We start from the raw sequence: 57,140 nt of genomic DNA on the forward strand, positions 1-57,140 counted from the left end.
CCCCCCCTCGGCCAGGAGGTAGGAGAGAAGCTGGCGCAGCAGGTCCACCGTGGTCGGATTGGCGGTGTCCTGGGAGGTGGCGAAGGCATGGGCATAGAGCTGGCCGCGCCGCTCGCTCATCACCGCGAGCAGGTTGGTGCCGATCGCCCCGCCGAGCTGGCGGACGAAGTTGAGCGCCCCGGAGCCCTGGCCCAGCAGTTGCGGCGGAAGCGCGCGCAGCGCCCCCGCGTTCAGGCTCGGCATGATGAGGGAAAGCCCGATTCGCCCCAGCGCTATCCACGCCGCCAGCGACCAGAAGGGGGTATTGGTGTCGAGCCCGGCCATGAGCAGCGAGGACCAGGCGAACAGCAGCAGCCCCGCGGTGATCATCACATCCGCCGGCAGCTTGTCGGTCAGCCGCCCGGCGATGGGGAAGGCGATGGTCAGGATCAGCCCGGCGGGCATCAGCACCAGCCCCGAGCGCGTCGCGGTGTAGCCCTGGATGGTCTGCACGAAGATCGGCACCAGGTAGGTCGAGCCGAAGATGCCGGCGCCGAACACGACGGCGACGACGGAGGCGCCGGAGAAGCTCGGGGATCGGAACAGCGCGAGGTTCAGCATCGGCGCGGCGGTCCAGGTCTCCCACGCCACGAAGGCGAGGCCCGAGGCCGCGGCGAGGGTCAAGTCGAGCAGCACCATGTGCGAGCGCCAGCCATGGCGCTGGCCGTTGGACAGCCCGTTGAGCAACACCACGAGGAACACCGACAGCAGCGCGAATCCGATCCAGTCGAAGGGCTTGCGCGGGCCGCTGGTCGCGCGCCCGGGCATGAACAGCGCGGAGAGGAACAGCCCCGCGACGCAGGACGGCAGCACCAGGAAGAACACGAAGCGCCAGTTGAAGTTGTCCACCATCAGCCCGCCGATGGTCGGCCCGAGCGCTGGCGCCAGTACCACGCCGATGCCGTAGATGCCCATGGCCGAGCCGCGCCGCTCGGGCGGGAAGACCTGGAAGATGGTCACCATCGCGAGCGGCTGCAGCACCCCCGCCGCGCCGCCCTGCAGCACCCGCGCGAGGATCAGGACCGGCTCGCTGGGTGCGAGGCCGCCCATCGCCGAGGCGACGACGAACACGGCTATGGTGCCGGAGAAGGTGGCGCGCTGGCCGAAGCTGTCCACCAGCCAGGCATTGATGAGCATGGTGCCGGTCATCGCCGCGAGAAAGCCGGTGGAGATCAGCTGGGCCTTGTCCTGGCCCATGCCGAATGTCCCCATGATGTCCGGCAGGGCGACATTGACGATGGTCGAGCTGAGCACGGTGCTGATGGTGCCCATCATCGCCGTGATCGTGACATACCACCGGTAGTTGGTCCCCCAGCGCTTCATGAGCGCGGGGAGCGAGCCGGGTGCCGGCGCCTGGTCAGTCACGGATGGCTGCCTCGACCTCCACCATCATCCCCGGGCGCAGCCGTCCTTCCTGCTGCGGCACGCGGATCCGCACCGGCAGGCGCTGCGAGATCTTGGTGAAATTGCCGCTCGGGTTGGGATTGGGCAGCAGAGCGAATTCGCTGGTCGCGGCCTGGCCGATGCGATCGACCGTGCCGTCGAGGACCAGGCCCGGATAGGCGTCCACCGTGACCCGCACCCGCCCACCCGGGCGGAAATAGCGGATGTCGGTTTCCTTGACGTTGGCATCCACGCGCACCGCGTCGGGATCGTGCACCATCAGCAGGCGCTGGCCCGGCGTGACGTATTCGCCCGGATCGACGAAGACGCGGTCCACCCGGCCGTTGAACGGCATGACGATGCGCCGGTCGGCGAGGTCGAGCGCGGCGCGCTCGCGCTGCGCCGTCAGGCTCGCCTGCTCGGCCGACAGGGTGTCGAGCTGGCGCCGCAGCACGTTGAGCTGCTCGCGCGCCGCGATGACCTCGGCGAGGGTGGCGCGCGCATTGGCCAAGTCGGCGCGCCGGGCGAGCACCGCCTGCCGGCCGGAATCGAGGGCGGCGCGACTCTGGTCGAAGCGGGCCCTGGTGCCGGCGCCGGTGGTCACGAGTTCCTGCGCGCGCGCGAAATCCGCCTGGGCCAGCTCGAACTGCGCCTCGGCCCCGGCGAGCGCCGCCTCGGCCGCCTCGACCCGGGCGCGCTGGGCCTGTTCCTGGCTGGAGGTCTGGTGGTCGATCATCAGGAGGCGCGCCTCGGTTTCGGCGCGGCGGGCGGCCACGCCGGCGAGCTGCGCCTCGACGTTGCGCAGGTCGAGCGCGGCGATGCGCTGGTCGATGGTGATGATCACCGTCCCCCGGGTGACGGAATCGCCTTCGGCGACATTCACCTCCGTCACCCAGCCCGGCATGCGGCTGCTCAGCACGACCATGTCGGCCGCGATGCGCGCATCATCGACATGGATATGGGTGAACTGCTTCATCAGCCACGAACCGGCGGCGACCAGCATGGCCCCGCCGACCACCACCGCGACCGCACGCCCCACGATCCGCCGCATCACCCGCATCCGCGCAGGCCGGGCGGCCGTCTCCGCCGGGATGCCGCTAGGCTGCCCTATGTCCATTCTCGCGATCCGTCCTTGCAGGCGCGGCGGCGAGATTGGCCGCCACGCGCTCGAACACCGCGAGGCAGAGATCGAGCTCTGCCGCGGAGATGCCGTCCAGCAGTTCCGACCGCACCGCGGCCGCGGTCTCCTCGATTAGCCGGAGCACCGGGATGGCCTTGGCCGTCAGGTGGACGGTCTTGGCGCGACGGTCCTGCACGTCGCCCACCCGGACGACCAGGCCTTCCCGCTCCAGGCAGTCGAGGGTGCGGACCAGCGTCGGCCCGCCGACGCCGACGCGGGCGGCGAGGTCCTTCTGGGTGAGACCGTCACCACTGCGCGCGAGGTGCAGCAGGGTCACCCAGCGGGCATCCGTCAGCCCGAACTCGCTCAGTCGGCGGTCGAGGCGCGCGCGCCAATGGCGGGCGATCTGCCCGAGCAGTACGCCGAAGCGTTCCTGACCGCCGAGGGGGGTTGCATCCAATCTCATCGCAGGCGATTAATTAGCAAAGCAATTAATCGCCCGCAATCGAAAATGTACCGGTGGCGCTACTCGCGGCGTTCCGCCGCCCCTCGTCGGTGCGTCGCCCGATGGCTGCTTTGCATGCCGCAGGAGAGGTAGTTGACGATTGCCGCGCCGGCTGCGCAGACTGAACGCTTGTTCAGCGGGCTGCAGCTCGCTGGACAAAGACACTGGAAAAGCAAACTGAAAAAAGAGTGGAGTGGAGGGGAAACCATGGAACGACGGAAGGCTGCGGCTATGCCGCGCCGCCAGGCGCTGATCGGCGGCGCGGCGCTGCTGTCACCAGCATTGCCCGCCCCGGCCAGGGCCCAGGAATGGCCGACCCGGCCGATCCGCTTCATCGTGCCCTTCCCCGCCGGCGGCTCGACCGACGTGCTCGGGCGGCTGCTGGCCGAGATGCTGCGCGACGGGCTCGGCCAGCCGGTGGTGGTCGAGAACCGCGCCGGCGCCGGCGGGAACATCGGCGTGGACGCCATCGCCAAGGCGGCGCCCGATGGCTACACGATGGGTGTCTCGGCGGGCGGGGCGCTGGCGATCAATGTCTCGCTGTTCCGCCGCCTGCCCTACGATCCGCGCCGCGACCATGAGCCGATCGCCCAGGTCGCTCGCACGGCGAACATCCTGGTGGTGAGCGCGCAATCGCCGATCCGCACCCTGCCGGAGCTGATCGCCGCGGCGCGGGCGCGGCCGGGCGGGCTGTCCTACGCCACCCCCGGGGTCGGCTCGTCGAGCCACCTCTCGGGCGAGCTGCTGCGCGTGCGCGCCGGGATCGACATCTTCCCCGTCCATTTCGCTGGCAATGCGCCGTCGAACACCGCGATGGTGCGCGGCGACGTCGCCTTCACCTTCGAGACCATGACGACCGGCCTTGCCGCGATCCGCGCCGGGCAGTTCCGCGCCCTGGCGGTGACCGGGGCGGAACGGGCGCCGGCGCTGTCCGACGTGCCGACCATGGCCGAGGCGGGCGTGCCCGACTGCGTCACCGACGTGTTCTTCGCCGTGATCGGCCCGGCCGGGATGCCCCGCGCCGCGGTCGAGCGCACCTCGGCCGTGCTGCAGCGCGGCCTTCGCGCGCCCGGCGTCGAGGAACGCTTCCGCGACACGCTCGGGCTCGAGATCGCCTCCACCTCGCCCGAGGAGACGCACCGGATCATCGCCTCCGAGATCGACCGCTGGGCCGAGATCATCCGCATTTCCGGCGCCCGCGCCGACTGACCGGCGCGCCGCCAATCGGCAAGGACCAATACCGATGACCACCATGACCGAGACCCGGCCTCGGGCCGCAGCTGCACCCGACACCGAGTTCGACGCCATCGTGATCGGCGCCGGCATGTCGGGTCTCTACCAGCTTATCCGCCTGCGCGAGCTCGGGCTGGGGGCGCGCGTTTTCGAGGCCGGCACGGGCGTCGGCGGCACCTGGTACTGGAACCGCTACCCGGGCTGCCGCTTCGATTCCGAGAGCTACTCCTATTGCTATTCCTTCGACAAGGACCTGCTGCAGGAATGGAGCTGGAGCGAGCATTTCGCCCCGCAGCCCGAGACCGAGCGCTACCTCAACCGCGTCGCCGACAAGTACGACCTGCGCCGCGACATCCAGTTCAACGCGCGGGTCAGGGCGGCCGAGTGGGACGAGGCCAGCCGCAGCTGGACCGTCACGCTGGAGGACGGCAGCCGCCACCGCTCGCGTTTCCTCATCACCGCGATCGGCGCACTGTCGGCGCCGACCATGCCGAACTTCCCCGGCATTGGCGACTTCCGTGGCCAGTCCTTCCACACCGGGCTGTGGCCCAAGGAGCCGGTGGATTTCGCCGGCAAGCGCGTCGCCGTCATCGGCACCGGCGCCTCGGGCGTACAGACCATCCAGGAGGTCGCCAAGGCCGCGCGGGAACTGGTGGTCTTCCAGCGCACGCCGAACTGGTGCGCGCCACTCCACAACGCGAAGATCCCGCCGGAGGAGATGGAGGAGATCCGCACTCGCTACGACGAGATCTTCCGGCGTTGCGACGAGACCTTCTCCTGCTTCCTGCACACGCCCGACCCGCGCAACACCTTCGACGTGAGCGCCGAGGAGCGCGAGGCCTTCCTCGAGAAGCTCTACTCGGAGCGCGGCTTCGGCATCTGGGTCGGCAACTTCAAGGACATGCTGACCAACCGCGAGGCCAACCGCGTCATCTCGAACTTCGTCGCCAACAAGATCCGCCAACGGGTGAAGGATCCGAAGGTCGCCGAGAAGCTGATCCCTACGAACCACGGCTTCGGCACCCGCCGCGTGCCGCTCGAGACGAACTACTACGAGGTCTACAACCAGCCCAACGTGACGCTGGTGGACACCCGCGAGACGCCGATCGAGCGCATCACGGAGACCGGCATCCGCACCAGTGAGCGGGACTACGAGTTCGACATCATCGTCTATGCCACCGGCTTCGACGCGCTGCGCGGCGCCTTCGACCGCATCGACTTCCGCGGCAAGGGCGGCGTGGCGCTGAAGGAGAAGTGGAAGGACGGCGCAACCTCGCTCGTCGGCATGCTCCAGGACGGCTTCCCCAACATGTTCATGCTGCTCGGCCCGCACGCCGCGCTCGGCAACATCCCGCGCTCGATCGAGTTCAACGTGGACTGGGTGACCCGCCTGCTGCACCACATGCGGGCCAATGGCCTGACCCGCGCCGAGGCGACGCCCGAGGCGATGGCAAAGTGGATGGACCATGTGATGGAGGTCGCCCAGGGGCTGCTCTCCATGGAGGTCGATTCCTGGATGACCGGCGTCAACGTCAATGTCGAGGGCCGGCAGGTGCGCCGAGTCGCGCGCTACACCGGCAGCGCGCCGACCTATCGCGCATGGGCCGAGGACATCGCAGCGCGCGGCTATGCCGGCCTGGCGCTGAGCTGAGGCCGGGCCCGCCATGGACCGCGCTGCCTTTCCGGTGGTTCCCTCGCCTCCCCGCGCCGCGGAGCATGGCGGCTGATGCCGCGGCTGGTCATGCTCGCCTCGGCGCGCGGCGAGTCCTGCGCGAAACCCCGCCCGCAGGAATGGGAACATTTCACGCGGCGCGACTGGGCCGCGCTCGCAGCCGGCACGCCGCCCGCCCTGACGCAAGCCGAGTACGCCGCGCTGTGCGGCTTGAGCGAGCCGGTCTCCTTCGCCGAGGTGACCGAGACGCTGACCCCGCTCGCCTGCCTCATCAACCTCGAGGTGGCGGCGGCGCGGCGGCTGGCGGCGGACAAGGCCGCCTTCCTCGGCCGCCCGGCGGAACGCCGGCCCTTCATCGTCGCCATCGCCGGCAGCGTCGCCGTGGGCAAGAGCACGCTCGCGCGCACGCTGCGGTTCCTGCTGGCGCGCTGGCCCGACCATCCGCTGGTGGATCTCGTGACCACCGACGGCTTCCTGCATCCGAACCGGGTGCTGGAACAGCGCGGCCTGATGCACCGCAAGGGCTTTCCTGAGAGCTACGATCTGCGCCGGATGGCCCGCTTCCTTGCCGATGCGAAGTCGGGGCTTGAGGTGCAGGCGCCGGTCTATTCGCACCTCGCCTACGACATCGTGCCCGGCGAGCGCCAGGCGGTGCGCCGGCCCGACATCCTGATCTTCGAGGGGCTGAACGTGCTGCAGACCACCGCCGCCTCGGTAGTGGCCTCGGACTTCTTCGACTTCTCGATCTACGTCGATGCCCGGACCGCCGACATCGAGGCCTGGTACCTGGAACGCTTCCTGCTGCTCCAGCGCACCGCCTTCCGCGACCCGGCCTCCTATTTCCACCGCTACCGCGACCTGCCGCGCGGGCAGGCGGAGGCGATGGCGCGCGACATCTGGCGGCGAATCAACCTGGTCAACCTCCGCCGCAATGTCGTGCCGACGCGCGAGCGCGCGCGGCTTGTGCTGTCCAAGCGCAGCGACCATGCCGTGGGGGAGGTGCTGCTGCGCCGCCACTGACCACGCCCCCGCGCCGCGATGGCGCCCCACGCCGCCTGTGCAGCCGGCCCCTGCTTGCACGCTGTCCGAGGCTCCCCTGCCCATGTCCGCCAGCCCCGCTTCCCCGGTTTCCGCCCGCGCCGCCGCCACCGTGCTGCTGTTGCGCGACCGCCCGCAGGGCATGGAGGTGTTCATGGTGGTCCGCCACCACGAGATCGACTTCGCCTCGGGCGCGCTGGTGTTTCCCGGCGGCCGCGCCGATCCGGACGATGCCGCGGTCGCCGAGGCCCTCGGCGGTGCTTCGCACGCCACGCCCATCCACGTCGCGGCGGTGCGCGAAACATTCGAGGAATGCGGCGTGCTGCTGGCCCGGCGGCGCGGCGAGCAGGGGCTGGTCGGCGCCGAGGTGGTGCAGCGGCTGGAGGCGCCGCGCGCCGCGCTGTGCCGGCGCGAGGCCGCCTTCGCCGACATCCTCGCCGCCGAGGACTTGGTGCCGGCGACCGACCTGCTGGTGCATTTCGCGCATTGGATCACGCCGCGCACCCAGCCCAAGCGCTTCGACACGCATTTCTTCCTGACCGTCGCGCCGGAGGACCATCTCGCCCTGCATGACGGCGGGGAGGCGGTCGATTCCGTCTGGATCCGGCCGGCCGACGCGCTGGACGATGCCGCCAACGGGCGCCGCAAGATGATATTCCCGACTCGTATCAACCTGATGAAGCTGGCGCGCGAGACCACCGCCGAGGCCTCGATCGGCGCCGCGCGCAGCGCGCCGATCGTCACCGTCGAGCCGGAATTCGTGCGCGCCGTCCCCGGCGGGCGCGAACTCAGGATCCCGCTCGCCGCCGGCTATGGCGGCGAGATCTTCCTCGCCCACGACATGCCGGCCTCGGGCGGGGCGCAGCCGCGTTGACCGGCCCGCGGCGATGATCGGACCTTCCATCGAAGGGCGCGCGCCCGCCCGGGCGGGCGGGCGGGAGTGCCGCGGCATGGCGCCCCGGCGGGACACCGGCGCACGCGGAGCCGGTCGGTGAGCGCGGGACGCGGTGCCCCCGTGTCGGCGCGCGCGGCCGGCCGCGGCCAGCCCGCCGCGGCCAGGCTGACCGCCGAGCGCCGGGCCCAGATCACCGAGGCGGCGGGCGAATTGTTCGGGCGCCGCGGCTATCACGCGGCGACGATGCGCGACATCGCCCTTCGCGTCGGCGTCAGCCCCGGGCTCATCTACAACTATGTCGAGGACAAGGAGGAACTCCTGCTCCTGGTCCTCGACAGCCTGCTCGATGCCTATGCCAGCGGTATCCCGGCGGCGCTCGCCGGGTTGCGCGATCCGCTCGCGCGCTTCGCCGCCGCGGTGGATACCTATTGCCGGATCGTCGCCGAAAGGCCCGAGGCGACCCTGCTCGCCTATCAGGAATCGCGTTCGCTGCGCCGCTCGTTGCGCGAGCACATCAAGCGGCGCGAGGTCGAGACGAATGCGCTGATCGCCGACTGCATCAGCGACGGCATCGCGCAGGGGCTGTTCCGGCCGGTGGATGCCGAGCTGACCGCCTATCGCGTGGTGATGATGGCGCATGGCTGGGCGCTCAAGACCTGGCGGCTGGCGGGGCGGATGACGATCGACGACTACATTGCCGACAGCCTCGAGATGCTGCTCGGCGCGCTGCTCACGCCGCTCGGCGCGCAACGGCGGGCGGAGGCGGCGCGGTGACCATCCAGATCCTCAACGGCCTCGTCTATGGCAGCCTGCTGCTGGTGCTGGCGGCGGGGCTGGCGCTGATCTACGGGCTGCGGCGCGTGGTCAATTTCGGCCATGGCGCCTTCTACATGCTCGGCGCCTATGCCGGCTATACGGCGGCGCAGGCGGGCGGCTTCTGGGCCGGGCTGGCGGCGAGCGCGGTGGTGCTGGCGCTGTTCGGCGCGGTGCTCGACCGGCTGGTGTTCCGCGCCTTGCAGGACCGCGACCCGCTGGTGACGGTGATCGTCACCTTCGGCCTGCTGCTGGTGATCGAGGATGCGGTGCAGTGGATCTGGGGCACCGAGGGCCGCTCGATGGATGCGCCGGCGCTGCTGGCGGGTTCCGTCGCGCTGGGCGGCGACGCCTTCCCGGTCTATCGCCTGGCGGTGATCGCCATGGCGGCGGGGCTGACCGCCGCGCTGCTGGCCTGGCTGCACCGTTCCCGCGCCGGGCTGTTCGTCCGCGCCGCGAGCCTCGATCCGGCGATCACCGCCGTGCAGGGGGTGAACACCGACGCGGTGGCGATGCTGGTCACCGCGCTCGGCGCCGCGCTGGCCGGGGTGTCGGGGGTGATCGCGGCGCCGTTCCTGTCGCTGTCCCCGGCGATGGGCGGGCAGATCCTGGTGGATTGCTTCGTGGTGGTGGTGGTGGGCGGGCTCGGCAGCCTGGGCGGCGCAGCGCTGGCGGCGCTGCTGCTCGGCCAGGTGCAGGTGCTGGGCGCGGTGCTGCTGCCCGACATCGCGGCGCTGATCCCGTTCCTGACCATGGCCGCGGTGCTGCTGTGGCGGCCGACCGGGCTGGCGGGGAAGCGGCTGTGAGCGGGGCAGGGCGGATCGCCGCCGGGGCGCTGGCGACCGCGGCAGCGGGGCCGGCGATCGCGGCGCTGGTGCCGCCGGGCGTGCTGCTCTCGCTGCTGGCGCAGGCCTGCATCTACGCCATCCTCGCGCTGTCCGTCGGCGTGCTGGCGCGGCAGAACGGCATGGTCAGCTTCGGCCATGCGGCGATGTTCGGCGCCGGCGCCTATCTCGCCGGCATCGGCCTCGGCGCGCCCGGGCTGCTGCCGGCGGAAGCGGCGCTGCCGCTGGCCGTGCTGGCGGTGGCGGCGGTCTGCTTCGGCCTCGGGCTGATCGTCGTGCGGGTGCACGGCATCGCCTTCGCCATGCTGACGCTCGCCCTCGGCCAGGCCTGCTTCGAGGCGGCGAACAAGGCGCGCGGCGTGACCGGCGGCGCCGACGGGCTGACCGTGGCCCTGCCGCGCGAGATCTTCGGCCTGCCCGCCGCCACCTTCCAGTGGGCCGAGGGGATGTTCCTCATCGCCTGGCTGGCGATGGTGGCGCTGGCCGCGCTCGCCGCGCTGCTCGCGCGCAGCCGCTTCGGCCTGCTGACCGAGGCGATCCGCGAGAACGAGGAACGCGCCCGCTTCCTCGGCTATGGCACGGTGCTGCCGCGCGCGGCGGTGTTCGCGCTGTCGGGCGGCATCGCCGCGGCGGGCGGCGTGCTCTATGTGCTCTACAACGGCTTCGTCTCCCCCGAGACGGTGCATTGGAGCGTCTCGGGCTCGGCGCTGATCATGGCGCTGCTCGGCGGCACGCGCACGGTATGGGGGCCGCTCGCCGGCGCGGCGGTCTATTTCCTGCTGCGCGAGCAGCTGGTCGAGGTGACCGAGCGCTGGCTCGGCCTGCTTGGCATCCTGCTGGTGCTGGTCATGGTGTTCCTGCCGGACGGGCTGTCGGGCCTGCCGCGGCGGCTGCGCCGGCAGCGCGGGGCCGAGGCATGAGCGCGCCGGCGCTCTCGGCGCGGGGTCTCGCGCGCCATTACGGCGGCGTCGCGGCGCTGCGCGGCGTCGATCTCGACCTCGTGCCCGGCGAGATCCGCGGCCTGATCGGCCCCAACGGGGCGGGCAAGTCCACGCTGGTGGACGTGCTGTCGGGCCGCGCGCCGGGCAGCGGCGGCAGCGTGCGGCTGTTCGGCCAGGACATCACCGGCCTGGGGCCGGCGGCGCGGCGCCATGCCGGGCTGGCGCGCTCCTTCCAGCGCACCAGCATCTTCCCCGCCCTGCCGGTGGGCGCGCAGCTCGACCTCGCGGCGCGGCGCGTCGGCGCGACCGACGCGCCGCGCCTGCTTGATGAGCTGGACCTCGCGCGGCTCGCCGCGGTGCCGGCCGAGCAGACTGCCTATGGCGACCAGCGGCGGCTCGATCTCGCCCTCGCGCTGGTCGGCCCGCCGCGCGTGCTGCTGCTCGATGAACCGGCGGCGGGGCTGACGGCCGAGGAATCCCTCGCGCTGGCGGACCGGCTGCGCGAGCTCGCCCGCGCGCGGGGCGTGACGGTGCTGCTGGTCGAGCACGACATGGAGGTGGTGTTCCGCATCTGCGAGCGCATCACCGTGCTCGAACTCGGCGCCATCCTCGCCGAGGGCACGCCGCAGGAGATCCGCCGCCACCCCGAGGTGGTGCGCGCCTATCTCGGGAGCGCGGCGGCATGATCCTCGAACTCGACGGCGTGCATGCCTTCTACGGCGAGGCGCATATCCTGCACGGCGTCAGCCTGGCGGTGGCCGAGGGGGAGCGCGTGGCGCTGGTCGGGCGCAACGGCGTGGGCAAGACCACCACGGTCAATGCCGTGCTCGGGCTGGCGCGGGTGCGGGCGGGCACGGTGCGCTTCCACGGAGCGGCGCGGACGCTGCCGCTGCGGCCCTACCGGGCGGCGCGGGCGGGCATCGCGGTGGTGGTGCAGGGCAGGCGCATCCTGCCCAACCTGACGGTGCGCGAGAACCTCCTGCTCGGCGCCGCGGTGCGGCGGCCGGGGCCATGGACGCTCGCCTCGGTCTGCGCGATGTTCCCCATCCTCGCCGAGCGCGCGGCGACGCCGGGCACCGCGCTGTCGGGCGGGCAGCAGCAGATGCTCGCCATCGGGCGCGCGCTGATGGCCAATCCGGACCTGCTCATCCTCGATGAGCCGAGCGAGGGGCTGGCGCCGGTGGTGGTGGACGAGCTCGGCGAGGCGCTCGACCGCCTGGCGACGCGCGAAGGCACGGCGCTGCTGCTGATCGAGCAGCATCTGGGGCTGATCCGCCGCGCCGCGCGGCAGTTCCACGCGATGGCGAAGGGCAGGATCGTCGCCTCGGGGCCGGTTGCCGGCCTCGACGAGGCGGTGCTGCACGAGCATCTGGGCGTCTAGCGTCAACCAAGGGAACAGGAGGAACGTCATGCGAACCAGGAGAGAAGCGATCATCGGCGCCGCCGCCTTCGGCGCTTCCGCCGCCGGGCTTGCCGGGGCGGCGCGCGCCCAGGCGGGGCGCGATCCGATCCGCGTCGGCGTGCCCACCTCGCAGACCGGCGCCTATGCCGTGCTGGGCGAGGAGGTGATCCGCGGCGTGCAGTTCGCGGTGGATGAGGCCAATGCCGCCGGCGGCATCGACGGCCGCCAGGCGGAGTTCCGCATCGGCGACGAGCAGAGCAACCCCGACGCCGCGCGCCGCGCCGCCGAGCGCCTCGCGCAGGGCGGCCACGGCCTGCTGATCGGCGCCATCTCCTCGGCCAGCGGGCTTGCCATCGCGGGCCAGCTCGATCGGTGGAACGCGCTCTACGTCTCGACGGTCAACAAGGCCGACCGGCTGACGGGCGAAGCCTGCGGGCGGCGGCTGTTCCGCGCCAACCATTCCGATGCGATGGACCTGATGGTGGTGGCGCCGTGGCTGCGCGGCCGGCCGGAACGCAAATGGGGCATCTGCGCGGCGGACTACGTCTGGGGCCGCGATTCGGCGGCCGGCTTCACCCGCGCGGCGCAGGAAACCGGCAAGGAGGTCGCGCTCAGCGTCTTCCCGCCGCTCGGCACGCGCGACTACGCGCCCTACATCTCGCAGCTCAAGGCGACCGAGCTGCAGGGGGTGTGGGTGGTGCTCTCGGGCGGGGACGCGATCAACTTCGCCAAGCAGGCGCGGCAGTTCGGCCTGTCGGCGGAGCTGACGATCGTCGGGCACGCCTATATCGTGCCGACGACGCTGCGCGCGGCGGGCGAGGACGTGGTCGGCTCCTATGGCGTCATCAACTACGACGCCTCCCTCGACACGCCGCAGAACCGCCGCTTCGTCGAGGCCTGGCGCCGCCGCTTCAACCAGGACCCCGGCGAATACGAGGCCGAGACCTATACCGGCATGCGCCTGATCTTCGAGGGCGTCCGCAAGGCCGGCAGCACCGATGCGGACAAGGTGGCGCAGGCGATGAACAGCCTGGAGTTCGAATCGCCCTTCGGCATGGTGCGGATGCGCGCCGAGGACCACCAGCTGGTGATGCCGAACCTGATGGGCCGCGTGGTGCGCGACGACGGGCGCGTGCACCGCGCGATCGAGATGACCGTGCCGGTCGCCGAGGCGACGCCGCCGCCCTCGGCGACCTGCCGGATGGGCTGAGGCGCCCGCAGAAAGGAAGGAAGCAGGATGTTCGAGGTCGAGCGGCGCGAGGGCGTCGTCGTGGTGACGATGAACCGCGCGCCCGCCAATGCCATCAGCGAGGAGTTCCTCGCCGGCTTCAACCGCGTGCTCGACGGGATCGAGCGCGAGGGCCTGCCGCGCGCGCTGCACATCCGCAGCGCGCTGCGGTTCTTCTCGGCCGGCGCCGATCTCAAGGAGATCGGCGGGCGGTTCGGCGCCGAGGATGGGGTGCGCGACATGCTGCGCCATGTCGCCGCCTTCCATCACCTCTATGACCGGATCGAGCGGCTGCCGCTCGTCACCATCGCCGAGATCAACGGCCCGGCGCTCGGCGGCGGGCTGGAACTGGCGCTGTCGTGCGACTTGCGGATCGCCGCGCAGGAGGCGCGGATCGGGCTGCCGGAAGCCGGCATCGGCCTGATCCCCGGCGCCGGCGGCACGCAGCGGCTGACCCGGCTGTGCGGGCCGGGCGTCGCGGCGCGCATCATCCTCGCCGCCGAGGCGGTGGACGGCGCCACCGCCGAGCGCCTTGGCATCGTCCAGTGGGCGGTGCCGGGCGGCGAATTGCCGGCGCGCGCGCGCGCGCTGGCCGACCAGGTGGCCGGCCTCGCGGGGCCGGCGCTGGCCGCCTGCAAGGCGTGCATCCGCGCCTCGACCGACCGCGCCCCGGACGGCTACGCGATGGAGCACGACGCGATGCGGCGGCTGATGACCACGGAGGAGGCGCGCAAGCGCGTCTCGGCCTTCCTCGAAAGCAGACGAAAGTAGGAGCGAGAGATGAAACTCAACGACAAGGTGGCCGTGGTGAGCGGCGGCGCCTCCGGCATCGGGCGCGCCACCTGCCTGGCGCTGGCGCAGGCCGGCGCGCGCGTCTTCATCGGCGACCTCAACCTCGAGGGCGGGCGCGAGACCGCCGCGCGCATCGCCGCCGCCGGCGGCCAGGCCGAGGCGCTGCCGCTCGACGTCACCAAGCCCGAGGCGGTTGCCGCCTTCGCCGCCGCGGTGCACGCGAAGGTCCAGCGCGCCGATGCGGTGATCAGCACCGCCGGGTGGGACCGCATCGAGCCCTTCGTGAAAAATCCGCCCGAGTTCTGGGAACAGATCGTGCAGATCAACTACCTCGGCTGCGTGCGCTTCGTGCGCGCCTTCCTCGACCCGATGATGGAAGGCGGCGGCGGCAGGGTGGTGACGGTGGCGAGCGACGCCGGGCGCGTCGGCAGCATGGGCGAGACGGTCTATGCCGGCGCCAAGGGCGGCGTCATCGCCTTCACCAAGTCGCTGGCGCGCGAGATGGCGCGCCACGAGATCACCTGCAACGTGGTCTGCCCGGGGCCGACCGACACGCCGCTCTTCGCCGCCCAGCCCGAGCGGATGCGCGAGGCGCTGGCCCGAGCCATCCCGCTCAAGCGCGTGGCGAAGCCGGAGGAGATCGCCGACGCGATCCTGTTCTTCGCCTCCGACCGCTCGCGCTACATCACCGGCCAGACGCTGAGCGTCTCGGGCGGGCTGACCATGTCGTGACGGGTGCGGGGCCGCCGCGCCCCGCGCCCTCCCCTTTTGCGCCCCTCTCCAGGAGAACACACCGATGGACTACACCGACATCCTCTATGCCGTGGAGGATTCCACGGCGATCATCACCATCAACCGGCCCGACCGCTACAATTCCTTCCGCGGCCGCACGGTGGAGGAGCTCATCAATGCCCTCCAGCGCGCCTGGGTGGACCAGAAGGTCGCCTGCGTGATCCTGACCGGCGCGGGCAGCAAGGCCTTCTGCACCGGCGGCGACCAGAAGGAATACGTCGAGACCGGCGGCTACGGCACCAGCGCCAACGGGCTGTGGGAAGTCGAGACGCTGCAGAACACCATCCGCGACATCCCCAAGCCGGTGATTGCGGCGGTGAACGGCTTCGCCATCGGCGGCGGCCATGTGCTGCATGTGCTGTGCGACCTGACCATCGCATCCGACAATGCCCGCTTCGGCCAGGCCGGGCCGCGCGTCGGCTCCTTCGACGCCGGCTGGGGCACGGCGCTGCTGACGCGCATCGTCGGCGAGAAGAAGGCGCGCGAGATCTGGTTCCTCTGCCGCCAGTACACGGCGGAGGAAGCGAAGGAGATGGGCCTCGTCAACAAGATCGTGCCGCAGGCCCAGCTGATGACCGAGGCCAAGGGCTGGGCGGCGGAGATCGCGGCGCTGAGCCCGACCGCCATCAAGTTCCTGAAGTATTCCTTCAACGCCGATTCGGCCCATGCCTACGGCACCACCAAGATGGCGATGGCCGCGCTCGACGGCTTCGGCCACACCGAGGAAGCGATGGAAGGCAAGCGCGCCTTCGTCGAGAAGCGCAAGCCGGACTTCTCGCCCTTCCGCTGAGCAAGGGGCGCGGGGAACCGGACCATCACGGGCGCGGGCGGATCGCCGCCCGCGCCCGCCACAAGGCAGGGAGGCGGCGGCGATGAACAACAAGCACAATCCTGGCATCTCGCGCCGGTCGCTGATGGCCGGGATGGGCGGCGTGGCGCTGGCGGCGCCCGCATCGGCGGCGTTTCCCGACCGTCCGGTGCGTCTTGTCGTGCCCTATGCCGCGGGCGGGGGCACCGATGTCGTCTCCCGCCTCGTGGCGCAGGCGATCACCGCCCGGCTCGGCCAGCCGGTGGTGGTCGAGAACCGCACCGGCGGCGGGGTCGTCGGCGGCTCGGAAGTCGTCGCGCGCGCGGCGCCCGACGGCTACACGCTGCTGGTGGCGACCACCAGCCACACGGTCAACCCGACGCTGCTGCCCTCCCTGCCCTACGACACCGAGCGCGACTTCGCCCCGGTGGCCATGTTCAGCGAGGTGCCGATGGCGCTGATCGTCCACCCGGCGGTGCCGGCGGCGGATGCGCGCGCCTTCCTCGCGCTGCTGCGCGCGCGGCCGGGCGCCTTCACCTATGGCTCGGCCGGGGTGGGCAGCACGCCGCACCTGGCGGGCGAACTGTTGCGGCTCCTGGCCGGCGTGGACATCCTGCATGTCGCCTATCGCGGCAACGGCCAGGCGCTGCAGGATCTGGTGGCGGGACAGATCCAGTTCATGTTCGACCCGGTCTCCACCGCCTCGGCGCTGGCGCGTTCGGGCAGCGTGCGCGCCCTCGCGATCAGCACCCGCGCCCCTTCGCCGGTCTTTCCCGGCGTGCTGACGCTCGAGGAAGCGGGCGTCGCGGGCTTCGACTGCCGCACCTGGAACGCCGCACTCGCGCCGGCGCGCACGCCGCCCGAGGCCGTGGCGCGGCTGAACGAGGCGGTCATCGCCGCGCTGGCCGAGCCGGCGCTGCGCGCGCGCTTCGCCGAACTCGGCGCCAATCCGGGCGCGCCCATGCCGCCGGCGGCGATCGGCGCCTTCATCACCCGCGAGATCGAGCGCTGGGGCGATGTCGTCCGCCGTTCCGGCATGCGGCCGGCATGACCGGCGCCGCCAGCGCATGAAAGGCAGGAACCCATGAACCCCATCTTCGAACGCCTCGAACGCCGCCGCGGCTGGACCGCGGAGGAGACGCTGCTGCTCGACCAGGTGCGCCGGCTCTGCGCCGAGCAGATCGCCCCGCGCGCGGCCCATCACGACCGCAGCGGCGAATTCCCCTTGGACAATATCCGCCGCATCAACGAGCTCGGCCTCAACCGCATCTTCCTGCCCGAGGCCCATGGCGGGGTGGGGCTGCGCTTCCGCACCTATCTCGAGGTGGTCAAGATCCTCGCCGAGGCCTGTGCCTCCACCGCCATCATCTATGCCACCAACTACCATGCGCTCGGGCCGCTGATGGATTTCGGCTCCGAGGAGTTGAAGGCGCGCGTGCTGCCGCGCATCGCCGAGGGCGCGCTCGGCGCGCTCGCCATCACCGAGGCGGTCGGCGGCTCCGACGCCACCGCCATGACCACGCGCTTCCGCCCCGAGGGCGACGAAATCGTGGTCGATGGCGGCAAGGTCTTCATCACCAGCGGCGACGTGGCCGATTTCCTGCTTCTTTTCGGCAAGTGGGAGGGCATCGCCGATCCCAAGGGCGCGATCAGCCTGCTGGTGATCGAGCGGCAGGCGGTGCAGGGCTACAAGGTGCTGCGGCTCGAGGAGAAGCTCGGCCACCGCGCCTCCTCGACCGCCGCGCTCGCCTTCGAGGGCTGCCGCGTGCCGCGCGCCAACCTGATCGGCGCGCCGGGGGATGGGCTGAAGCTGCTGTTCGCCGCGCTCAACCGCTCGCGCCCGTCTGTGGCGGCGCATGCGCTCGGCATCGCGCGGGCGGCCTTCGGCGACATGGTCGCCTATGCCAATGACCGCCGCTCCTCCGGCCGGCGGATCGTGGATTTCCAGGCCAACCAGTTCACCATCGCCGATGCCGCGACCGACCTCGCCATGGCCGAGGCGTGGCTCGACTACCTGTGCGGCGTGATGGAGGACGGGGAGGAAGGCTACGGCCTCGAATCCTCGATGGCGAAGATGCGCGCCTCCGACCTCGCCATGCGGATCGCCACCGACGCGATCCAGATGCATGGCGGCTACGGCTACATCCAGGACTACCGGGTGGAGCGCCTTTTCCGCGACGCCAAGATCACCCAGATATGGGAAGGTACGAACCAGGTGCACCGCCAGTTGATCGGCCGGAGTTTTGCCAGGCGCGACTGATGGGCGGGCGCCCACGCAACGGAGGCAATGTCCATGCAGTTCGCCCCGATCCTGCCCGAGGCCCGCATCCGCGCCATGCGCGCGGCGGGGCTGTGGGGCGACCATCTGCTGACCGACAGCCTGGATGCAGCGGTCGCCGCGCAACCGGGCGCGACCGCCATCGTCGGCCGCAACAGCCTGACCGGCGAGCGCGCCTCGCTGACCTATGCCGAGCTCGCTGAGCGGGCGGAGCGCATCGCGCTCGGCCTGTCGCGGATGGGGGTCGGGCGCGGCGACGTGGTCTCCTTCCAGCTGCCCAACTGGTGGCAGTTCACCGCCCTGCACCTGGCGTGCCTGAGGATCGGGGCGGTGACCAACCCGCTGATGCCGATCTTCCGCGAGCGCGAGCTCGGCTTCATGCTCGGCCTGGCCGAGAGCAAGGTGTTCATCGTGCCGCAGCTGTATCGCGGCTTCCATCACGCGGCGATGGCGCGGACGCTGCGCCCGTGCCTGCCGGGACTCGCCCGGCTGCTGGTGATCGGCGGGGAGGGCGAGGAGGATTTCGACCAGCTCCTCGCGCCGCAGCCCGGGGCCGATGCGCGCGCGATCTTCGCTGCCGGGCGGCCCGGCGCCGACGAGGTGGTGCAGATCCTCTTCACCTCCGGCACCACCGGGGAACCGAAGGGGGTGATGCACACCTCCAACACGCTGTTCAGCAATGTCCGCGGCTATATCGAGCGCATCGGCCTCGGGCCGGCGGACGTGCTGATTATGTCCTCCCCCATGGCGCACCAGACCGGCTTCATGTACGGGCTGATGGCGCCGATCCTGCTCGGCGCCAAGGTAGTGCTGCAGGACATCTGGCAGCCGGAGGAGGCGGCCGACCTGATCGAGGCCGAGGGCGTGACCTTCACCATGGCCTCGACGCCGTTCCTGTCGGACCTCGCGGATGTGGGCGCGCGCCGGCCCGAGGCGGTCCGCAGCCTGCGGATGTTCCTCTCGGCCGGGGCGCCGATCCCGCGCGTGCTGGCCCGCCGCGCCGCCGAGGCGCTCGGCGCCACCATCATCTCCGCCTGGGGCATGACCGAGAACGGCGCCGCCACCACCACCCGGCCGGACGACCCGCCCGAGAAGGCCTTCGAGACCGATGGCTGCCCGCTGCCCGGCGTCGAGCTGCGGGTGGTGGATGCGGAAGGCCAACCTCTGCCGGCCGATCAGGAGGGCCGGCTGCAGATCCGCAGCGCCAGCAACTTCGTCGGCTATCTGCGCCGCCCGGAATGGTTCGGCACGGATGCCGAGGGCTGGTTCGAGACCGGCGACCTCGCGCGCTTGGATGCGGACGGCTATGTCCGCATCACCGGCCGCGCCAAGGACATCATCATCCGCGGCGGCGAGAACATTCCCGTCGTCGAGGTGGAGGGCCTGATCTACCGCCACCCCGCCGTGCAGGAGGCGGCGGTGGTCGCCATGCCGGATGCGCGGCTCGGCGAGCGGGCCTGCGCCTTCGTCGTGCCGCGCCCCGGCGCCGGCGCGCCGAGCCTCGCGGAACTCAACGCCTTCCTGCTGCGCGAGCAGATCGCCAAGCAGTACCTGCCCGAACGGCTCGAAGTGGTGGAGCAGATGCCCAAGACGCCCTCGGGCAAGATCCAGAAGTTCCAGCTGCGCGAGCGGGCCAAGGGCCTGACGCCCGAGCAGCGGCAGGGCTGAGCGGAGGCGGCGCTCCGGCGCGGCGGGGCATCAGCCCTGCCGCGCGTATTGCACCGCGACGCGGCCGATCCTTTCGCGCGCGATCACCAGCTTCATGATCTGCGCCGTGCCGTCGCCGATCTCGAGTCCCATCACGTCGCGTAGCCGCTGCTGGTGCGGCAGGTCCTTCGAATAGCCGGCATGGCCGTGGGTCAGCAGGCATTGGTGGATCACCTCCACCGCCGTCTTGGGGGCAAGCCACTTGCACATCGCCGCTTCCGAGGTGTGCGGCAGGCCGTGGTCGCGCAGCGCCAGGGTCTGGTAGCAGAGCATCCGCGCCGCGGCGAGCATGGTCTCCCCCTCGGCGAGGGGGAAGGTCACGCCCTGGTATTGCGCCAGCGGCGCGCCGAAGGTCCGGCGTTCCTGGATATAGGCCCAGCTCTCGTCGAGCGAGGCCTGCGCGGCGGCGATGCATTGCAGTCCGATCAGCGCGCGGCTGTAGTCGAAGCCCTGCATGACCTGCACGAAGCCGCGGTTCTCCTCGCCGAGCATGTGGTCGGCCGGCACCTTCACGCCGTCGAAGAAGACCGAGCCGCGGCCCACCGCGCAGGTGCCGAAATCGTCGAAGCGCGAGCGCGAGATGCCCGGCGCGTCGAGCGGCACGAGGAAGGCGCTGATGCCGCGCGCGCCGTCCTCGGGGCGGCCGCTGCGGGCGAAGACGACGATCCCCTCGGCCTGGTCGGCGCAGCTGATCGAGGTCTTCTCGCCCGACAGCACCCAGCCATTGCCGGCGCGCTCGGCGCGCAGCGCGAGGTTGGCCGCGTCCGACCCGCCGCGCGGCTCGGTGAGGCCGATGGCGACGATCGCCTCCCCGCCGACGATGCGCCGCACCCAGTCCTGCGCTAGCGGCGGCGCCGCGTGGCGCAGGATGATGCTGCCCATCAGCGAGCCGAGCAGCTGGACATAGCTGACATTGATGTCGGCATGGGCCACCGCCTCGACCACCAGCCCCGCGGTCACGCAGGACTGGCCGAGGCCGCCATGGCTCTCGGGCATCTCGGGCGCGATCAGGCCGAGGCCGCCCATCTCCCGCAGCAGCGCGCGATCGAGCGCGCCGGCCTGTTCGCGCGCGCGGTATCCGGGCGCGAGGCGGCTGGCGGCGAAGCGGCGCGCGGCGTCGGAGATCGCCTGCTGCTCCTCGGTCGGTATGAAGCTCATTTGTGGTTCCCTCGCGGATGTCCCGCCCCTGGTCGCGATCAGCCGTGGCCGGCGGCGGCGCCCGCCCGCGCGCGGTATTTGGCGAGCGAGCCGGCATGCATGACATGCCCGCCGAGCGGACGGCCGATGATGCGTTCGGCGAGGCGCGCCGCCTCGATCAGCTTCTCGAGGTCGAGGCCGGTCTCGATGCCCATCTCGTGGCAGAGGAACACCATGTCCTCGGTGCAGATGTTGCCCGCGCCGCGGCTGTCGCCATGCCCCGCGAAGGGGCAGCCGCCGAGCCCGGCGATCGAGCTGTCGAACAGATCGACGCCCATCTCGAGCGCCGCCAGCACATTCGCCGCGCCGAGCCCGCGCGTGTCGTGCAGGTGCAGCCCGATGCGGGTGGCGGGCAGCGCCTCGCGCAGCATGCCCACCAGCCGGCGGACCGATTGCGGATTGGCCCAGCCCATGGTGTCGGCGAGATAGACCTTCGGCAGCACGATGCCGCGCTCGGCGCAGGTGCGGTGCGCCCAGACCAGCTCGTCCACCGCGCGGGCCGGCGGGATCTCGCCCTCGAAGTTGCAGCCGAAGGCGGCCATGACCAGCGCGCGCTCGACCTTCAGCCCCGCCTCGGCATAGAGGTCGAGCCAGCGCAGCACGCGCCCGCGCATCTCCTCGGCCGAGCAGTTGTTGTTGCGCCGCGCAAAGGCGTCGGAGGCATAGAGGCTGATCTTGCCGGCGAGATCGACGCCGGGCGTGGCGCGGGCGCGCTCGAAGCCCTGCTCGTTCAGCCAGACCGCCTCGTAGCGCACGCCGGGGCGGCGGCGGATGGCGGCGAAGAGCGCCTCGGAATCCGTCATCTGCGGCACCGCCTTGGGCGAGACGAAGGAGGCGACCTGCACCGCCTTGAGGCCGGTCTCGGCCAGCGCCTCGACCAGCGCGGCGCGCTGTTCGAGCGGATAGACCCGCGGCTCGATCTGGAAGCCCTCGCGCGGGCCTTCCTCGTGGAACTCGACGCGCTTCGGCAGATCGGACATGCGTCCTGGCCTCCTCTCCATTTGCGCCGGCGCGTTGCGTCCGCCGCGCCATCTTGCGGCACGAGGGCGCTGTCGCGCCAGCCGTCCCGGCATCCTTGACAGCCATGTTCCGGCCGTCAATGATTGGACCACAAGAATGAGGCACGCGGCAAGAATGAGGCACGCGGCGCGACGCAGCCGCGGCCATGGGTGGGGAAGTTCAGGATGACGACTCGCTTGCGGGCCGCGCTGCGGCACGACGGCGCGGGCCGCGTATCGCGGCGCGCCATGCGGGACGCTTCGCGCCGGTGGGCGCGGCGCCCGTGACCCTCGGTTCCTGGCCGGCGGCCGCCACGGTCGCGCCCTTCTTCAATGCCCGTTCGGTGGCGGTGATCGGCGCCTCGGCCGACCCGCTCAAGATCGGCGGCCGCCCCGTCGCCGGCCTGATCGAGGCCGGCTTCGAGGGCCGCATCCTGCCCGTCAACCCGAACTACCCGACGGTGCAGGGCCTGCCCGCCTACCGCTCCATCGCCGATGTGCCGGGCGAGGTCGATCTCGCCATCGTCTCGGTGCCGACGCGCGACGTGCATGGCGCGATCGAGGCCTGCGCGGCCAAGGGCGTGCGCGCCGCGGTGGTGTTCAGCGCCGGCTTCGCCGAGGTGGACGAGGCGGGACGGCAGGCGCAGGACAGCCTGGTCGCGCTGGCGCGCCACCACGGCATGCGGCTGATGGGGCCGAACTGCATGGGCACGATCAATGTGCGCCAGCGGCTCATCGCCTCCTTCACCTATATCGTCTCGGGCAATTGGCCGAAGCCGGGCGGGGTCAGCATCGTCAGCCAGTCCGGCGCCTTCGGCTCCTATTGCCTCGGCCTCGCGCGCGACCAGGGGATCGGCCTCAACCTCTGGGCCACCACGGGCAACCAGGCGGATGTGGATTTCACCGACACCCTGGCCTATGCGCTCGAGGATCCCGAGACGCGCGTCGTGCTCGCCTATATCGAGGGCTGCGGCCGGCCGCAGGCGCTGGTGGGCGCGCTGGAACGCGCCCGCGCGCTGGGCAAGCCGGTGGTGATGATGAAGGTCGGCGCCTCGGATGTCGGCGCCGCGGCGGCGGCCTCGCACACCGCCTCGCTGGCCGGCGCGGACGAGGTCTATGACGCGCTGTTCCGCCAGTACGACGTGCACCGCGCCCGCTCGCTCGAGGAGTTCCTCTCGATCGGCTACGCCTGCAACCTCGGGCGCTTCCCGACCACGCCGGCGCTCGGTGTACTGACCATCTCGGGCGGGGCGGGGGTGCTGACCGCCGACACCGCGCGGCGCGAGGGGCTGGACGTGCCGGAACTGCCGGCCCCGGCGCGGGAGGAGCTGCGCGCGCTGGTGCCGGCGGGCGGCCTTCGCAACCCGGTGGACCTGACCGGCGCGGCGCTGCACGATTTCTCGCTGTGGCCGAAGTCGCTGCGGATCCTGATGCAGCAGGGCGGCTGCCCGACGGCGGTGCTGTTCATGGCGCATCTCGGCCGCAACCCCGTTTTCGTCGAGCGCCTGCGCCCGATCTTCGAGGCGCTGTCGGCCGAGTTCTCGGACCGCGTCTTCGCGTTGGCCATGGATGCCGCGCCGGAGGTCCGCCGCAGCCTCGAGGAGCGCGGCATGCTGGTCTATCGCGACCCGGTGGAGGCGACGCGCGCCATCGCCGCGCTGGTGCGCTTCGGGCGCGCCTTCGCCGAGCGCGGCGCGGCCGGGGCGCCGCCGGTGCTGCCGCCGCAGCCGGACCTGCCGGCCGGCCCGCTCGATGAGCGCGCGGCCAAGGCGATCCTCGCCGGCGCCGGCATCCCGATGGTCCCCGACCGCATCGCCCGCACGGCCGAGGAGGCGGCGGCGGCGGCCGAGGCGCTGGGCTTCCCGGTGGCGATGAAGATCCTCTCGCCCGACATCGCCCACAAGACCGAGGTGGGCGGCGTGGCGCTCGGCCTCGCCTCCGCCGCGGCGGTGCGCGACGCCTTCGCGCGCATCGGCGCCTCGGCGCGCGAGAAGGCGCCGGGCGCGCGCATCGAGGGCGTGATCGTCTCCCCCATGGTCGGGCGGGGCACCGAGATGATCCTCGGCGTCCACCGCGACCCGGTCTTCGGCCCGGTGGTGATGGCCGGGCTCGGCGGCATCCATGTCGAGGCACTCGGCGATGTCAGCTTCCGCGTGGCGCCCTTCAGCGAGGCCGAGGCGATGCGGATGCTGCGCGAGCTGCGCGCCTGGCCGCTGCTCGAGGGCGCGCGCGGGGTGCCGCCGGCCGATGTCGAGGCGCTGGCGGCGGCACTCGCGCGGCTGTCGGTCTTCGCCGACCGCCACCGCGACCGGCTGCTCGGCGTGGACGTCAACCCCTTCATCCTGCACCCGCGCGGGCGCGGCGGCGTCGCCGTGGACGCCCTGATCCAGACGCTCTGACCGACACAACGAACGAGGAGACGCGCATGCTGTTCACCGAGGAACACGAGGCCATCCGCCGCACGATCGCCCGCATCGTGAAGGAGGAGATCAACCCCCATGTCGATGAGTGGGAGAAGGCAGGCCGCTACCCCGCCCACCAGGTGATGAAGATCCTCGGCAAGGCCGGGCTGCTCGGCATCACCCGCCCGCCCTCCTTCGGCGGCCTCGGCCTCGACTATTCCTACGAGACGGTGATGGCCGAGGAGCTCGGCCATGTCGCGGCGCAGGGCGTGTCCACCTCGATCGGCGTGCAGACCAACATGTGCTGCCCGGCGCTGGCCAAGCACGGCTCGGACGAGCTGCGCCGCGAGTTCCTGGTGCCGCTGATCGCCGGCGACATGGTCGGCGCGATCGGCGTCAGCGAGGAGGGCGCGGGATCGGACGTGGCGAGCATCCGCACCCATGCGCGGCGCGACGGCGACGACTACGTCATCAACGGCGGCAAGATGTGGATCACCAACGGCGCCCAGGCCGACTGGATCTGCCTGCTGTGCAACACCGGCGAGGAAGGCGCGCCGCACCGCAACAAGTCGCTCATCGTGGTGCCGATGAAGACCAAGGGCGTGACGGTGGCGCGGGTGCTGGACAAGCTCGGCCTGCGCTGCTCGGACACCGCGCAGATCTTCTTCGACGAGGTGCGCGTGCCGGTCCGCAACCGCATCGGCGAGGAAGGCAAGGGCTTCATCTACCAGATGGAGCAGTTCCAGGAGGAACGCCTCTACGGGGCGACGCGCAGCATCACGCAGCTCGAGGACGCGGTGGCGATGACGGCCGAATACACCGGCCAGCGCCAGGCCTTCGGGCAGGCCCTGCTCGACAACCAGTGGATCCAGTTCAAGCTGGCCGAATGGCAGACCGAGATCGAGGCGCTGCGCTCGCTGATCTACCGCGCGGTCGAGATCTACGTGAATGGCGGCAACGTCACGCGGCTGGCCTCGATGGCGAAGCTCAAGGCGGGCCAGCTGCTGCAGGTGATCCCGAGCGGCTGCCTGCAGTTCTGGGGCGGCCAGGGCTTCATGTGGGAGAACCCGGTCTCGCGCATCTACCGCGATTCGCGCATCAGCTCGATCGGCGGCGGGGCCAATGAGGTGATGCTGCAGATCATCGCCAAGGACATGGGCCTGTCGCACCGGCAGCGGAAGCGGCATTGAGGCGGCGGGAGGTCCGGCGATGCCGGTGATCGAATCGCGGCTCGACACCGCAGCGCCCGCCTTCCACGACAACCGGGAGCGGATGCTGGCGGAGATCGCCCGCTTCCGCGCGCTCGAGGACAAGGTGCGGCAGCGTTCGGAGCGCGAGCGCGAACGCTTCCGCCGCCGCGGCCAGCTGCTGCCGCGCGAGAGGGTCGAGCTGCTGCTCGACCCCGGGGCGCCCTTCCTTGCCCTCTCGACCCTCGCCGGGCTCGGCATGCATGACGATGACGGGCTGGACGAGGTGTTCGGCGGCGGACTGATCGTGGGCATCGGCCAGGTCGCGGGCACGCGCGTCATGGTCATCGCCAATGACAGCGCCATCAAGGGCGGCACCACGGTGCCGATGGGCACCAAGAAGGCGCTGCGCGCGCAGGACATCGCCCTGCGCGAGAAGCTGCCGCTGATCCAGCTGGTCGAGAGCGGCGGCGGCAACCTGTTCCGCCAGGAGGAGACCTTCGTCCGCGGCGGCCGCAAGTTCTTCAACCAGGCGCGGCTGTCGGCCGCCGGCATCCCGCAGGTGACGGTGGTGCATGGCAGCTCGACCGCCGGCGGCGCCTATGTGCCCGGCATGTCGGACCATGTCATCATGGTGCGGCGGCGCGCGCGCGTCTTCCTCGCCGGCCCGCCGCTGCTGCGCGCCGCCACCGGCGAGATCGCCGACGACGAGGAGCTCGGCGGCGCCGACATGCACGCGACCGGGCCGGGCACCACCGAATACCTCGCCGAGGACGACGCCGACGCGATCGCCCTGGCGCGCGAGGTGGTGGAGAAGCTCTATTGGAACGACCGCCGGCCGAAGATCGAGGTGCCGCCGGCCCGCCCGCCGCGCCATGCGGCCGAGGAGCTGCTCGGCCTGGTGCCGCCCCGCCACCAGACGCCCTACGACATGCGCGAGATCCTCGCGCGCATCCTCGACGATTCCGACTACCTGGAGTTCAAGGCCGCCTTCGACCCCTACACCATCTGCGGCCGCGGCCGGATCGAGGGCCACCCTTGCGGGCTGATCGGCAACAACGGCCCGATCACGCAGCGCGGCGCGGTCAAGGCGGCGCAGTTCATCCAGCTGTGCTGCCAGTCCGGCATCCCGATCATCTACCTGCAGAACACCACCGGCTACATGGTGGGGCGGGAGGCCGAGACCGAGGGCATCGTCAAGCACGGCTCGAAGATGATCCAGGCGGTCACCAACGCCACCGTGCCGCAGATCACCGTCATCGTCGGCGGCAGCTTCGGCGCCGGCAACTACGGCATGTGCGGGCGCAGCTTCGATCCGCGCTTCCTGTTCTCCTGGCCCAATTCGCGCATCGCGGTGATGGGCGGCGAGCAGGCGGCGGGCGTGCTGTGCACCGTGACCGAGGCGAAGCTGCAGCGCGCCGGCAAGCCGGTGGACGAGGAGCGGATCGCCACCCTGCGCCGCGAGATCATCGAGAAATACGACCGCGTCTCCACCGCGCTCTATGCCACGGCGCGGCTGTGGGACGACGGCATCATCGACCCGCGCGACACGCGCCGGGTGCTCGGGCTCTGCCTGTCGATCTGCCGCGAGGGCGCGCTGCGGCCGCTGAGCCCGATCACCTTCGGCGCGGCGCGCCTGTGACGACGGAGAGACGAGAGATGGAGATCGCCACCGGCCAGCATGAGGCGCTGGCGCTTGCCCGCCGCGGCATGCGGCTCGACGTGCTGTTCACCCGGCCGGAACGCCGCAACGCCATGAGCGCCGCGCTGAACCGGGAGATGCGCGCGCTGTTCGCGGCGCTGGCCGATGACCGCTCGGTGCGGCTGGTGGTGCTGCGCGGCGCCGGCGGCTGGTTCTGCTCGGGCGGCGACATGCGCGAGCGCGACCAGAGCCTGCACGACCAGGCCGCGGATCCGCGCGTCGCGGCGCGCGAGCGCAACCGCCTGGGCGGGGAGCTGTTCCGCGCCGTCAACCACGCGCCGCAGGTGGTCGTCGCGGTGGTCGAGGGGGCGGCGATGGGCGGGGGCTTCGGCCTTGCCTGCGCGGCCGACATCACCCTGGCGCGGCCCGACGCGCAATTCGCCATGCCGGAGGCGAGCATCGGCGTCGCCCCGGCGCAGATCGCCCCCTATGTGGTGCGGCGGCTCGGCCTGTCGCAGGCGCGCCGGCTTGCGCTGACCGCCGCGCGGATCGACGGGCGGGAGGCGGCGTCGCTCGGCCTCGCGCATCACCTGTGCGAGGACGATGCGGCGATCGAGGCGCGCCTCGCCGAGATCGAGCGCGCCGTGCGGCGCTGCGGGCCGGGGGCGCTGGCGGGCACCAAGCGGGTGCTCAACGCCGCATCGCTGCTCGACGACGCGGCGATGATCGAATTCGCCGCCGAGGTCTTCGCCGATTGCGTCACCACCGAGGAGGGCATCGAGGGCACAAGGTCCTTCCTGGAAAAACGCCGCCCGGCCTGGGCCGGCGAGGCATAGGGGGCGCCGGTGGCGCGTTTCTCCAAGATCCTGGTGGCCAATCGCGGCGAGATCGCCGCGCGCATCATCCGCAGCGCGCGCGCGCTGGGCTATCGCACGGTGGCGGTGCACAGCGCCGCCGATGCCGGCGCGCCGCATGTCGCCCTGGCCGACGAGGCGGTGGAGATCGGCCCCGCGCCGGTGGGCGAATCCTACCTCTCGGTGCCGCGGCTGCTTGAGGCGGCGGCGCTGACCGGCGCCGACGCGCTGCATCCGGGCTACGGCTTCCTGGCCGAGAACGCGGAATTCGCCGCGGCCTGCATCGCTGCGGGGCTGACCTTCATCGGCCCGCCCCCGGCCGCGATCCAGGCCATGGGCAACAAGCGCGAGGCCAAGGAACGGGCGGCGGCGGCCGGCGTGCCCTGCCTGCCCGGGCTCGAATGCCGCGGCCTCGACCAGGCGGGCATCCTTGCGGTGGCGCGCGGTCTCGGCCTGCCGCTGATGGTCAAGGCGGCGGCCGGCGGCGGCGGGCGCGGGCTGCGCTTCGTCGAGCGCGAGGCCGACCTCGCCCCCGCCCTCGCCCTCGCGGCGGCCGAGGCGCAATCCGCCTTCGGCGACGGCGAACTGATCCTTGAACGCGCCGTGCTGTCGGGCCGCCATGTCGAGGTGCAGGTCTTCGCCGACACCCATGGCAACTGCCTGCATCTGGGCGAGCGCGACTGCTCGGTGCAGCGTCGCCACCAGAAGATCATCGAGGAGGCGCCCTCCCCCGCGGTGGACCCGGCGCTGCGCGCGGCGATGGGGCAGGCGGCGGTGCGCCTCGCCCATGCTGTCGGCTATGTCGGGGCCGGCACGGTGGAGTTCCTGCTCGACGCCGAGGGCGCCTTCTGGTTCCTCGAGATGAACACGCGCCTGCAGGTCGAGCACCCGGTCACCGAATGCGTCACCGGCCTCGACCTGGTGGCTTTGCAGATCGAGGTCGCCGCAGGGGCGCGCCTGCCGCTTGCGCAGGATGAGGTGGCGCTGCGCGGCCACGCCATCGAGGCGCGGCTCTATGCCGAGGATCCGCGCCAGGGCTTCCTGCCGCAGACCGGCCCGGTGTTGGTCTTCGACCCGCCGGCGGGGCCGGGGCTGCGCGTGGATGCCGGCATCCTGGCGGGGCAGGAGGTGACGGCCTTCTACGACCCGATGCTCGCCAAGGTCATCGCCCATGGCCGCGACCGCGAGGAGGCACGGCGGCGGCTGGTGCGCGCGCTCGAGGAACTGGCGCTGCTGGGGCCGACCACCAACCGCGACTTCCTGCTCGGCATCCTGCGCGACCCGGTCTTCGCCGGGGGGCAGGCGACCACCGACTGGGTGGACCATCGCCTGGCCATGCCGCCGGCCCCGCCGCCGGACGACGCGGCCTGGGCGCTGGCGGCGGTGCTGCTGGAAGGGCGCGAGGGCGCCGGGCAGGGCTGGTGGAGCGCGGGGCGGATGCGCCGGCCGCTGCGGCTGCGCCATGGCGAGACGCTGCGCCATGCCCGCATCGCGCGCACCGAGGGCCATCTCGCGGTCAGCCTGGGCGAGGGCGCCGCCCCGCCGGGCGATGACGCGCTGGGGCTGGCGGTGGCGCTGCTGGCGCGCGAGGGCGACCGGCTGCGCTTCCGCATCGGTCCCGTGCAGGCGACGGCCCGCCACGCCTTCGACGGTGAGGCGCTGCTGCTCGACCTCGGCGGGCGGGTGCTGCGCTTCGAGCCGGCGCCGCTGTCGGATGCGCGGCTGCAGGACGGGGCGGCGGGCGGCGAGGTGCTGGCGCCGATGAGCGGGCGCGTCGTAGCGGTGAAGGTCACGGCGGGGGAGCAGGTGGAGAAGGGCGCGGCCCTGCTGGTGCTCGAGGCGATGAAGATGCACCTCGCGGTCACCGCGGCGGCCGCCGGCAAGGTTGTCGAGCTGCGTGTCGCGGAAGGCGAGCAGGTGCGGCCGCGGCAGTTGCTCGCGCGGCTGGAGGTGGCGGAGACGGTTGGCGCCTAGCCTGCTGCGCGCCGGCCGTCGCCGGCCGGAAGCGCGATGATGCGCCGCGGGGCGGGGCGATGGCGGTACGGCCGGACCCGCACCCAGGGCAAAGAAGAACAAGGGAAAATGGGGAGGAAGCAGATGGGTTCGCTGTCCTTTACGCGCCGCCGTCTTGCCGCCGGCATGGGTGCGTTGGCGGCAGGCCCGGGCCTGGGCCGCACGGCGCTGGCCCAGCAGGGCGGCGCGCAGCGGCCGGTCACCATCGTCGTGCCCTTCGCCGCCGGCGGCAGCACCGATGTCGTCACGCGCCTGCTGGCTGAGCGCATGGGCCAGCTGCTCGGCCAGACCGTGCTGGTCGAGAACCGTCCCGGCGGCAATACCGTGATCGGCGCCGAATCGGTCGCCCGCGCCAGGCCGGACGGCCAAACGCTGCTGATGGCCGCCGGCACCACGCTGACCATCAATCCCGTGATCGTGCCGAACCTGCCTTATGCGGTGGCGGATTTCGCGCCGATCTCGCTGGTCTCGACCTTCCCCTTCGCGATCATCGCCCAGCATGACGGGCCGGCCGACATCGCCGCCATGGTGGCGGCGGCGCGGGCGCGGCCGAGGCAGATCACCTACGGCACCAACGGCCCGACCACGCTGACCAACATGGCGATGCTGATGGTGCTCGAACGGCTCGGCCTGCAGATGCAGGACGTGACCTATCGCGGCGATGCCGGGCAGCTCAACGACTTCCTTGCGCGCAACCTCGACCTGATGGTGGTCGCCGGCAGCACCGCGCTGCCGGTCTATCGCAACCGGCAGGGGCGGCTGCTCGGCTGGACCAGCGAGTGGCGCGTGCCCACGACGCCGGAGATCCCGACCTTCGGCGAGGTGACGCCGGGCCTGGTGGCGCAGAGCTGGTTCGGCCTGGTGGCGCCGGCGCGCACGCCGCAGCCGGTGATCGACCGCCTGCACGGCGCCACGGTGGAGGCGCTGCGCGACCAGAGGATCGAGCGGCGCCTGACCGACGAGGCGCAATTCCTCACCGGCAGCACGCCGGCTGAATTCAGCGCGTTCATGCAGGTCGAGGCGGAGCGCTGGCGGCCGATCCTCGCCCGCATCGCCGCCCGCCAGGGCTGAGGCCGGCGGCACGGGGTCCGGCGCTCTCGCGCCGCAAGCAAGGCAGGAGGAAGCCGTCATGGCATATGGGACCATCACCCGCCGCCGCGCGGTTCTCACCTCCGGCGCGAGCCTCGCCGCCCCGTCGGTGCGCGCTCAGGCGCCCTACCCCGCCGGCCAGTCCGTCGCCCTGGTGGTGGCGCTAGCGCCGGGCGGCGCCTCGGACGTCATCGGGCGGATCGTCACACAGGGGCTGCAGGAGCGGCTCGGCGGCACCTTCTTCCTCGAGCACCGGACCGGAGGCTCGACCTCGATCGCCGCGCGCTATGTCGCGCGTGCGCGGCCGGACGGCAGCACGCTGTTCCTCGGCAGCGTCTCGACCTTCGCGCTGACGCCGCTGACCATGCGGAACCCGGGCTATGACCCGATCAACGACTTCACCCGCATCACCCAGGCCTGCGAGAGCCTGTTCCTGCTCGCGGCCAATCCGCGCTGGCCGAGCCTTGAGGCGCTGCTCGACGCAGCGCGGGCGCGGCCGGAGTCGATCTCCTACGCGACCTGGGGGATCGGCACCACTTCGCATCTGTGGATGGAGGATCTGTGCCGCCGCGCGGGCGTGCGGATGCTGCACGTCCCCTATGCGGGCTCGCCGCCGGCGATGACTGACACCATCGCCGGGCGCACCGACTGCTTGCCGGCGCTGCTCGCCGCCTGCAAGGGGCACATGGAGGCCGGGCGGCTGCGCGGGCTCGCCGTGCCGACCGCGACGCGGCCGCCGCAACTGCCCGACGTGCCGACCTTCATCGAGAAGGGCTTTGCCGACTTCGTCTCGGCCGTCTGGTATTCGGTGCAGGGGCCGCCAGGCATGCCGGCGTTGATCGTGGTGCGCATCCGCGACGCGCTCGCCCGGCACTTCGCCGATCCCGCGGTGCAGGCCTTCATGGCGGCCCAGGGGATGCTGCCGCCGGAGATCGGCGAGGGCCCGCTGCTCGCCCGCATCCGGCGCGAACTGGCGCTGCACCGGGAGCTGATGGTCCGCGCCGGCGTCGAGCCGGCATGAGCCGCGGGCGCTGCGGGCCGCCGGCTCCGAACGATCGGATGAGGAAGCGAGAGCATGACCATGCGACAGACGAACATCACGCGCCGCGGCGCGCTGGCGGCCGGGGCGGCAAGCCTTGCCGCCCCGGCCGCCCAGGCGCAGGCGCCCTATCCGGCCGGGCAGTCGGTCGCGCTGGTAGTGACCTATGCGCCGGGCGGCGCCTCCGACGTGATCGGGCGCATCGTGACCGACGGGCTGCAGGCGCGCCTGGGCGGCAGTTTCATCATGGACCACAAGCCCGGCGCCTCGACCTCGATCGGGGCGCGCTACGTCGCCCGCGCGCGGCCGGACGGGCTGACGCTGCTGCTCGGCACCATCTCCACCTTCACGCTGACGCCGCTGGCGCTGCGCAACCCAGGCTACGACCCGATCACCGACTTCACGCACATCACCCAGGTCTGCGACAGCCTCTATCTGCTGGTCGCCAATCCGCGCTGGAACAGCCTTGAGGAATTGCTGGCGGCGGCGCGCGCGCGGCCCGAGTCGATCTCCTATGCCACCTGGGGCGTCGGCACCACCGCGCACATGGCGATGCTCGACCTCTGCAATCGCGCCGGCATCGAGATGCTGCACGTCCCCTATGCGGGTTCGCCGCCGGCGATGACCGACACCATCGCCGGGCGCACCGACTGCATGTTCGCCCTGCTCGGTGCCTGCAAGGGGCATATCGAGGCCGGGCGGCTGCGCCCCCTGGCGGTGCCCACAGCCGCGCGGACCGAGCAACTGCCCGATGTGCCGACCTTCATCGAGAAGTGCTTCCCCGGCTTCATCTCGACCACCTGGTATTCGGTGGAGGCCCCGGCGCGCACCCCGGCGCCGATCATCGAGCGCATCCGCGGCGCCCTGACGGAGCATTTCGCCGATCCGGCGGTGCGGGCCTTCATGGCCACCCAGGGCATGGCGCCGCCCGAGATCGGCGAGGCGCCGCTGGTCGAGCGGATCCGCCGCGAACTGGCGGTCAACCGCGAACTGATGGCCAAGGCCGGAATGGAGCCGACCTGAACCGGGGGCGCGGGCGGCGGGCGGGACGCGCCCGCCGCCCGGCCTGCCGTCAGGCGGACAGGGCGAAGCCCTCGTAGTCCTTGCGCGCGACCTCGTCGCAGATCGCGCGGTACTGCGCCATGCCGCCGGCATAGGGCATGAAGACGCGCGGCTTGCCCGGCACGTTGGCGCCGAGATACCAGGAACTGCCGGCCTCGGGGAGCAGCGTCGATTCGGCCGCGGCGTTCACGTCGCGCACCCAGGTCTGCGCCGCTTCGGGCCGCGCCTCGATCCGCCTCAGTCCCTTCGCGCGCATTCCCGCGATGCAATCGGCGATCCAGTTGGCGTGCTGCTCGATCGCCACCGGCATGTTACACAGCACCGAGGGGCTGCCCGGCCCGGTCATGGTGAACATGTTGGGGAAGCCCGGCACCTGCAGGCCGAGATAGTTGACCGGCCCGGCCTCCCAGGCATCGCGCAGGGTGCGGCCGTCGCGGCCGCGGACGTCGATCCGCAGCAGCGGCCCGGTCAGCGCGTCGAAGCCGGTGGCGAAGACGATGATGTCGAGCGGATATTCCGCATCCTTCGTCTTGATGCCGCGCGGCGTGATGCGTTCGATCGGCGCGGCGCGCAGATCGACCAGGGTGACGTTGTCGCGGTTGAAGGCCTCGAAATAGCCGCTGTCGATCGGCGGGCGCTTGGTCGCATAGGGGTGGTCGATGTTCGACAGGATCGCCGCGGTCTTCGGGTCCTTCACGATCGAGCGGATCTTGGCGCGCAGGAACTCCGAGGCGGTGTCGTTCGCCGCCTTGTCCGTCAGCAGGTCGCGGAAGGTGGCGCGGAACTGCAGCCCGCCCTTGGCCCAGGCCTGCTCATACAGGCGCTGGCGCTCCTCCTCGCTCACCGCGAGCGCCGAGCGGTCCTCGATATGGAAGGGATGACCGTTGGTGTTGGTGGTCATCACCTCCCGGATATCCTCGCGGTGCTCGCGGATCCAGCGTTTGGCCTCGGGCGACAGCGGGGCGTTGTGGGCGGGCACGCTGTAGTTGGCGGTGCGCTGGAACACCCACAGATGGCCCGCGGTCTCAGCGATCACGGGCACCGCCTGGATGCCGGTGGAGCCGGTTCCGATCTGGCCCACGCGCTTGCCGGCGAAGTCCACGCCTTCCTGCGGCCATTCGCCGGTGTGGTACCATTGGCCGGCGAAATCCCCGAGGCCCGGGATCTTCGGCACATTGGCGGCCGACAGGCAGCCGACCGCGGTGATGAGGAAGGGCGCGCTGAGCGTCCGGCCCTCGGCGGTCGTCACCTGCCACAGGTTCGCCGCCTCGTCGAAGCGGGCCGCGCTGACGCGGGTGTTGAGCGCGATGTCGCGCCGCAGGTCGAAGCGGTCGGCGACGTGGTTGAGGTAGCGCAGGATCTCGGGCTGGGTGGGGTAGCGTTCCGACCACTCCCATTCCTCGAGCAGTTCCTTCGAGAAGTAGTAGCAGTAGGAATGGCTCTCGGAATCGCAGCGCGCGCCGGGGTAGCGGTTCCAGTGCCAGGTGCCGCCGACGCCGTCCGCGGCCTCCAGCACCCGCACCGACAGCCCGAGCTGGTCGCGCAGGCGGTGCAACAGATACATGCCGGAGAAGCCGGCGCCGATGACGATCGCGTCGAAATCGCCGCCATGGGCCGGTGTTCCGGCGCCTGAACCGGGCGCAATGTGATTCATGGCAGTCAGTCCTTCTTGTTTCCGCTCTCAGTGCCTGCCCCGGGGCGTGCCCGCCATCGGGGCATCCGGTGCGGCGGCCGGGGTCGCTGGCCGCCGCGCCGCGATTCTCCTGGCAGGCCAGCTAAGCCAGCGTGCAGCCGCCCTCGGCCAGCGGCCGGAACGCCTGGTCCGCCGCGGTGGTCTGCAGCAGCTTGTAGTAGTCCCAGGCGCCGCGGCTTTCCTCCGGCTTCTTCACCTCGAACAGATAGGCCGGGTGCAGCTTCCGCCCGTCGGCGCGGATCGAGCCAGGGCCGAAGCAGTCGTCGTCGGTCGGCATCGCCTTCATCCGCGCCACCGCCGCCGCGCCGCTCGCCTTGGCCGCCGCCACGCCCATGTCGGCCACCGCCTTGAGGTAGTGGGTCGCGGCGGAATAGCAGCCCGCATGGCCCATGCCGGGCAGGTTGACGGGGGTGATCGCGCGCACCTTCTCGGCGAAGCGGCGGGTGCGGTCGTTGAGATCCCAGTAGTAGGTCTCGGTCAGCACCAGGCCCTGCGCCGCCTCGAGGCCGAGCGCATGGACATCGGAGACGAACATCAGCAGCGAGGCGAGCTTGGTGCCGCGGCGGGTGATGCCGAACTCGGCCGCCTGCTTGATGCAGTTGATGGTGTCCGCGCCGGCATTGGCCAGCCCGATCACCTTGGCGCGCGAGGCCTGCGCCTGCACCAGGAAGGAGGAGAAATCCGTGGTGCCGGGGAAGGGCGTGCGGACCGAGCCGACGACGCGCCCGCCTGCGGCGCGCACGAAGCCGCCGGTCTGCTGTTCCAGCGTATGGCCGAAGGCGTAGTCGGCGGTGATGAAGAACCAGCTGTCGCCGCCCGCGCGCACCATGGTCCCGCCGGTGGAATTGGCGAGCATCCAGGTGTCGTAGGTCCAGTGCACGGTGTTGGGCGAGCAGCGCGGCCCGGTGAGGTCGGTGGTCGCCGCTGAGCTGTTGAGATGGACCTTGTTGCGCTCGCGGCAGACCTCGTTGACCGCCAGCGCCACCGAGGAGGTGCCGACATCGATCAGCGCGTCCACGCCGTCGCGGTCCAGCCACTGCCGCGCCATGGCCACGCCGACATCAGGCTTGTTCTGGTGGTCGCCGAAGACCAGCTCGACATTAATGCCGCGGCCGGCGAATTCCTGGATGGCGAGCCGCGTGGCGGCGATCGAGGTCGGCCCGGTGATGTCGCGGTAGGTGCCCGACATGTCGATGATGAGGCCGAGCTTGACGGTGTTGGCCGCCTGCGCCTTGGCGCTGCGCCACGGCAGGGCGACCGCGGTGCTGGCCGCCGCCGCGGTCTTGAGAAGGCTGCGCCGGTCTATGGTCATGGGCGGCTCCTGTCCGTTCCTCTGGTTGCGATCATTCCGCGCCGGTCCCGCGCATCCGCCTCGCGCCGGTTTTTGGCGCCCGGCGGAGATCACGCCGATCCGCCCGCCTGCCCATGCTCGCGCATGAAACGCTCGCGCAGCACGAACTTCTGCACCTTGCCGCTCGACGTCATCGGCAGTTCCGGAACCAGCGTGAGAAATTCGGGCAGTTTGTATTTAGCGACCCCGCGCGCCTCCAAGTGCCGCACCAACGCCGCGAGGTCGGGCGCGGCATCGCCGCGCGGCACCACGAAGGCGCAGCCCTTCTCGCCGAGCCGGTCATCGGGCACGCCGACCACCGCCACCTCGCGCACCGAAGGGTGCAGCAGCAGCATCTCCTCGACCTCGCTGGCGCTGACCTTGAGCCCGCCGCGGTTGATGATGTCCTTGCGCCGCCCGGCGATGCGGATGTAGCCCGCCGCGTCGAGGACCGCGAGGTCGCCGGTGAACAGCCAGCCCCCCGGGGTGAAGGTCTGGCGCGTCCGCTCCGGGTCGTTGAGGTAGCCGAGCGCGACATGCGGGCCGCGGGTGGCGAGTTCCCCCACCTCGCCCGGCGGCAGGATGCGCTGGCGGTCCTCGTCGAAGATGGCGACCTCGATGCCCGGCATCGCCCGCCCATCGGTGCCCCACAGCCGCTCATCCGGGTCATCGGGGGGGGAGGCGGTGCCGACGAAGCATTCGGTCATGCCCCACATGCCGATCAGCGTGCAGCCGATGCGCTCGCGCGCCAGCGGCCCGAGATGGCGCGGGATCGGCGCCCCGGCGGTGGCGAAGATGCGGAAGCAGGCAAGGTCGCGGCTGGCGGCCGAGGGCTGCTCGACCAGCATCGCCGCGAAGGGCGTGGCGCAGAGCGTGAAGGTGCAGCGATGCGTCTCGATCAGGCGCAGCGCCTCCTCCGGGTCCCAGGCGTCCTGCAGCACCAGCGTGCCGCCGATGGTCAGCGCCTGGCGCATGCCCCACAGGAAGCCGTTGCCATGCCCGATCGGCGAGGGCATCCAGACCACGTCATCGGACCCGAGCCCGACCACCCGCGCCATGGTGCGGGTGGCGTACATCGTCGTGTCGTGGCTGTGCATCACGCCCTTGGGCGTGGATTCGGTGCCCGAGGTGAAGATCAGCGCGGTGATCTCGCCGCTGTCCACCCGCGCCGGCGGCGGGGCCGCCGCCGCCCCGGCGCGCAGCTGCGCGAAGCCGACCATGCCCGGCGCCTCGCCGCCCACCACCACGACCGCGCGCAGCCCCGGCAGCCCGGCCGCCAGCGCGGCATACATCGGCGGATAGTCGAAGCCGCGGTGCCGCTGCGGGATCACCGCCACCTTCGCCCCGCCATGGCGCAGGATGTAGTCCAGCTCCTTCGTCCGGTAGTTCGGCAGCAGCGGGTTGGTCACCGCGCCGAGCCGGCTGACGGCGAGGTGCAGGCAGACGAACTCGGCGCAATTGGGCAGCTGCAGCGCCACCACGTCGCCCGGCCCCACCCCCAGCGCCGCCAGCCCCGCCGCGAGGCGCCCCGCCTCGGCGTCGAGCTCGGCATAGGTCATGCTTACCCCGCCGGGGGCGGCCACGGCGGTCTTGCCCGGCGTCCGGCGCACCGCCTCGGCCAGCGCGTCGAGGATGGTGACCCCGGCCCACCAGCCGGCCTCGCGCCAGCCCCGCGCGGTGGCCTCGTCGGGCAGCGCGGCGCCGATCATGGCGCGCCCGCCGCGGCGCGGCGCACCACCAGCGCGTCCACCGCCAGCGCCCCGCCGGGGCCGAGGATGACAGGGTTCACGTCGATCTCCTCGATCTCGTCCGCGAGGTCGCAAGCGAGCCGCGACAGCCGCCCGACGATCTCCGCCAGCGCCCCGGTATCGGCGGCGGGCAGGTTGCGGTAGCCGGTCAGCAGCCGATGGCCGCGCAGCGAGGCGATCATCGCCCCCGCCTCGCGCGCGCCGACCGGGGCGAGGGCGGTGGCGACGTCGCGCGTCACCTCCACCGCCACGCCGCCGAAGCCGCAGGTGATCAGCGGGCCGAACTGCGCGTCGAGCCGCGCGCCGACCATCATCTCCGCCCCCGGCCGCGCCATCTGCTGCACCAGCACGCCCTCGACCCGCGCCCCGGGCACGCGCGCCGCCGCCGCCAGGATCGCCGCATGGGCGGCCCTCAGCGCGGCCTCGTCGCCGATGCCCAGGCGGATCACGCCGGCCTCGGTCTTGTGCGGGATGTCGGGCGAATCGGCCTTGAGCGCGACCGGGAAGCCGATCCCGCGCGCCGCGGCGACCGCCGCCTCGACATCGCGCGCCAGCACCTCGCGCGTCACCGGGATGCCGTAGGCGGCGAGCACCTCCTTCGACAGGCGCTCGCCCAGGGTCCGCCCCGGCGGGGCGGCGGCCAGCACGGCGCGGGCCGTCGCCGCGGCGCCGGGCGGGGCGGCGGCCGGCGCGTCGTCGCGCAGCAATTCCGCCCGCCCGGCATGATAGGCGTTCCAGCGCGCCAGCGCCGTGATGCAGCGGGCCATGGTCCGGAAGGTCGGCAGGTTCTCGCAGCCATCGTAGATCTCGCTGCCCGGCCCCTGCAGCCACTCGTTCAGCCACACCACGCACAGCGGCACCGGCAGTTCCGGCGCCAGCTTCGCCATGTAGTGCGCGCGTTCCACCGCGCCGGGCAGGTGCACCGACATCATCGGCACCACCACCGCGCCATAGCCGGGATCCTCGGCGAAGGCGCGGATGCAGGTGCCGTACATGGTCACGTCCTTGACCGATTCGGCGGTGATGTCGCTCGGGTTGGCGCTCGATCCGAATTCCGGGATCACCGCCTCGAGCCGCGCCGAGGTCTGCGGCTGCGGTGGCGGCAGCGACAGGCCGACGCGCTCGGCCTCGTCCGCCGCCATCACCGCCGCCCCGCCCGAGGGCGCCATGACGCCGACGCCCGGGCAGCGCGGGCCGCCGGCGCGGGCGAACAGGGTGGCGGTCTCCAGCACCTCCTCCCAATGGTCCACGATCACCGCCCCGGCGCGGCGCAGCGCGGCGCGATAGGCCTCGTCGGCGCCGACCAGCGTGCCGGTGTGCGACATCGCGGTCTGCCGGCTGATCTCGCTGCCGCCGAGCTTGTAGACCACCAGCGGCTTGCCCGCCCGCAGCGCCGCCTGCGCCGCGGCGAGCAGCCGCGCCCCGTCGCGCACGCCTTCGAGCATGCAGGCGATGACCCGGGTCCGCTCCTCCTCGACCAGGTAGTTCACCAGGTCGCAGACATCGACGTCGCAGGAATTGCCGGCGGTGAGGTAGTGCGAGAAGCCGATGCCGCGCTCCATCGCCTGCAGCACGACATAGCCGAGCGCGCCGCTCTGCGAGACCAGCCCGACCGGGCCGCAGACCCGCCGCATCTCGAAGAATTTCGGCATGAAGGTCAGGCCGGCCGGCAGCGCCAGGTTGGCGATGCCAGCGCAATTGGGCCCGAGGATCCGCAGGCCGGTGCGCGCGGCGATCTCGGCGAGGCGGCGCTGCGCGGCGACGCGCTCCGGCCGCCCGACCTCGGCATAGCCCGAACTGTAGAGCATCACGCCGCCGGCGCCGATCGCCGCGGCGCGCTCGATCAGCGGCTCGACATGCTCGCGCGGGACCGTGAGGATGACGCAGTCCGGCGGCTCGGGCAGGTCCTCGAGCGAGGCGTAGCAGGGCCGGCCGAACATCTCCCGGTAGCGCGGATTGACCGGCAGGATGCGGCCGGGGAAGCCGATGTCCAGGTTCTCGATGGTGCGCCGCCCGAACGACCCCGGGGTCTCCGAGGCGCCGACCACGGCGACGGATCGCGGATGCATCATCCGGCGCAGCTCGGCCTGGCCGAACAGCGCGCGGGGGCCGGGCACGTAGCCCACCTCGGTGTCGTCCATCCCGGTTCAGCCCCCCTGCGCCGCGCCGGGGAAATCGGCCTTGCGCTTGTCGATCATCGCGCCGATGCCCTCGCGGAACTCGGGATGCGTCATGGCGAGGATCTGGCCGAGCCCCTCATAGCCGAACATGTCCACCATGCTGGTCTCGAAGCTGCGGGCCATGAACTGCTTGCCCAGGCCCATCGCCGCGGTCGGCCCGGCGGCCAGGCGCTCGGCGCGGGCGAAGGCCTCCTCCTGCAATTGGGCGTCGGGCACGACATGGGCGACGAGGCCGATCTCATGCGCCTCGCGCGCCGTCATGGTGGCGTTCTCGAACAGGAAGCGCTTGGCGCGCGCCATGCCGATCAGCCGCGGCAGGTGGTACATCACGCCGATGTCGGGAATCACGCCGAGCCGGAAGAAGCCGGCCATGAACACCGCGCTCTCGCCAGCCACCAGCAGGTCGCCGGTGAGCGCGAGGCCGAGCCCGCCGCCCACCGCCTGGCCCTGCACCGCCATCACCACCGGGCGGTCGAGCCAGATCAGCGGGAACAGCCATTGGGTGAAGCGGCGGAAGCGCTGGTGCACGTTCCATGGCGCGCTGTCGTCGCGGATGGATTCGAGGTTGCCGCCGGCGCAGAAGGTCGGGCCGGTGGCACTGACCAGCACCGCGCGCACCGAGCGGTCGGCCTCGGCCTCGGCCACCGCCGCGCCAAGCTGCGCGCGCAGCGGGTTGGTCAGCGAATTGCGCGTCGGCGGGTCGTCGAGGGTGATGACCATCACCCCGCCGCGCCGCTCGGTCCGCACCAGGGTTGGGGTGGCTTCGGCTGCATTCATCTCGGTGTCTCCTCCTGTGGCGGGGGCGGGTTTCAGCCGGCACGGATGCCGGCGCGCGTCACCACCTCGCGCCAGCGGGCGGTCTCCTCGGCGATGAAGCGGCCGAAGGCGGCGGGCGATTCCGATCCCTGCGGCTCGACGCCGAGGGCGAGCAGCCGTTCGCGGCTCGGCGGTTCGTCCAGGACGGCGATGAACTCTCGATGCAGCCGTTCGACCACCGCCGGCGGCGTGCCGGCGGGCGCCAGCATGCCGAACCAGCCGGTGACGGAGAAATCGGTGAAGCCGGTCTCGGCCAGGGTCGGGATGTCCGGCGCCAGCGCCGAGCGCCGGCGCGAGGCGACGCCGATCGCGCGCACCTGCCCGCCGCGCACCGCCGGCATGCCGACGGCGAAGGTCACCAGCAGCGCCGAGACGCGCCCGGCGATCACCTCCTGCAGCGGCGGCGCCTCGCCGTTGAAGGGCACATGGGTCAGATCGACATCCGCCCGCGCCTCCAGCAGTTCCATGCCGAGATGGGAGATGGTGCCGATGCCGGCCGACCCGAAGGTCAGCGCGCCGGGCTGCGCCCGCGCCATGGCCAGGAAGGCGTTGATGTCGGCGGCCGGGAAATCCGGCTTGACCACCAGCATCACCGGGAACTCGACCACCTGGGTGATCGGCGCGAAGTCGCGCAGCGTGTCGTAGGGCAGGCGGGCGAAGAGCGAGGTATTCACCGCCATCGCGCCCTGGCTGGCGATGATGATGGTGTAGCCATCCGGCGCCGAGCGCGCGACATGCTCCATGCCGATGATGAGCCCGGCGCCGGGCTTGTTCTCGACCACCACCGGCTGGCCCATGCGCTCGGTCAGCCGCAGCGCGAACAGCCGCGCGAGGATGTCGGTCACCCCGCCCGGCAGGATCGGCGCGATCAGGCGCACCGGGCGCGCCGGATAGGCCTGGGCAAGGGCCGCCGGCGCCCATGCCGGCGCGGTCGCCGCGCCAGCGCCGGCGATCAGGGCGCGCCTGCTGGTGGTCATCTTCCGTCCTCCCGTTTGGCCCGACGCCCGGGATCGGTGCGCCATGCGCCGGCCGGCATCAGACAGATTCCGTCTGCCGTCCCATGCGCTCCAGCGTCTCGAGATACTCGGTCTGCATCCGCAGCATCACCTCGCGCACGGTGGTCTCCTCCCGCACCATGCCGATCACCTGGCCGACCGGGTAGGAATAGAGGTCGTCGCGCTGGGCGCGGTCGATGCGGCTGCGGGCGTATTCGTAGAGCACCTTCTGCATCGGCGGCGCCAGCGTCGCCGGGGCGCCCGCGGCCGACCACGCATCGGTGTAGCGGCTGCGGTTCATCCGCACCGGCTTGCCGGTCATGCTGCGGCTCTGGAGGGTGTCCTGGCTGCGGCAGTTCAGCAGCACCGCCTTTTGGTTGGGCAGCAGGTCGCTCTCCCGCGTCACCAGCCAGACCGAGCCGCACCACACGCCATCCGCGCCGAGCGCCATCGACGCCGCCATCTGGCTGCCGCGGGCGATGCCGCCGGCGGCGAGCACCGCGGCGCGGCCGTTCGCCGCATCCACCACCTGCGGCACCAGCACCATGGTCGAGATCGTGCCGGTATGCCCGCCCGCCTCGCTGCCCTGCGCGACCAGCACGTCCACGCCCGCTGCGCATTGCCGCTCGGCGTGCTCGGGCGCGCCGCAGACGCCGCCCACCAGCATGCCCCGCTCATGTGCCTTGGCGATGATGTCCGCCGGCGGCACGCCGAGCGCGCTGACCAGCAGCTTCACCTTGGGATGGCGCCAGACCACATCGGCCAGGGCGCGCACGCCCTCGCGCGTGATGTAGCGCTCGCGGGCGGCCATGGCGGCGCGGCGGTCGCGCTCGATCTCCGCCGGCAGCGGGGCCACGCCCTCGCGCGCAAGCACCTCATCGACGAAGCGCAGCTGCGCCTCGGGCAGCGACTCGGCGAGCGGCCCGGTCACCTTCTGCGTCGATTCGTCGTAGTTGGAGGTCATCAGGATATCGACGCCATAGCTGCGGTCGCCGACATGCCGGTCGATCCAGTTCAGCTCCTGGTCGAGCTCCTCGGGCGAGAAGCTGCTGCTGCCCAGCACCCCGAAGCCGCCGGCGCGGGTGCATTCCACGACCACGTCGCGGCAATGGTTGAAGGCGAAGATCGGCGCGTCGTAGCCGAGCTGTTCCTTGAGTTCCGCCGTCATCGAATGACCTCTTGATGTTGGGCTTGGCAGTCGAGCACATGGCCGAGCCCCGCCTCGGCCAGGATTTCGCGCGTATGCTCGCCAAGCGCTGGGGCGCGGTGGGCCGTGAACTCCGTTGGCGCCAGGCCCGGGCAGCGCACGGATGGCAGGGGCCATTGCCCCGCATAGGCGACATCCTGCACGAGGTTCACCGCGCGCACATGCGGGTCCGCGCGGAAGCGGCCATAGGTCAGCAATTCTTGGCAGGGCAGCCCCGCCGCGCCCATCGCCGCCACCCATTGCGCGGTGGGCCTGAGGCGGATAGCCTCGGCGATCAGGCCGCGCAGCGCGGCCTGGTTGGCCAGCCGCGCCCCCGGCTCGGCGAAGCGCGGATCGCTCCGCAGGTCGGCGCAGCCGATGACATCGAGCAGGATGCCGAAATGACGTTCCTGCACGCCGGCCACCACCACATGGCCGTCGGCGGTGGCATAGGTGCCGATGCCCGCGACCAGTTCGCGCGGCTCGCTGCCCGCGGGTCCGGCCGCCTCGGCCAGCTTGTAGGCCTGCATCGCGGCCGAGACATGGGCGAGGTTGATGTCGAGCAGCCCGCCCTGCCCGGTGCGGGCGCGCAGCAGCAGCGCCGCCAGCACCGCCTGGCTGGCATAGACGCCGGCGCCGACATCGACGATGCCGAAGCGGATCCGCAGCGGCTCGGCCGTGGTGCTGGCGCCGTGCGGCAGGCCGGTGAAGGCCTGCACGATGGAATCGGTCGCCGGTCGCTCGGCATAGGGGCCATCCTGGCCGAAGCCGCTGACGGCGACATAGATCAGCCCAGGCCGCCCGGCCGACAACGTGGCATGGTCGAGGCCGAGCCGCCGCGCCACGCCGGGGCGGTTGCTCTCGATCACCACCTCGGCGCGCGCGGCCAGCGCGCGCGCCGTCTCGCGCCCGCTTTCCTGCCGCAGGTCGAGCACGACGCTGCGCTTGCCGCGGTTGAAGCTGTGGAAGGTCGGCCCGACCTCCCCCGGCGCGGCGCCGAGGCGCCGGCCCCAGTCGCCCTCGGGCGGCTCGACCTTCACCACATCGGCGCCGAGGTCGCCGAGCAGGCAGCCGCAATGCGGCCCCGCGATGCCCTGGCTGAGATCGAGCACCCGGATGCCCGCCAGCGTGCCGGCAAGTCCCATCATCGTCGTCATGCGTCCTTCCGTCCGTCATTCATGGCGGGAAATAGCCGCCGCGACCGCTGGCCAGCGGCTCCGGCCCCTCGCCATAGACCATCGCCTCGGCCACCGAGATGCGGCGCCCGAGCTTGAGCGCGCGCGCACGCACCCGCACCGTGCCGCTGACCACCGGGCGGTGGTAGTCCACATGCATGTAGGCGGTGCCGATGGCGCTGCCGCCCGCCGCGAGCACGGCATAGAGGCCGGCGGTATCGATCAGCGCCGCCACCACCCCGCCATGCATGATGGGCGGATCGGCACGGCTGACGATCTCCCCGCGCCAGGGCATGACGAGTTCGACGCCGGTCGCGTCCGCCCTCTCGACCTCGAGGCCGAGCCAGCGGTGGAAGGGCGCCCTGACGATGCGTTCGGCGAGCGTGTCGCGGTCCATGTCCCTCAGGTCTTCTCGCTGGGTTTGGAAAGCCGGGCGATCGCCTCGGCGTCGAGCCCGGCCTCGCGCAGCACTTCCTCGGTATGCTCGCCGAGAAGCGGCGCGTGGCGGCGGACGGAGGGCGGCGAATCCGACCATTCCGAAGGCACCGCGAGGCCGAGGATGGCGCCCTCGCTCGGGTGCTCCATCTCGCGGAAATAGCCGATCGAGCGCAGGTGCTCGTCCTCGAGCAGGCCGGGGATGGTTGCCATGCGCGCCACCGGCACATCGGCCTCGGCCAGCAGCGCCAGCCATTCCTCGGTCGGGCGCGCGGCCAGCGTCTCGGCGAGGAAGCCATAGACCACGTCCACATGCCGCATCCGCTCGGCATAGGTGGCGAAGCGCGCATCCTCCATCAGCTCGGGCCGGCCGATGCGGTCGAGGAAGCGGCGCCACTGCGCGTCGTTGTAGAGCAGCAGGCAGACATGGCCATCGGCGGTGCGGAAGGGCCGCCGCTCCCGCGACAGACTGCGGGCATGGCCGAAGGGCCCCTCCGGCGGGCGGAAGGCGAGGCCGGCGAGATGCTCCCCCAGCACGAGTTCGAGCAGCCCCTCGAACATCGGCACGTCCACCCGCTGGCCGCGCCCGGTCCGCGCCCGGTGCAGCAGCGCGCCGAGCACCGCATTGGCCAGTTGCAGCGCCACCACCCGGTCCGCCAGCACCAGCGGCGCGTAGCGCGGTTCCCCCGCGGCGATCGCCGACAGCGAGGCGATGCCCGCCATGCCCTGGATCAGGTCGTCATAGGCCGGCCGGTCGGCATAGGGGCCGCGCTGGCTGAAGCCGAAGGCGCCCGCATAGACGATGCCGGGATTGACCGCGGCCAGCGCGTCGTGCCCGAGGCCGAGCCTGTCCATCGCCGCCGGCCGCAGGTTGTAGATCAGCGCATCCGCCCCGCGCGCGAGCGCGAGCACCGCCCGCCGCCCTTCCTCCCGCTTGAGGTCGAGCACCACCGAGCGCTTGTTGCGGTTGGCATGGAGGAACATGTGCCCCATCCCTGCCCCGCGCGACGGCCCGGAATTCCGCATGATGTCGCCGTCCGGCGCCTCGACCTTAATGACGTCGGCGCCGTAGTCGCCGAGGATCTGCGTCGCATAGGGCCCGACGATCAGCGTGCTGAGGTCGAGGATCCGCATCCCGGCCAGCGGGCCGGCCGCGGCGGCGGGCGCGCTCATGGCCCCGGCATCCCCGGCGCGGCGGCCCCGCGCCCCTTCAGCGCGCCGAGGTAGTGGCGATGCACCGCGCGCAGGCTGCGGACCAATTCGGCCACGGCGCTGTCCTGCCGCCCAGCGCGCAGGTGGCGCAGGAGCCGCCGGCGGGAGGCGATGACGTCCATCTCGGTCACCGGCCCGACGCGCTGGGCGAATTCGCGCAGGATGTCGAGCAGCGCCTTCATCACCACCACCAGCACCGTATTGCCGGTCAGGGTGGCGAGCAATTCGTGGAAGCGGATGTTCAGCGTCACCTTGGCGCCATTGTCGCCGGCCTCGGTGGCCCGCTCGGCGGCGGCGACGTTGTCCTCGAGCAGCGCGAGCCCGGCCTCGTCGAGCCTGCCGCAGACGAGGCGCAGCACGGCGGTCTCGATCTCGAGCCGCGCCTCGGTCAGTTCCGCCAGCGAGATACCGCCGACATAGAACATGCCGCGCATCGCCTCGGCCACCGCCTCGGGCCGCCCGCCCGAGACGAAGACGCCCCCGGTCGCCCCCTTGCGGAGATGCAGCAGCCCGACCGATTCCATCGAGCGCAGCGCCTCGCGCACCGCATGGCGGCTGACCGCGAAGGCCTGGGCGAGTTCGCGCTCATTCGGCAGGCGGTCGCCGGCGCGCAGGTCACCGCGGCGGATCCGTTCGGTGATCTGGCTCGATATCGCCTCGAAGGCGCGCTGCGTCTTGACTTCGGTCAGTCGCATCGACGTCCGCCCATTACGCCGCGACGCCGCCATGGGCGCCGCAGTCAATCATTGGGGCAATCAGGATCGCACGCGGCCCGGCACGCGGCAAGGGGCGTGGCGGCGGCTATTCCGGGCGGATGTCAGCACGTCGGACCAGCTCCGCCCAGCGGTTGCGCTCGCGCTGCATGTAGGCGCCGGCTTGTTCCGGGCTTAGATCCGTGCGCGGCTCGGCGCCAATGGAGAGGTAGTAGCGGCGCGCCTCCTCGGTCCGCGCCACCCGCGCGGTCTCTGCGTGCAGCCTGGCGACGATCTCGCCCGGCAGGCCGGCCGGCCCGACCAGCGCGATCCAGGAGAGCACCTCGTAGCCGGGCACGCCAGCCTCGGCGATGGTCGGCACCTCAGGCAGCACCGCGCTGCGCGCGGTGCCGGTGACGCCGAGGGCGCGCAGCCGCCCGGCGCGGATCGCCTCGACCGCCGGCGGCAGGTTGCTGAACATCATCTCGACATGGCCGCCCATCACGTCCGACAGCGCCGGGCCGGTGCCGCGATAGGGCACGTGCGTCATCTGCACGCCGGCGGTCACGTTGAACATCTCGCCTGAGAGATGCTGCGACTGCCCGATCCCCGCCGAGGCGAAGCGCAGCACGCCTGGCCGCGCCCTGGCCAGCGCCACCAGCTCGGCGACGTTGCGCGCCGGCACCACGGGATTGACCACCAGCACGTTCGGATAGACGGCTACCAGCGAGATCGGCGCGAGGTCGCGCGCGGCGTCGTAGGGCAGGTGCGGATAGAGGCCGGGATTGATGCCCAGCGGGCCGATATTGCCCATCAGCAGCGTGTGCCCGTCCGGCGCCGCGCGCGCGACATGCTCGGTGCCGACGATGCCGCCCCCGCCCGGCCGATGGTCCATCACGAAGGGCTGCCCCCAGGCCTGCTGCATGGCGTCGCCGATCAGCCGCACGAAGCCGTCGGTCAGCCCCCCGGGCGCCGAGGGAATGACGACGCGCACCACGCGCAAGGGATAGGCGGCTTCTGTCTGAGCAGCGCCGGCGTGCCCGCCCGCAAGGCCGGGCATGGACAGCAGGACCGCGCGTCGTGAAGGATGCATGGCAGGTTTCCTCTCGACATTGGCTGGCGCGTCGCGCACCGCGCCTGCACACTAGGGATCCCGGCGCGCGCGCGTCCAGCGTCGCCTCCGGCCTGCATTAGGGGAAGGAAACCTCCATGGCCGCTGCGGCTCTCGACGGTATTCGCGTGCTCGATCTTTCCTCGGTCCTGATGGGGCCCACCGCCGCGCTGATCCTCGGTGACATGGGCGCCGACGTCATCAAGGTCGAGCCGCCCGAGGGCGATTCCGTGCGCGGCATCGGGCCGATGCGGAACCCCGGCATGGGGCCGCTCTTCCTCAACGCCAACCGCAACAAGCGCAGCCTCGTGCTCGACCTCAAGCGCGCGGAAGGCCGGGCCGCGCTGCTGCGCCTCGCGCGGCGCGCCGACGTGCTGATCACCAACATCCGCCCCGCGGCGATGGCGCGGCTCGGCCTCGGCGCCGAGGCGGTGCGCGCGGTCAATCCGCGCCTCATCTATGTCGCTGCCGTCGGCTTCGGCCAGGACGGCCCCTATGCCGCGCGCCCGGCCTTCGACGACCTGATCCAGGGCATCGCCTCGGTCCCCTCGCTGATCGCGCAGGCGGGGGATGGTGTGCCGCGATACATCCCGCTCGCCATCATGGACCGCCATGTCGGCGCCACCGTCGCCAATGCCGCGCTCGGCGCCCTGGTGCATCGCGGCCGCACCGGCGAAGGCCAGGCGATCGAGGTGCCGATGTTCGAGACCGTCATCCAGCTCGTGCTCGGCGACCACATGGGCGGCCTCGCCTACGACCCGCCGGTCGGCCCGCCGGGCTATCCGCGTTCCCTCGCGCCCGAGCGCCACCCCTACGCGACGACCGACGGCTATGTCTGCGCCATGGTCTATACCGACCGCCACTGGCGCAGCTTCTTCGAGCTGGTCGGCCGGCCCGAGGTGATGGAGCGCGACCCGCGCTTCGCCAGCCTGACCAGCCGCACCATCCATGCGCGCGAGATCCACGCCATGCTCGAGGATGAGCTGCGCCACCGCAGCACCGCCGAGTGGCTGGCCGCCTTCGAGCGCGTGGACATCCCGGCGACGCCGCTCAACACGCTCGAGACGCTGCTCGAGGACCCGCACCTCAGGCAGGTCGGCATGTTCCGCTGGACCGACCACCCGAGCGAGGGGCGCGTGCGCGCCACGCGCCCGCCCGCCGCCAACTGGAGCGCGACGCCCCCGGCGATCCGCCGTCACGCGCCGCGCCTCGGCGAGCACAGCGCGGAGCTGCTCGCCGAGCTCGGCTACACGGAGGAGGAGATCGCCGCCCTCGCCGAGGCCGGCGTCACCCGCCTCGCGGCGCCTGCCGGCGCGCCTTGAAGGCGCGCACGCGATCGGCGAAGTCGGGCATGTCCTCGAGCACCGCCATGTGCGAGGACACCATGTCGAGATGCGCGCGCAGCTCCATCCGCATCCCCTGCTGCACCGCGCGCTTGGTGAAGCGGATGGCGGCGGCGGGCTGGCGGGCGATGCGCGCGGCGAGTTCGCGCGCCTCGGCCAGCGCCTGCCCGTCGGCCACGGCGCGGTTGACCAGGCCGATGCGCTCCGCCTCCTCCCCGGTGATGGCATCGCCGGTCCACAGCAGTTCCAGCGCCTTCGGCACGCCGACCAGGCGCGGCAGGAACCAGCTGCCGCCATCGCCCGGCATCAGCCCCATGGCGATGTAGCTTTCGGCCAGCAGCACGCCGCGATCGGCGATCCTGATGTCGCACATCAGCGCCATGTCGAGCCCGGCGCCGCGCGCCGTGCCGTTGAGCGCGGCGATCACCGGGCGGTCGATGCGCTCGAGCGTCAGCGCGATCGGGTGCACGCTGTCCCACAGGAAGCCCTTGCGTTCCTCCGAGGAGGCATCGAGGAACGATTCCAGCTCGTCCATCTCGCCGCCGGCGCAGAAGGCGCGGCCCGCCCCGGTCACCACCAGGGCGCGGATGGCGCCGTCGCGCTCGACGCGGTCGAGGCATTCGCGCCAGCGCAGCAGCATCGGCCGGTTGAAGGCGTTGAAGCGTTCGGGGCGATTGAGGGTGAGCGTCGCCACCCCGCTCGCCGCATCCACATCGAACAGTATCGGGTCCTTGTCGTCCACGCTCTCACTCCTTCGGCGCCGGGGCGGCGCCATGCGGGATCCTGAAATAGTCGGGCCGGCCGATCGGCCAGGGGTCGCCCCAGAGCTGCTGCCCGCCATCCACCGTGACCACCTCGCCGGTGACGAACTTGCCCGATGGCGCGGCGAGGTAGCAGCACGCCTCGGCGATGTCCTGCGCGTCGCCGGCGCGCAGCATCGGGTTGGATTCGTAGAAGGTCGCGCTGCCTTCCGGCGGATAGAGGCTGAAGGCCGTGGTCTCGACGCAGCCGGGCGCGACGCAGTTCACCCGGATGCGGTGCGGCGCCCATTCCACCGCGACGCTTTTCGAGACATAGACCACGCCCGCGCGCGCGGCGCAGGTATGGGCGATGCCGGGCATGCCGCGCCAGATGTCGGCGACGATGTTGACGATGGCGCCGGGCCGCTTGGCCGCCACCCAGGCGCGCGCGGCCGCCTGCATCATGTACCAGGTGCCGTTGAGGTTGGTGTCGATGACCGCGTTCCAGCCCTTGGGCGTGTAGTCGAGCGCGGCCTGCGGGAACTGCCCGCCGGCATTGTTCACCAGCAGGTCGAGCCCGCCCGCCTCGGCCCAGACGCGCTCGATCAGCGCCTGCACCTGGTCGGGGTCGCGGATGCTCATCGGCACCGCGATCACCTCGGCGCCGAGGCCGCGCAGCAGCGCCGCGGCGGCCTCCAGCCGCGCCGGATCGCGCCCGCAGATCGCCAGCCGCGCGCCGAGCCGCGCGAACAGCGCCGCCACCGCCTTGCCGAGCCCGCTGCCGGCGCCCGAGACCAGCACCGTCTGCCCGGCGAACAGCCCCGGACGGAACACCGTCGGCTGCGCCAGCAGCTCCGCGTCGTCGAAGCCGTAGCGCCTCGGTGTGGCGGAACTCTCCATGCCCATGCTCCTCATTCGACCCTCGCGCCCGAGATGCGGACCATCTCCTGCCAGCGCGGCAATTCGCTCTGGATGAAGGCGCGCGTTTCCTCCGGCGTGCTGGAGCGCCAGCGCGCCCCCACCTCGATCGCCCGGCGCGCCATCTCGGGGCCCGCCGTCAGCTCGCGCACCAGCTCGGCCAGGCGCGCGACGATGCGCGGCGGCGTGCCGGCGGGGAAGCTCCAGGTGCTCCAGGGCATGATGACGAAATCCGGCACGCCGGCCTCGGCCATGGTCGGCACATCGGGCAGGGTGGGCCAGCGCTGATCAGCGGTGATGGCGAGCGCGCGCACCTTGCCCTCCTGGATCAGCGGCATGTAGGAGGCGAGCCCGTCGATGGCGAAGTGGATGTCGCCCGCGAGCATCGCCGGGATGGTCTGGGCGGCGCCGCGGAAGGGCACATGGGTGGCCTCGATCCCGTTGCGCGCGGCGAACAGCGCCCCCGACAGGTGGATCGTCGTGCCCACCCCCGAGGAGCCATAGGAAATGCCGCCCGGCCGCGCCTTCGCCCAGGCGACGAACTCGGCAAGCGTCCGCGCCGGCACATGCTGCGCCGACACCACGGCGACGTTGGGGAAATCCCACACCAGGCTCGCCGGGATCAGGTCGCGGTCCGGGTCGAAGGGCAGCCGGGCATAGAGGAAGCGGTTGATGGCGTAGATGCTGATCGGCAGCATCGCGATGGTGTGCCCGTCCGGCGCCGATCGCGCGAGCGCCTCGGCGCTGATGTTGCCGCCCGCGCCGGGCCGGTTCTCCACCACCCAGGCCTGCCCGGTGCGCGCCTGCATGCGTTCGGCGAGGATGCGCGTCAGCACGTCCACCGATCCGCCCGGCGGGAAGCCGACGATGACGCGCACGGTGCGCGAGGGCCATTCGGCGCCCTGGGCGCGCAGGCCGGGCGCGGCGAGGCTGCCCGCGGCGGCGAGCAGCAGGCTGCGGCGATGGGTCACGACGCTCTTGCTCCCTTCGCTTGGCTGGCCGGCTTGCGCCGGTGAGGCACAAGGGTGGCGGGCGGGCCGGCGCCGCGTTCCGAGGCGCGCGCCGCCGCCTCGCGCAGCAGCGCGGCCAGCCGCGGCATCTCGTGCTCGAAGCGGTCGGCCGGGGCGCCGAGCAGCAGCGCGCGCGAGACCCCGCCATCGGCGTCGAAGACAGGCGCGGCGCAGCCGGCCGCGCCGCGCACGGTCTCGCCCACGGTCACGCTGATGCCGTCCCGCCGCGTCCGTTCGAGGATGCCCCGCAACGCCGCCCGGTCGGTCACGGTCAGCGGCGTCAGCGGGCGCAGCGGCGTCGTTTCCAGGTAGTGCTCGCGGAACGCCTCATCCTGGAAGGCGAGCAGCAGGCGGCCCGCCGCCGAGCAGTACAGCGGCCGCGTGGAGCCGGGCGGCACCACGTAACGGACCGGCTGGCGGCTGTCGATGCATTCGGCATAGACGACGAGCCCGGCCTCGCGGTCGATGGAGGTGAGGATCACCGTTTCGCCGCTGCGCTCGGCAAGCCATTCCATCGCGGCGCGGAGCTGCTCGGGCAGCCGCCGCGCCGCGAGCATCGCCGCGGCGAGGCGGAAGGCCTCCGGCCCCAGCCGGTAGCACCCTGCGGCGTGCAGCAGGAAGCCTTCTGCCGCGAGAGGCCGCAGCAGTGCGAGCAGGCTGCTCTTGGGGCTGCCGAGCGCGGCGCTGAGTTCCGCCAGCGGCAGCCCCTCCGGCGCCGCCGCGACGGCGGCGAAGATGCCGAGCGTGCGGCCGAGCGCGCGCGGGGGAGCTGCCTCCTCGGCGGCTTCGCGACCATGGGCGCGCGCGGCGGGCACCTTGCCTATTCGATCCGCAGCCCGGTGGCGCGGATGATGGGTTCCCATTTGGCACGCTCACTGCGGATGAAGTCGGCTGTGCGCGCCGGCGTGCTGCCGGGCACCGGCTCAACCGAGACGCTGCGGAGGAAGGCTTGGAATTCGGGTTCCGCCGCCGCTTCGGCGGAGGCTTCGGCAAGCCGCGCGACCACCGGCGCGGGCGTGCCCGCGGGTGCCAGCAGGGCGTTGTAGGTGTTGGCGAGCATGCCGGGCACGCCCTGCTCGATCGCGGTCGGCACCTCGGGCGCGGCGGCCGAGCGCTGTTCGGTGAAGGCGGCAAGGATGCGGAGACGTCCGGCGCGGTGGTGCTCGAGCGTGGTGGCGAAGGTTTCGACCACCGCCGGCACATGCCCGGCAATGGCATCCTGCACCGCGGGGCCGCCGCCGCGGTAATGCACCAGGTTGGCGCGTAGCCCGCCCGCCTGGCGCAGCAGCAGCTCGGCCGCGAAATGCGCGATGCCGCCATTGCCGGAGGTGGCAATCGCGATCCCCCCGCTGGCGGCGCGGATCCGGCCGAGCACCTCGGGCAGATCGGCCGCGAAGGTGGGATGGGCGCCGATCACCATCGGCACCACGCCGATGAGCGCCAGCGGCGCGTAGTCGGTCACCGGGTCGAAGCCGGGTCGCACCGCCAAGCTGGCATAGATGGCGTGGCTCGAGGAGGTGGCGAGCATCAGCGTGTAGCCGTCCGGCCGCGCGCGCGCCGCCTCGACCGAGGCGATCGCGCCGCTCGCGCCGGAGCGGTTCTCCACCACCACGGGCTGGCCGAGCACGGCGCCGAGCCGGTCGGCGAAGCGGCGGCCGACGATGTCGGTCGGCCCCCCGGCGGCGAAGCCGATCAGCATGCGCATGGGTCGGTCGGGAAAGGCCGCCTGCGCCCGCACTGGCAGGGGCAGCCCGGCCGTGGCGAAGGCAAGGGGCAGTCCCAGCACGTTGCGGCGGTTCATCACCTTGCTCCCCGGTCCTCTGTTGCGCCGCGTCACTCGATCCGCAGGCCGAGCGCGCGGATGACGGGCGTCCACTTGTCGTATTCCGAACGGATGAACGCCATGGTCGCCTCCGGCGCCGGGTCGGGCACCGGCTCCGCCGAGAGGCCGCGCAGGAAGGCGCGGAATTCCTCGGTCTGCGTCACCGCGCGCATCGCGCCGTTGAGGCGCGCCAGCACATCCGCCGGCGTGCCGGCGGGGGCGAGGAAGGCGGCATAGGTGTTGGCGACCGCGCCGGGCACGCCGGCCTCGATGGCGGTCGGCACTTCCGGCGCCATCGCCGAGCGCCCTTCGGACATCACGCACCGGATCCGCAGCCGCCCGTCGCGATGATGGGCGAGCATGGGCGCGAAGGTGTCCACCACCACCGGCACATGGCCGGCGATGCAGTCCTGAACCGCCGGGCCGGCGCCGCGATAGGGGATGTGTTCCATCCGCAGCCCGCCCGCCTCGCGCAGCAGCAGCTCCATGCCGAGTTGCATGACGCTGCCCGCCCCGCCGGTGCCATAGGCGAAGCGGCCCGGCGCCGCGCGCACCATCGTCAGCAGCGCTACCAGGCTGTCCGGCGGCACGGCGGGGTGCACGGCGATCACCGTGGGGGAGACGGTGATGACGCCGATGCCGGCGAAATCCGCCACCGGGTCATAGGGCGGCCGCGCCACCAGCTGCGGATAGACCGCATGGGCCGAGGAGGCGGTGACCAGCAGCGTGTAGCCATCGGGCCGCGCCCGCGCCACATCGGCCCCGGCGACGGTGCCGCTGGCGCCGGGGCGGTTCTCCACCACCACCGGCTGGCCGAGCGCGGCGCCGAGCCCCTCGGCGAGCCGCCGTGCATAGAGGTCGGTCGGCCCGCCGGCGGCATAGCCCACCACCACGCGGATCGGCCGCTCGGGGAAGGCGGCGGCCCGCGCGCCCCCGAAGGGCAGGGCGCCGGCCGCCAGCGCCGCAAGTCCCAGAACGCCGCGCCGCCCCGCCCCGGCGCCCGACGCCGTGCCCGCCATCATTCGATCCTCAGCCCGGTGGCGCGGATCACCGGGGTCCAGCGGCGGAAATCGTTGTGCAGGTAGGTCGTCAGCTCGGCCGCCGTCATCGGCCCGCCCGCCGCCGCGCCGTAATTGGCCAGGAAGGCGCGATAGGAGTCCGAGGCGGTGACGCAGCGGATCGCGGCGTTCAAGGTCTCGATTCCTGGGGCGGGGGTGGCCGCCGGGGCGACGACGGCGTTGTAGACATCGGCGATGGCGTCGGGCACGCCGCTCTCGATCGCCGTCGGCACATCGGGCGCCGCGGCGGCACGTTCCTGCGCCAGCACGCACAGCATCCGCACGGTGCCGCTGCGATGCTGTTCGACCATGGTGGCGAAGGCATCCACCATCAGCGGGATGCGCCCGGCGAGGAGGTCCTGCGCGACCAGCGCCGCGCCGCGATAGGGCACATGCACGATCTGCAGCCCGCCCGCCTTCTGCAGGAACAGCTCCATGCCGAGCTGCGTCACCGTCCCCGCGCCCGCCGAGCCGTAGGTCAGGCCGCCGGGATTGGCCCGCGCCTGCGCGATCAGCCCGCGCACGTCGCCGCCGGTGAAGCCGGGGCCGGCGACGACCGTGACCGGCGTGTTGGCGACCATGGCGACGGGCGCCAGGTCCTTGAGCGGATCGTAGCTCGGCCGCGCCGCCACCTGCGGATGGATGGCGAAGCCCGAGGGGTTGATGAACATCAGCGTGTGGCCGTCGGGCCGCGCCCGCGCCACCTCGCTCACCGCCACCGAGCTGCCGGCGCCGGGGCGGTTCTCGATCACCACCGGCTGACCGAGTTCCGCGCCCAGGCGCTCGGCCAGGCCGCGGGCGAAGATGTCGGTCTGCCCGCCCGGCGTGAAGCCCACCAGCAGGCGGACCGGCCGCTCGGGGAAGCCCGCGGCCCGCCCCTTGGCCAGCGGCAGGGCGGCGGCGGCGAGCGCCGTGGCGCCGCCGCCGAGCAACCGGCGCCGGGCCAGCGGAAGACGCGGCTTCATCGTGTCGGTCATCATTCGATCCTCAATCCGGACGCCTGGATGATCGGGGTCCATTTGGCGTATTCGCTGCGGATGTAGGCGGCGGTGCGTTCCGGCGTCATCCCGCTCACCGGCTCGGCCGAGATGGCGCCCAGGAAGGCGCGGAACTCATCGTTCTCGGTCGCCTGGCGGGTGGCGCGGCCGAGCGCGGCGACGGCCGCCTCCGCCATCCCCGCCGGGCCGAGCAGCGCGTTGTAGGTGTTGGCGACGGCGCCGGGCACGCCGTGCTCGGCCGCCGTCGGCACGTCGGGCGCGACGGCGGAGCGCTGCTCGGCGAGCACGGCGAGGATCCGCAGCCGCCCCGCCCGGTGATGCTCGATCATCGGCGCGAAGGTGTCCACCACCAGCGGGATGTGGCCGGCGACGCAATCCTGCACCGCCGGCCCGGCGCCGCGATAGGGCACATGTTCAAGCCGCAGCCCGCCGGCCTGGCGCATGAACAGTTCCATGCCGAAATGCGTGATGGTGCCGGCCCCGCCCGAGCCGAAGCTGAAGGCGCCCGGCCGCGCGCGCACCAGATCCATCATCTCGGGCAGGCTGCGGGCCGGGAAGGAGGGATGCGCGGCGAACACCACCGGGGCGATGGCGACGAGGCCGATGGGGCTGAAATCGGCCAGCGCGTCATAGCCCGGCCGCACCGCGATCTGCGGGAATATCGCATGGGCCGAGGGCGTGGTGAGCAGCAGCGTGTAGCCATCGGGGCGCGCGCGTGCGACCTCGATCGCGGCGACCGACCCGCTGGCGCCGGAGCGGTTCTCCACCACCACCGGCTGGCCGAGCACCGCGCCGAGCCGGTCGGCGAAGCGGCGGCCGACGATGTCGGTCGGCCCGCCGGGCGCGAAGCCCACCACCAGCCGCAGCGGACGGTCGGGGAAGCGGTCCTGCGCCCGCGCCGCGCCGGCCATCCCGGCAAGGGCGAGCCCGCCGGCCATCAAACCGCGGCGCCGCATGCGATCCTCCTCCCTGTTGCCGCGCCCGTTCCGCCGCGGCGGCGGGCGCTTCATAGGCCGGCGGCGGCTCAGCCGCCGGCGAGTTCCGCGATCTCGGCCTCCGCCAGCCCGGCCTCGCGCAGCACCTCGGCGGTGTGCTCGCCCAGGCGCGGCGGCAGGCGCCGCACCGCGCCCGGCGCCTCGGAGAACTCGACCGGCACCGCGGTGACCAGCATCCGCCCTTCCGAGGGATGTTCGACGCGCTGGAAGAAGCCGGTCTCGGCCAGGTAGTCGTCCTCCAGCATGTCGGCGAGGCCGAGCACCGGCCCGTTCGGCACGTCCGCGGCATCGAGCCGCGCCTGCCATTCGGCGGTGCTGCGCGTTCGCATCACCTCCTCGACGATGGCATAGAGCGCGCCGATGTTGACCGCGCGCTGCGCGAGGCGGGCGAAGCGCGGATCCTCGGCGAGGTCGGGCCGGCCGAGCGCGCCCAGCAGCCGCTGCCACTGGTCGTCGGAATTGGCCATCAGGCACAGATGCCCGTCGCTGGTCGGGAAGGGCCGGCGATAGGGCGTGAACATGCGCCCATAGCCGAGCCCCAGCGAGGGATCGTCGAGTACCCCGCCCCACAGATGCTCGCCGAGGTTGAAGGAGAGCATGGTCTCGAGCATCGGCACATGCACCTCCTGCCCGCGCCCGGTGCGCTCGCGCCGGTACAGCGCCATGGCGACGGCGGAGGCGAGGACATGGCCGCAGAACTTGTCGGCGA

The 57,140-nt window shown here is 72.2% G+C and carries 51 protein-coding genes (1 of these 51 running past the window's edge); 25 read left to right on the plus strand and 26 right to left on the minus strand.

All coding sequences use genetic code 11. The features are described 5' to 3' along the window. From BLR02_RS23010 to BLR02_RS23020, 3 genes are all read right to left on the minus strand, one after another. Positions 1–1,404 (minus strand): DHA2 family efflux MFS transporter permease subunit (locus BLR02_RS23010; protein ID WP_245704919.1); only part of this gene is annotated, 1,404 nt, incomplete at its 3' end. Then, complete coding sequence (locus BLR02_RS23015) at positions 1,397–2,539, minus strand: HlyD family secretion protein (protein WP_090571548.1); 1,143 nt, start codon at positions 2,537–2,539, stop codon at positions 1,397–1,399. The genes BLR02_RS23015 and BLR02_RS23010, both read right to left, overlap by 8 nt. Continuing rightward, positions 2,520–3,008 carry a MarR family transcriptional regulator gene (locus BLR02_RS23020; protein ID WP_090571546.1) on the minus strand — a complete coding sequence of 163 codons (489 nt, stop codon included), beginning with the start codon at positions 3,006–3,008 and terminating at the stop codon, positions 2,520–2,522. The genes BLR02_RS23015 and BLR02_RS23020 overlap by 20 nt, the downstream gene beginning before the upstream one ends. Positions 3,009–3,254: 246 nt before the next feature. On the opposite strand from BLR02_RS23020, the gene BLR02_RS23025 reads away from it, so the two are divergent. The 16 genes from BLR02_RS23025 to BLR02_RS23100 all read left to right on the plus strand — a co-directional run bounded on the left by BLR02_RS23025 (position 3,255) and on the right by BLR02_RS23100 (position 19,452). Then, on the plus strand, positions 3,255–4,256 hold the full coding sequence (locus BLR02_RS23025; RefSeq protein ID WP_090571544.1) for a Bug family tripartite tricarboxylate transporter substrate binding protein: 1,002 nt from the start codon (positions 3,255–3,257) through the stop codon (positions 4,254–4,256). 34 nt (positions 4,257–4,290) lie between these two features. Continuing rightward, positions 4,291–5,931 carry a flavin-containing monooxygenase gene (locus BLR02_RS23030; protein WP_218127637.1) on the plus strand — a complete coding sequence of 547 codons (1,641 nt, stop codon included), beginning with the start codon at positions 4,291–4,293 and terminating at the stop codon, positions 5,929–5,931. A gap of 75 nt (positions 5,932–6,006) precedes the next feature. Continuing rightward, positions 6,007–6,972 carry a type I pantothenate kinase gene (gene coaA, locus BLR02_RS23035; RefSeq protein ID WP_408735497.1) on the plus strand — a complete coding sequence of 322 codons (966 nt, stop codon included), beginning with the start codon at positions 6,007–6,009 and terminating at the stop codon, positions 6,970–6,972. A gap of 82 nt (positions 6,973–7,054) precedes the next feature. Continuing rightward, entirely contained in the window at positions 7,055–7,864 is an 810-nt protein-coding gene (locus tag BLR02_RS23040; RefSeq protein ID WP_090664790.1) for an NUDIX hydrolase, read from the plus strand. A gap of 117 nt (positions 7,865–7,981) precedes the next feature. Then, positions 7,982–8,659, plus strand: coding sequence for a TetR/AcrR family transcriptional regulator (locus BLR02_RS23045; protein ID WP_245704920.1), 678 nt, complete (start codon positions 7,982–7,984; stop codon positions 8,657–8,659). Beyond that, positions 8,656–9,504, plus strand: a complete 849-nt coding sequence (locus tag BLR02_RS23050) for a branched-chain amino acid ABC transporter permease (protein WP_090664792.1) — start codon at positions 8,656–8,658, stop codon at positions 9,502–9,504. Before BLR02_RS23045 ends, BLR02_RS23050 begins: the two co-directional genes overlap by 4 nt. Further along, positions 9,501–10,463 carry a branched-chain amino acid ABC transporter permease gene (locus BLR02_RS23055; RefSeq protein ID WP_176849755.1) on the plus strand — a complete coding sequence of 321 codons (963 nt, stop codon included), beginning with the start codon at positions 9,501–9,503 and terminating at the stop codon, positions 10,461–10,463. Before BLR02_RS23050 ends, BLR02_RS23055 begins: the two co-directional genes overlap by 4 nt. Then, positions 10,460–11,170 carry an ABC transporter ATP-binding protein gene (locus BLR02_RS23060; protein WP_090664794.1) on the plus strand — a complete coding sequence of 237 codons (711 nt, stop codon included), beginning with the start codon at positions 10,460–10,462 and terminating at the stop codon, positions 11,168–11,170. Before BLR02_RS23055 ends, BLR02_RS23060 begins: the two co-directional genes overlap by 4 nt. Next, on the plus strand, positions 11,167–11,865 hold the full coding sequence (locus BLR02_RS23065) for an ABC transporter ATP-binding protein (RefSeq protein ID WP_090664795.1): 699 nt from the start codon (positions 11,167–11,169) through the stop codon (positions 11,863–11,865). Before BLR02_RS23060 ends, BLR02_RS23065 begins: the two co-directional genes overlap by 4 nt. A gap of 28 nt (positions 11,866–11,893) precedes the next feature. Further along, positions 11,894–13,096, plus strand: coding sequence for an ABC transporter substrate-binding protein (locus BLR02_RS23070; RefSeq protein ID WP_090664796.1), 1,203 nt, complete (start codon positions 11,894–11,896; stop codon positions 13,094–13,096). 27 nt (positions 13,097–13,123) lie between these two features. Further along, positions 13,124–13,885 carry an enoyl-CoA hydratase/isomerase family protein gene (locus BLR02_RS23075; protein ID WP_090664797.1) on the plus strand — a complete coding sequence of 254 codons (762 nt, stop codon included), beginning with the start codon at positions 13,124–13,126 and terminating at the stop codon, positions 13,883–13,885. 9 nt (positions 13,886–13,894) lie between these two features. Then, positions 13,895–14,638, plus strand: coding sequence for an SDR family NAD(P)-dependent oxidoreductase (locus BLR02_RS23080; RefSeq protein ID WP_090571761.1), 744 nt, complete (start codon positions 13,895–13,897; stop codon positions 14,636–14,638). A 64-nt stretch (positions 14,639–14,702) separates the two neighbouring features. After that, positions 14,703–15,488, plus strand: a complete 786-nt coding sequence (locus BLR02_RS23085; RefSeq protein WP_090664798.1) for an enoyl-CoA hydratase-related protein — start codon at positions 14,703–14,705, stop codon at positions 15,486–15,488. Positions 15,489–15,570: 82 nt separating this feature from the next. After that, entirely contained in the window at positions 15,571–16,557 is a 987-nt protein-coding gene (locus BLR02_RS23090) for a tripartite tricarboxylate transporter substrate binding protein (protein ID WP_090664799.1), read from the plus strand. A 33-nt stretch (positions 16,558–16,590) separates the two neighbouring features. Further along, complete coding sequence (locus tag BLR02_RS23095) at positions 16,591–17,766, plus strand: acyl-CoA dehydrogenase family protein (RefSeq protein WP_090664800.1); 1,176 nt, start codon at positions 16,591–16,593, stop codon at positions 17,764–17,766. Between the two features lie 33 nt (positions 17,767–17,799). Next, positions 17,800–19,452, plus strand: coding sequence for a cyclohexanecarboxylate-CoA ligase (locus tag BLR02_RS23100; protein ID WP_090571628.1), 1,653 nt, complete (start codon positions 17,800–17,802; stop codon positions 19,450–19,452). Positions 19,453–19,482: 30 nt separating this feature from the next. Here the strand turns inward: BLR02_RS23100 and aliB are convergent, their stop codons facing one another. Then, positions 19,483–20,649, minus strand: a complete 1,167-nt coding sequence (gene aliB / locus BLR02_RS23105; RefSeq protein WP_090571625.1) for a cyclohexanecarboxyl-CoA dehydrogenase — start codon at positions 20,647–20,649, stop codon at positions 19,483–19,485. Positions 20,650–20,687: 38 nt separating this feature from the next. After that, positions 20,688–21,668 (minus strand): hydroxymethylglutaryl-CoA lyase, encoded by a 981-nt coding sequence (locus BLR02_RS23110; protein WP_090571627.1) that lies wholly within the window; start codon positions 21,666–21,668, stop codon positions 20,688–20,690. Between the two features lie 185 nt (positions 21,669–21,853). On the opposite strand from BLR02_RS23110, the gene BLR02_RS23115 reads away from it, so the two are divergent. The 8 genes from BLR02_RS23115 (at position 21,854) to BLR02_RS23150 (ending at position 32,935) form a co-directional block, all read left to right on the plus strand. Further along, positions 21,854–24,085, plus strand: a complete 2,232-nt coding sequence (locus tag BLR02_RS23115) for an acetate--CoA ligase family protein (protein ID WP_090664801.1) — start codon at positions 21,854–21,856, stop codon at positions 24,083–24,085. Positions 24,086–24,111: 26 nt separating this feature from the next. Then, on the plus strand, positions 24,112–25,278 hold the full coding sequence (locus BLR02_RS23120) for an acyl-CoA dehydrogenase family protein (RefSeq protein ID WP_090571750.1): 1,167 nt from the start codon (positions 24,112–24,114) through the stop codon (positions 25,276–25,278). 19 nt (positions 25,279–25,297) lie between these two features. Continuing rightward, on the plus strand, positions 25,298–26,917 hold the full coding sequence (locus BLR02_RS23125; RefSeq protein ID WP_090664802.1) for an acyl-CoA carboxylase subunit beta: 1,620 nt from the start codon (positions 25,298–25,300) through the stop codon (positions 26,915–26,917). A gap of 17 nt (positions 26,918–26,934) precedes the next feature. Continuing rightward, positions 26,935–27,753: an enoyl-CoA hydratase/isomerase family protein gene (locus BLR02_RS23130; RefSeq protein ID WP_090664803.1), complete on the plus strand. Its 819-nt coding sequence runs from the start codon at positions 26,935–26,937 to the stop codon at positions 27,751–27,753. 9 nt (positions 27,754–27,762) lie between these two features. Next, the gene (locus BLR02_RS23135) at positions 27,763–29,745 is read left to right on the plus strand and encodes an acetyl/propionyl/methylcrotonyl-CoA carboxylase subunit alpha (RefSeq protein WP_090664804.1); all 1,983 of its coding nucleotides are present in this window, start codon (positions 27,763–27,765) and stop codon (positions 29,743–29,745) included. 123 nt (positions 29,746–29,868) lie between these two features. Beyond that, the gene (locus BLR02_RS23140) at positions 29,869–30,855 is read left to right on the plus strand and encodes a Bug family tripartite tricarboxylate transporter substrate binding protein (protein ID WP_176849756.1); all 987 of its coding nucleotides are present in this window, start codon (positions 29,869–29,871) and stop codon (positions 30,853–30,855) included. 58 nt (positions 30,856–30,913) lie between these two features. Next, the gene (locus BLR02_RS23145) at positions 30,914–31,894 is read left to right on the plus strand and encodes a Bug family tripartite tricarboxylate transporter substrate binding protein (RefSeq protein ID WP_090571726.1); all 981 of its coding nucleotides are present in this window, start codon (positions 30,914–30,916) and stop codon (positions 31,892–31,894) included. A 54-nt stretch (positions 31,895–31,948) separates the two neighbouring features. Then, positions 31,949–32,935 carry a Bug family tripartite tricarboxylate transporter substrate binding protein gene (locus tag BLR02_RS23150; protein WP_090664805.1) on the plus strand — a complete coding sequence of 329 codons (987 nt, stop codon included), beginning with the start codon at positions 31,949–31,951 and terminating at the stop codon, positions 32,933–32,935. Between the two features lie 49 nt (positions 32,936–32,984). Here the strand turns inward: BLR02_RS23150 and BLR02_RS23155 are convergent, their stop codons facing one another. From BLR02_RS23155 to BLR02_RS23210, 12 genes are all read right to left on the minus strand, one after another. Continuing rightward, a complete protein-coding gene (locus BLR02_RS23155) occupies positions 32,985–34,628 on the minus strand; it encodes a flavin-containing monooxygenase (RefSeq protein ID WP_090664806.1) in 1,644 nt (547 codons plus the stop codon). A gap of 121 nt (positions 34,629–34,749) precedes the next feature. Then, a complete protein-coding gene (locus BLR02_RS23160) occupies positions 34,750–35,979 on the minus strand; it encodes an ABC transporter substrate-binding protein (RefSeq protein ID WP_090664807.1) in 1,230 nt (409 codons plus the stop codon). A gap of 89 nt (positions 35,980–36,068) precedes the next feature. After that, positions 36,069–37,706 (minus strand): AMP-binding protein, encoded by a 1,638-nt coding sequence (locus BLR02_RS23165; protein ID WP_090664808.1) that lies wholly within the window; start codon positions 37,704–37,706, stop codon positions 36,069–36,071. Continuing rightward, a complete protein-coding gene (locus BLR02_RS23170; protein WP_090664809.1) occupies positions 37,703–39,886 on the minus strand; it encodes an acetate--CoA ligase family protein in 2,184 nt (727 codons plus the stop codon). Before BLR02_RS23170 ends, BLR02_RS23165 begins: the two co-directional genes overlap by 4 nt. Before the next feature lie 6 nt (positions 39,887–39,892). Next, entirely contained in the window at positions 39,893–40,702 is an 810-nt protein-coding gene (locus BLR02_RS23175) for an enoyl-CoA hydratase/isomerase family protein (protein WP_090664810.1), read from the minus strand. Positions 40,703–40,734: 32 nt separating this feature from the next. Beyond that, positions 40,735–41,718 carry a Bug family tripartite tricarboxylate transporter substrate binding protein gene (locus BLR02_RS23180; protein ID WP_090664811.1) on the minus strand — a complete coding sequence of 328 codons (984 nt, stop codon included), beginning with the start codon at positions 41,716–41,718 and terminating at the stop codon, positions 40,735–40,737. Between the two features lie 58 nt (positions 41,719–41,776). Continuing rightward, on the minus strand, positions 41,777–42,904 hold the full coding sequence (locus BLR02_RS23185; RefSeq protein WP_090664812.1) for an NAD(P)H-dependent flavin oxidoreductase: 1,128 nt from the start codon (positions 42,902–42,904) through the stop codon (positions 41,777–41,779). Further along, positions 42,901–44,079 (minus strand): CaiB/BaiF CoA transferase family protein, encoded by a 1,179-nt coding sequence (locus BLR02_RS23190; protein ID WP_090664813.1) that lies wholly within the window; start codon positions 44,077–44,079, stop codon positions 42,901–42,903. Before BLR02_RS23190 ends, BLR02_RS23185 begins: the two co-directional genes overlap by 4 nt. Positions 44,080–44,098: 19 nt before the next feature. Then, on the minus strand, positions 44,099–44,494 hold the full coding sequence (locus BLR02_RS23195) for a PaaI family thioesterase (RefSeq protein WP_090571701.1): 396 nt from the start codon (positions 44,492–44,494) through the stop codon (positions 44,099–44,101). Between the two features lie 5 nt (positions 44,495–44,499). Further along, the gene (locus BLR02_RS23200) at positions 44,500–45,705 is read right to left on the minus strand and encodes a CaiB/BaiF CoA transferase family protein (protein ID WP_090664814.1); all 1,206 of its coding nucleotides are present in this window, start codon (positions 45,703–45,705) and stop codon (positions 44,500–44,502) included. After that, entirely contained in the window at positions 45,702–46,439 is a 738-nt protein-coding gene (locus tag BLR02_RS23205) for a FadR/GntR family transcriptional regulator (protein ID WP_176849757.1), read from the minus strand. The genes BLR02_RS23200 and BLR02_RS23205 overlap by 4 nt, the downstream gene beginning before the upstream one ends. A 106-nt stretch (positions 46,440–46,545) precedes the next feature. Further along, the gene (locus BLR02_RS23210; protein ID WP_218128033.1) at positions 46,546–47,529 is read right to left on the minus strand and encodes a Bug family tripartite tricarboxylate transporter substrate binding protein; all 984 of its coding nucleotides are present in this window, start codon (positions 47,527–47,529) and stop codon (positions 46,546–46,548) included. A 116-nt stretch (positions 47,530–47,645) separates the two neighbouring features. Between BLR02_RS23210 and BLR02_RS23215 the strand changes: the two genes are divergently transcribed. Then, positions 47,646–48,869 (plus strand): CaiB/BaiF CoA transferase family protein, encoded by a 1,224-nt coding sequence (locus BLR02_RS23215; RefSeq protein ID WP_090664816.1) that lies wholly within the window; start codon positions 47,646–47,648, stop codon positions 48,867–48,869. On the opposite strand, the gene BLR02_RS23220 is transcribed toward BLR02_RS23215, so the two are convergent. The 9 genes from BLR02_RS23220 to BLR02_RS23260 all read right to left on the minus strand — a co-directional run. Further along, on the minus strand, positions 48,835–49,632 hold the full coding sequence (locus tag BLR02_RS23220; protein WP_218127655.1) for an enoyl-CoA hydratase/isomerase family protein: 798 nt from the start codon (positions 49,630–49,632) through the stop codon (positions 48,835–48,837). The genes BLR02_RS23215 and BLR02_RS23220 overlap by 35 nt on opposite strands. Before the next feature lie 4 nt (positions 49,633–49,636). Continuing rightward, complete coding sequence (locus tag BLR02_RS23225; protein WP_090664817.1) at positions 49,637–50,530, minus strand: SDR family oxidoreductase; 894 nt, start codon at positions 50,528–50,530, stop codon at positions 49,637–49,639. A gap of 11 nt (positions 50,531–50,541) precedes the next feature. After that, complete coding sequence (locus BLR02_RS23230; RefSeq protein WP_090664818.1) at positions 50,542–51,519, minus strand: Bug family tripartite tricarboxylate transporter substrate binding protein; 978 nt, start codon at positions 51,517–51,519, stop codon at positions 50,542–50,544. Then, positions 51,516–52,373 (minus strand): IclR family transcriptional regulator, encoded by an 858-nt coding sequence (locus tag BLR02_RS23235; protein WP_218128034.1) that lies wholly within the window; start codon positions 52,371–52,373, stop codon positions 51,516–51,518. Before BLR02_RS23235 ends, BLR02_RS23230 begins: the two co-directional genes overlap by 4 nt. Positions 52,374–52,378: 5 nt before the next feature. Further along, entirely contained in the window at positions 52,379–53,359 is a 981-nt protein-coding gene (locus tag BLR02_RS23240; protein ID WP_090664820.1) for a Bug family tripartite tricarboxylate transporter substrate binding protein, read from the minus strand. Between the two features lie 32 nt (positions 53,360–53,391). Then, positions 53,392–54,399, minus strand: coding sequence for a Bug family tripartite tricarboxylate transporter substrate binding protein (locus BLR02_RS23245; RefSeq protein ID WP_176849758.1), 1,008 nt, complete (start codon positions 54,397–54,399; stop codon positions 53,392–53,394). Beyond that, positions 54,399–55,415, minus strand: coding sequence for a Bug family tripartite tricarboxylate transporter substrate binding protein (locus tag BLR02_RS23250; protein WP_176849759.1), 1,017 nt, complete (start codon positions 55,413–55,415; stop codon positions 54,399–54,401). The genes BLR02_RS23245 and BLR02_RS23250 overlap by 1 nt, the downstream gene beginning before the upstream one ends. Then, entirely contained in the window at positions 55,415–56,392 is a 978-nt protein-coding gene (locus BLR02_RS23255; RefSeq protein ID WP_176849760.1) for a Bug family tripartite tricarboxylate transporter substrate binding protein, read from the minus strand. Before BLR02_RS23255 ends, BLR02_RS23250 begins: the two co-directional genes overlap by 1 nt. Before the next feature lie 68 nt (positions 56,393–56,460). Continuing rightward, positions 56,461–57,140: the 3' portion of a CaiB/BaiF CoA transferase family protein gene (locus BLR02_RS23260; RefSeq protein WP_090664829.1), read on the minus strand. It continues 511 nt past the right edge of the window; only the last 680 of its 1,191 coding nucleotides appear in the window; its start codon lies off the right edge, out of view; its stop codon occupies positions 56,461–56,463.

Source organism: Belnapia rosea (assembly GCF_900101615.1).
Lineage (GTDB): Bacteria > Pseudomonadota > Alphaproteobacteria > Acetobacterales > Acetobacteraceae > Belnapia > Belnapia rosea.

Coding starts and splice junctions, on each gene's coding strand:
- BLR02_RS23140 (WP_176849756.1), top strand. CDS start 29,869: ATGGGTTCGCTGTCCTTTACGCGCCGCCGTCTTGCCGCCGGCATGGGT.
- BLR02_RS23120 (WP_090571750.1), top strand. CDS start 24,112: ATGCTGTTCACCGAGGAACACGAGGCCATCCGCCGCACGATCGCCCGC.
- BLR02_RS23215 (WP_090664816.1), top strand. CDS start 47,646: ATGGCCGCTGCGGCTCTCGACGGTATTCGCGTGCTCGATCTTTCCTCG.
- BLR02_RS23170 (WP_090664809.1), bottom strand. CDS start 39,886: ATGGACGACACCGAGGTGGGCTACGTGCCCGGCCCCCGCGCGCTGTTC.
- BLR02_RS23060 (WP_090664794.1), top strand. CDS start 10,460: ATGAGCGCGCCGGCGCTCTCGGCGCGGGGTCTCGCGCGCCATTACGGC.
- BLR02_RS23040 (WP_090664790.1), top strand. CDS start 7,055: ATGTCCGCCAGCCCCGCTTCCCCGGTTTCCGCCCGCGCCGCCGCCACC.
- aliB (WP_090571625.1), bottom strand. CDS start 20,649: ATGAGCTTCATACCGACCGAGGAGCAGCAGGCGATCTCCGACGCCGCG.
- BLR02_RS23145 (WP_090571726.1), top strand. CDS start 30,914: ATGGCATATGGGACCATCACCCGCCGCCGCGCGGTTCTCACCTCCGGC.
- BLR02_RS23165 (WP_090664808.1), bottom strand. CDS start 37,706: ATGATCGGCGCCGCGCTGCCCGACGAGGCCACCGCGCGGGGCTGGCGC.
- BLR02_RS23130 (WP_090664803.1), top strand. CDS start 26,935: ATGGAGATCGCCACCGGCCAGCATGAGGCGCTGGCGCTTGCCCGCCGC.
- BLR02_RS23195 (WP_090571701.1), bottom strand. CDS start 44,494: ATGGACCGCGACACGCTCGCCGAACGCATCGTCAGGGCGCCCTTCCAC.
- BLR02_RS23210 (WP_218128033.1), bottom strand. CDS start 47,529: ATGCATCCTTCACGACGCGCGGTCCTGCTGTCCATGCCCGGCCTTGCG.
- BLR02_RS23155 (WP_090664806.1), bottom strand. CDS start 34,628: ATGAATCACATTGCGCCCGGTTCAGGCGCCGGAACACCGGCCCATGGC.
- BLR02_RS23090 (WP_090664799.1), top strand. CDS start 15,571: ATGAACAACAAGCACAATCCTGGCATCTCGCGCCGGTCGCTGATGGCC.
- BLR02_RS23095 (WP_090664800.1), top strand. CDS start 16,591: ATGAACCCCATCTTCGAACGCCTCGAACGCCGCCGCGGCTGGACCGCG.
- BLR02_RS23245 (WP_176849758.1), bottom strand. CDS start 54,399: ATGGCGGGCACGGCGTCGGGCGCCGGGGCGGGGCGGCGCGGCGTTCTG.
- BLR02_RS23160 (WP_090664807.1), bottom strand. CDS start 35,979: ATGACCATAGACCGGCGCAGCCTTCTCAAGACCGCGGCGGCGGCCAGC.
- BLR02_RS23070 (WP_090664796.1), top strand. CDS start 11,894: ATGCGAACCAGGAGAGAAGCGATCATCGGCGCCGCCGCCTTCGGCGCT.
- BLR02_RS23030 (WP_218127637.1), top strand. CDS start 4,291: ATGACCACCATGACCGAGACCCGGCCTCGGGCCGCAGCTGCACCCGAC.
- BLR02_RS23240 (WP_090664820.1), bottom strand. CDS start 53,359: ATGAACCGCCGCAACGTGCTGGGACTGCCCCTTGCCTTCGCCACGGCC.
- BLR02_RS23225 (WP_090664817.1), bottom strand. CDS start 50,530: ATGGAGAGTTCCGCCACACCGAGGCGCTACGGCTTCGACGACGCGGAG.
- BLR02_RS23205 (WP_176849757.1), bottom strand. CDS start 46,439: ATGCGACTGACCGAAGTCAAGACGCAGCGCGCCTTCGAGGCGATATCG.
- BLR02_RS23115 (WP_090664801.1), top strand. CDS start 21,854: ATGGGTGGGGAAGTTCAGGATGACGACTCGCTTGCGGGCCGCGCTGCG.
- BLR02_RS23190 (WP_090664813.1), bottom strand. CDS start 44,079: ATGACGACGATGATGGGACTTGCCGGCACGCTGGCGGGCATCCGGGTG.
- BLR02_RS23110 (WP_090571627.1), bottom strand. CDS start 21,668: ATGTCCGATCTGCCGAAGCGCGTCGAGTTCCACGAGGAAGGCCCGCGC.
- BLR02_RS23185 (WP_090664812.1), bottom strand. CDS start 42,904: ATGACGGCGGAACTCAAGGAACAGCTCGGCTACGACGCGCCGATCTTC.
- BLR02_RS23065 (WP_090664795.1), top strand. CDS start 11,167: ATGATCCTCGAACTCGACGGCGTGCATGCCTTCTACGGCGAGGCGCAT.
- BLR02_RS23180 (WP_090664811.1), bottom strand. CDS start 41,718: ATGACCACCAGCAGGCGCGCCCTGATCGCCGGCGCTGGCGCGGCGACC.
- BLR02_RS23080 (WP_090571761.1), top strand. CDS start 13,895: ATGAAACTCAACGACAAGGTGGCCGTGGTGAGCGGCGGCGCCTCCGGC.
- BLR02_RS23125 (WP_090664802.1), top strand. CDS start 25,298: ATGCCGGTGATCGAATCGCGGCTCGACACCGCAGCGCCCGCCTTCCAC.
- BLR02_RS23255 (WP_176849760.1), bottom strand. CDS start 56,392: ATGCGGCGCCGCGGTTTGATGGCCGGCGGGCTCGCCCTTGCCGGGATG.
- BLR02_RS23150 (WP_090664805.1), top strand. CDS start 31,949: ATGACCATGCGACAGACGAACATCACGCGCCGCGGCGCGCTGGCGGCC.
- BLR02_RS23015 (WP_090571548.1), bottom strand. CDS start 2,539: ATGGACATAGGGCAGCCTAGCGGCATCCCGGCGGAGACGGCCGCCCGG.
- BLR02_RS23075 (WP_090664797.1), top strand. CDS start 13,124: ATGTTCGAGGTCGAGCGGCGCGAGGGCGTCGTCGTGGTGACGATGAAC.
- BLR02_RS23020 (WP_090571546.1), bottom strand. CDS start 3,008: ATGAGATTGGATGCAACCCCCCTCGGCGGTCAGGAACGCTTCGGCGTA.
- BLR02_RS23200 (WP_090664814.1), bottom strand. CDS start 45,705: ATGAGCGCGCCCGCCGCCGCGGCCGGCCCGCTGGCCGGGATGCGGATC.
- BLR02_RS23025 (WP_090571544.1), top strand. CDS start 3,255: ATGGAACGACGGAAGGCTGCGGCTATGCCGCGCCGCCAGGCGCTGATC.
- BLR02_RS23175 (WP_090664810.1), bottom strand. CDS start 40,702: ATGAATGCAGCCGAAGCCACCCCAACCCTGGTGCGGACCGAGCGGCGC.
- coaA (WP_408735497.1), top strand. CDS start 6,007: ATGCCGCGGCTGGTCATGCTCGCCTCGGCGCGCGGCGAGTCCTGCGCG.
- BLR02_RS23085 (WP_090664798.1), top strand. CDS start 14,703: ATGGACTACACCGACATCCTCTATGCCGTGGAGGATTCCACGGCGATC.
- BLR02_RS23250 (WP_176849759.1), bottom strand. CDS start 55,415: ATGACCGACACGATGAAGCCGCGTCTTCCGCTGGCCCGGCGCCGGTTG.
- BLR02_RS23100 (WP_090571628.1), top strand. CDS start 17,800: ATGCAGTTCGCCCCGATCCTGCCCGAGGCCCGCATCCGCGCCATGCGC.